This window comes from Pseudomonas sp. GW821-FHT03A09, from assembly GCF_059421065.1.
The window spans coordinates 1-51,446 of the sequence record NZ_JBWKUX010000022.1 but is presented as its reverse complement, the minus strand read 5'-3'; the positions used below and the strand labels follow the sequence as shown (position 1 = coordinate 51,446).

Annotated in this window: 50 protein-coding genes; 36 read left to right on the top strand and 14 right to left on the bottom strand. The window is 60.5% G+C overall.

The window, feature by feature from the left end:
* The first annotated feature begins 363 nt into the window (after window positions 1-363).
* The 4 genes from rhtA (at window position 364) to AC07V4_RS26340 (ending at window position 3,167) form a co-directional block, all read left to right on the top strand.
* Entirely contained in the window at window positions 364-1,251 is an 888-nt protein-coding gene (gene rhtA / locus AC07V4_RS26355; RefSeq protein WP_492638699.1) for a threonine/homoserine exporter RhtA, read from the top strand.
* Window positions 1,252-1,416: 165 nt separating this feature from the next.
* On the top strand, window positions 1,417-1,698 hold the full coding sequence (locus tag AC07V4_RS26350; protein ID WP_431750217.1) for a hypothetical protein: 282 nt from the start codon (window positions 1,417-1,419) through the stop codon (window positions 1,696-1,698).
* A 111-nt stretch (window positions 1,699-1,809) separates the two neighbouring features.
* Window positions 1,810-2,541: an SDR family oxidoreductase gene (locus AC07V4_RS26345; protein ID WP_492638698.1), complete on the top strand. Its 732-nt coding sequence runs from the start codon at window positions 1,810-1,812 to the stop codon at window positions 2,539-2,541.
* A 35-nt stretch (window positions 2,542-2,576) separates the two neighbouring features.
* Window positions 2,577-3,167 (top strand): 2-hydroxychromene-2-carboxylate isomerase, encoded by a 591-nt coding sequence (locus tag AC07V4_RS26340; protein WP_492638697.1) that lies wholly within the window; start codon window positions 2,577-2,579, stop codon window positions 3,165-3,167.
* Here AC07V4_RS26340 and AC07V4_RS26335 read toward each other — a convergent pair.
* The 3 genes from AC07V4_RS26335 to AC07V4_RS26325 form a co-directional block, all read right to left on the bottom strand.
* Window positions 3,164-4,972: an aminopeptidase P family protein gene (locus AC07V4_RS26335; protein WP_492638696.1), complete on the bottom strand. Its 1,809-nt coding sequence runs from the start codon at window positions 4,970-4,972 to the stop codon at window positions 3,164-3,166. The two genes, AC07V4_RS26340 and AC07V4_RS26335, sit on opposite strands and share 4 nt — an antisense overlap.
* Before the next feature lie 37 nt (window positions 4,973-5,009).
* On the bottom strand, window positions 5,010-6,170 hold the full coding sequence (locus AC07V4_RS26330; RefSeq protein ID WP_492638695.1) for a cysteine desulfurase family protein: 1,161 nt from the start codon (window positions 6,168-6,170) through the stop codon (window positions 5,010-5,012).
* 233 nt (window positions 6,171-6,403) lie between these two features.
* A complete protein-coding gene (locus AC07V4_RS26325; protein WP_492638694.1) occupies window positions 6,404-6,673 on the bottom strand; it encodes a hypothetical protein in 270 nt (89 codons plus the stop codon).
* A 393-nt stretch (window positions 6,674-7,066) separates the two neighbouring features.
* Here AC07V4_RS26325 and msuE point away from each other — a divergent pair, with 393 nt between their 5' ends.
* The 4 genes from msuE (at window position 7,067) to AC07V4_RS26305 (ending at window position 11,171) form a co-directional block, all read left to right on the top strand.
* On the top strand, window positions 7,067-7,630 hold the full coding sequence (gene msuE / locus AC07V4_RS26320; protein WP_492638693.1) for an FMN reductase: 564 nt from the start codon (window positions 7,067-7,069) through the stop codon (window positions 7,628-7,630).
* A 9-nt stretch (window positions 7,631-7,639) separates the two neighbouring features.
* On the top strand, window positions 7,640-8,791 hold the full coding sequence (gene ssuD / locus AC07V4_RS26315; RefSeq protein ID WP_492638692.1) for an FMNH2-dependent alkanesulfonate monooxygenase: 1,152 nt from the start codon (window positions 7,640-7,642) through the stop codon (window positions 8,789-8,791).
* A 77-nt stretch (window positions 8,792-8,868) separates the two neighbouring features.
* Complete coding sequence (locus AC07V4_RS26310) at window positions 8,869-10,056, top strand: acyl-CoA dehydrogenase family protein (RefSeq protein WP_492638691.1); 1,188 nt, start codon at window positions 8,869-8,871, stop codon at window positions 10,054-10,056.
* A gap of 11 nt (window positions 10,057-10,067) precedes the next feature.
* Complete coding sequence (locus tag AC07V4_RS26305; RefSeq protein WP_492638690.1) at window positions 10,068-11,171, top strand: sigma-54 interaction domain-containing protein; 1,104 nt, start codon at window positions 10,068-10,070, stop codon at window positions 11,169-11,171.
* Here the strand turns inward: AC07V4_RS26305 and AC07V4_RS26300 are convergent.
* Entirely contained in the window at window positions 11,160-11,525 is a 366-nt protein-coding gene (locus AC07V4_RS26300; RefSeq protein ID WP_492638689.1) for an antibiotic biosynthesis monooxygenase, read from the bottom strand. The genes AC07V4_RS26305 and AC07V4_RS26300 overlap by 12 nt on opposite strands.
* Window positions 11,526-11,625: 100 nt before the next feature.
* Between AC07V4_RS26300 and soxR the strand changes: the two genes are divergently transcribed.
* Window positions 11,626-12,075, top strand: coding sequence for a redox-sensitive transcriptional activator SoxR (gene soxR / locus AC07V4_RS26295; RefSeq protein ID WP_492638688.1), 450 nt, complete (start codon window positions 11,626-11,628; stop codon window positions 12,073-12,075).
* Window positions 12,076-12,198: 123 nt separating this feature from the next.
* On the opposite strand, the gene AC07V4_RS26290 is transcribed toward soxR, so the two are convergent.
* The 3 genes from AC07V4_RS26290 to AC07V4_RS26280 are packed head-to-tail and all read right to left on the bottom strand — an operon-like array spanning window position 12,199 to window position 14,891.
* A complete protein-coding gene (locus AC07V4_RS26290; RefSeq protein WP_492638687.1) occupies window positions 12,199-12,969 on the bottom strand; it encodes a MetQ/NlpA family ABC transporter substrate-binding protein in 771 nt (256 codons plus the stop codon).
* Window positions 12,970-12,998: 29 nt separating this feature from the next.
* Window positions 12,999-13,664, bottom strand: a complete 666-nt coding sequence (locus AC07V4_RS26285) for a methionine ABC transporter permease (RefSeq protein ID WP_016980232.1) — start codon at window positions 13,662-13,664, stop codon at window positions 12,999-13,001.
* A 3-nt stretch (window positions 13,665-13,667) separates the two neighbouring features.
* On the bottom strand, window positions 13,668-14,891 hold the full coding sequence (locus tag AC07V4_RS26280; protein ID WP_492638686.1) for an SfnB family sulfur acquisition oxidoreductase: 1,224 nt from the start codon (window positions 14,889-14,891) through the stop codon (window positions 13,668-13,670).
* Between the two features lie 226 nt (window positions 14,892-15,117).
* Here AC07V4_RS26280 and AC07V4_RS26275 point away from each other — a divergent pair, with 226 nt between their 5' ends.
* From AC07V4_RS26275 to AC07V4_RS26265, 3 genes are all read left to right on the top strand, one after another.
* Window positions 15,118-15,579, top strand: a complete 462-nt coding sequence (locus AC07V4_RS26275; protein ID WP_492638685.1) for a VOC family protein — start codon at window positions 15,118-15,120, stop codon at window positions 15,577-15,579.
* Between the two features lie 120 nt (window positions 15,580-15,699).
* On the top strand, window positions 15,700-16,575 hold the full coding sequence (locus tag AC07V4_RS26270; protein WP_492638684.1) for an alpha/beta fold hydrolase: 876 nt from the start codon (window positions 15,700-15,702) through the stop codon (window positions 16,573-16,575).
* A gap of 39 nt (window positions 16,576-16,614) precedes the next feature.
* Window positions 16,615-17,529 (top strand): LysR substrate-binding domain-containing protein, encoded by a 915-nt coding sequence (locus tag AC07V4_RS26265; RefSeq protein ID WP_492638700.1) that lies wholly within the window; start codon window positions 16,615-16,617, stop codon window positions 17,527-17,529.
* A 136-nt stretch (window positions 17,530-17,665) separates the two neighbouring features.
* Here the strand turns inward: AC07V4_RS26265 and leuD are convergent, their stop codons facing one another.
* Complete coding sequence (gene leuD / locus AC07V4_RS26260) at window positions 17,666-18,280, bottom strand: 3-isopropylmalate dehydratase small subunit (protein WP_492638683.1); 615 nt, start codon at window positions 18,278-18,280, stop codon at window positions 17,666-17,668.
* Window positions 18,277-19,695: a 3-isopropylmalate dehydratase large subunit gene (gene leuC / locus AC07V4_RS26255; RefSeq protein WP_492638682.1), complete on the bottom strand. Its 1,419-nt coding sequence runs from the start codon at window positions 19,693-19,695 to the stop codon at window positions 18,277-18,279. Before leuC ends, leuD begins: the two co-directional genes overlap by 4 nt.
* A 253-nt stretch (window positions 19,696-19,948) precedes the next feature.
* Here leuC and AC07V4_RS26250 point away from each other — a divergent pair, with 253 nt between their 5' ends.
* Genes AC07V4_RS26250 through AC07V4_RS26215 form a run of 8 tightly spaced genes read left to right on the top strand, consistent with a single transcriptional unit; the run spans window position 19,949 to window position 26,060 of the window.
* Complete coding sequence (locus AC07V4_RS26250; RefSeq protein WP_492638681.1) at window positions 19,949-21,148, top strand: PepSY-associated TM helix domain-containing protein; 1,200 nt, start codon at window positions 19,949-19,951, stop codon at window positions 21,146-21,148.
* Window positions 21,148-21,687, top strand: coding sequence for a PA2404 family protein (locus AC07V4_RS26245; protein WP_492638680.1), 540 nt, complete (start codon window positions 21,148-21,150; stop codon window positions 21,685-21,687). Before AC07V4_RS26250 ends, AC07V4_RS26245 begins: the two co-directional genes overlap by 1 nt.
* The gene (locus AC07V4_RS26240) at window positions 21,684-22,007 is read left to right on the top strand and encodes a hypothetical protein (RefSeq protein ID WP_492638679.1); all 324 of its coding nucleotides are present in this window, start codon (window positions 21,684-21,686) and stop codon (window positions 22,005-22,007) included. The genes AC07V4_RS26245 and AC07V4_RS26240 overlap by 4 nt, the downstream gene beginning before the upstream one ends.
* A complete protein-coding gene (locus AC07V4_RS26235) occupies window positions 22,004-22,564 on the top strand; it encodes a DUF6162 family protein (RefSeq protein WP_492638678.1) in 561 nt (186 codons plus the stop codon). Before AC07V4_RS26240 ends, AC07V4_RS26235 begins: the two co-directional genes overlap by 4 nt.
* 19 nt (window positions 22,565-22,583) lie before the next feature.
* Window positions 22,584-23,516: a metal ABC transporter substrate-binding protein gene (locus AC07V4_RS26230; protein ID WP_492638677.1), complete on the top strand. Its 933-nt coding sequence runs from the start codon at window positions 22,584-22,586 to the stop codon at window positions 23,514-23,516.
* Window positions 23,513-24,259: a metal ABC transporter ATP-binding protein gene (locus tag AC07V4_RS26225; protein WP_492638676.1), complete on the top strand. Its 747-nt coding sequence runs from the start codon at window positions 23,513-23,515 to the stop codon at window positions 24,257-24,259. The genes AC07V4_RS26230 and AC07V4_RS26225 overlap by 4 nt, the downstream gene beginning before the upstream one ends.
* The gene (locus AC07V4_RS26220) at window positions 24,256-25,155 is read left to right on the top strand and encodes a metal ABC transporter permease (protein ID WP_492638675.1); all 900 of its coding nucleotides are present in this window, start codon (window positions 24,256-24,258) and stop codon (window positions 25,153-25,155) included. Before AC07V4_RS26225 ends, AC07V4_RS26220 begins: the two co-directional genes overlap by 4 nt.
* On the top strand, window positions 25,155-26,060 hold the full coding sequence (locus AC07V4_RS26215; protein ID WP_492638674.1) for a metal ABC transporter substrate-binding protein: 906 nt from the start codon (window positions 25,155-25,157) through the stop codon (window positions 26,058-26,060). The genes AC07V4_RS26220 and AC07V4_RS26215 overlap by 1 nt, the downstream gene beginning before the upstream one ends.
* On the opposite strand, the gene AC07V4_RS26210 is transcribed toward AC07V4_RS26215, so the two are convergent.
* On the bottom strand, window positions 26,041-26,766 hold the full coding sequence (locus AC07V4_RS26210; RefSeq protein WP_492638673.1) for a UTRA domain-containing protein: 726 nt from the start codon (window positions 26,764-26,766) through the stop codon (window positions 26,041-26,043). The genes AC07V4_RS26215 and AC07V4_RS26210 overlap by 20 nt on opposite strands.
* Window positions 26,767-27,117: 351 nt before the next feature.
* Here AC07V4_RS26210 and AC07V4_RS26205 point away from each other — a divergent pair, with 351 nt between their 5' ends.
* From AC07V4_RS26205 to AC07V4_RS26170, 8 genes are all read left to right on the top strand, one after another.
* Entirely contained in the window at window positions 27,118-28,185 is a 1,068-nt protein-coding gene (locus AC07V4_RS26205) for an ABC transporter substrate-binding protein (protein WP_431750487.1), read from the top strand.
* A 189-nt stretch (window positions 28,186-28,374) separates the two neighbouring features.
* Entirely contained in the window at window positions 28,375-29,181 is an 807-nt protein-coding gene (locus tag AC07V4_RS26200; RefSeq protein WP_492638672.1) for an alkaline phosphatase family protein, read from the top strand.
* Window positions 29,178-30,023, top strand: a complete 846-nt coding sequence (locus AC07V4_RS26195; protein WP_492638671.1) for an ABC transporter permease — start codon at window positions 29,178-29,180, stop codon at window positions 30,021-30,023. Before AC07V4_RS26200 ends, AC07V4_RS26195 begins: the two co-directional genes overlap by 4 nt.
* Complete coding sequence (locus AC07V4_RS26190) at window positions 30,010-30,810, top strand: ABC transporter permease (RefSeq protein ID WP_123714358.1); 801 nt, start codon at window positions 30,010-30,012, stop codon at window positions 30,808-30,810. Before AC07V4_RS26195 ends, AC07V4_RS26190 begins: the two co-directional genes overlap by 14 nt.
* Window positions 30,807-31,796 (top strand): ABC transporter ATP-binding protein, encoded by a 990-nt coding sequence (locus tag AC07V4_RS26185; RefSeq protein WP_492638670.1) that lies wholly within the window; start codon window positions 30,807-30,809, stop codon window positions 31,794-31,796. The genes AC07V4_RS26190 and AC07V4_RS26185 overlap by 4 nt, the downstream gene beginning before the upstream one ends.
* A 30-nt stretch (window positions 31,797-31,826) precedes the next feature.
* Window positions 31,827-32,480, top strand: a complete 654-nt coding sequence (locus tag AC07V4_RS26180) for an HAD family hydrolase (RefSeq protein ID WP_492638669.1) — start codon at window positions 31,827-31,829, stop codon at window positions 32,478-32,480.
* Between the two features lie 424 nt (window positions 32,481-32,904).
* Entirely contained in the window at window positions 32,905-34,986 is a 2,082-nt protein-coding gene (locus AC07V4_RS26175; RefSeq protein WP_492638668.1) for a carboxy terminal-processing peptidase, read from the top strand.
* A 118-nt stretch (window positions 34,987-35,104) separates the two neighbouring features.
* Complete coding sequence (locus AC07V4_RS26170; protein ID WP_492638667.1) at window positions 35,105-36,874, top strand: bifunctional diguanylate cyclase/phosphodiesterase; 1,770 nt, start codon at window positions 35,105-35,107, stop codon at window positions 36,872-36,874.
* Here the strand turns inward: AC07V4_RS26170 and AC07V4_RS26165 are convergent.
* The 4 genes from AC07V4_RS26165 to bamJ form a co-directional block, all read right to left on the bottom strand.
* On the bottom strand, window positions 36,871-37,242 hold the full coding sequence (locus tag AC07V4_RS26165; protein ID WP_005786715.1) for a hypothetical protein: 372 nt from the start codon (window positions 37,240-37,242) through the stop codon (window positions 36,871-36,873). The two genes, AC07V4_RS26170 and AC07V4_RS26165, sit on opposite strands and share 4 nt — an antisense overlap.
* Window positions 37,239-37,577 (bottom strand): helix-turn-helix domain-containing protein, encoded by a 339-nt coding sequence (locus AC07V4_RS26160; protein ID WP_492638666.1) that lies wholly within the window; start codon window positions 37,575-37,577, stop codon window positions 37,239-37,241. The genes AC07V4_RS26165 and AC07V4_RS26160 overlap by 4 nt, the downstream gene beginning before the upstream one ends.
* Window positions 37,578-37,673: 96 nt before the next feature.
* Entirely contained in the window at window positions 37,674-38,129 is a 456-nt protein-coding gene (locus AC07V4_RS26155; protein ID WP_492638665.1) for a YkvA family protein, read from the bottom strand.
* A gap of 419 nt (window positions 38,130-38,548) precedes the next feature.
* Window positions 38,549-39,289: a BamJ family beta-barrel-assembly machinery protein gene (gene bamJ, locus AC07V4_RS26150; RefSeq protein WP_492638664.1), complete on the bottom strand. Its 741-nt coding sequence runs from the start codon at window positions 39,287-39,289 to the stop codon at window positions 38,549-38,551.
* Between the two features lie 247 nt (window positions 39,290-39,536).
* Between bamJ and AC07V4_RS26145 the strand changes: the two genes are divergently transcribed.
* From AC07V4_RS26145 to AC07V4_RS26110, 8 genes are all read left to right on the top strand, one after another.
* Window positions 39,537-41,348, top strand: a complete 1,812-nt coding sequence (locus AC07V4_RS26145; protein ID WP_492638663.1) for a di-heme-cytochrome C peroxidase — start codon at window positions 39,537-39,539, stop codon at window positions 41,346-41,348.
* A complete protein-coding gene (locus AC07V4_RS26140; protein ID WP_492638662.1) occupies window positions 41,345-42,508 on the top strand; it encodes a catalase family protein in 1,164 nt (387 codons plus the stop codon). Before AC07V4_RS26145 ends, AC07V4_RS26140 begins: the two co-directional genes overlap by 4 nt.
* 600 nt (window positions 42,509-43,108) lie before the next feature.
* Window positions 43,109-43,270 (top strand): K(+)-transporting ATPase subunit F, encoded by a 162-nt coding sequence (kdpF, locus tag AC07V4_RS26135; protein WP_492638661.1) that lies wholly within the window; start codon window positions 43,109-43,111, stop codon window positions 43,268-43,270.
* A gap of 107 nt (window positions 43,271-43,377) precedes the next feature.
* The gene (kdpA, locus tag AC07V4_RS26130; RefSeq protein WP_431749580.1) at window positions 43,378-45,084 is read left to right on the top strand and encodes a potassium-transporting ATPase subunit KdpA; all 1,707 of its coding nucleotides are present in this window, start codon (window positions 43,378-43,380) and stop codon (window positions 45,082-45,084) included.
* Window positions 45,085-45,094: 10 nt separating this feature from the next.
* Window positions 45,095-45,742 carry a K(+)-transporting ATPase subunit C gene (gene kdpC, locus AC07V4_RS26125; protein WP_492638660.1) on the top strand — a complete coding sequence of 216 codons (648 nt, stop codon included), beginning with the start codon at window positions 45,095-45,097 and terminating at the stop codon, window positions 45,740-45,742.
* 12 nt (window positions 45,743-45,754) lie between these two features.
* Entirely contained in the window at window positions 45,755-47,824 is a 2,070-nt protein-coding gene (kdpB, locus tag AC07V4_RS26120) for a potassium-transporting ATPase subunit KdpB (RefSeq protein WP_492638659.1), read from the top strand.
* Window positions 47,825-47,950: 126 nt separating this feature from the next.
* On the top strand, window positions 47,951-50,602 hold the full coding sequence (locus AC07V4_RS26115; RefSeq protein WP_492638658.1) for a DUF4118 domain-containing protein: 2,652 nt from the start codon (window positions 47,951-47,953) through the stop codon (window positions 50,600-50,602).
* Window positions 50,599-51,291: a response regulator gene (locus tag AC07V4_RS26110; protein ID WP_492638657.1), complete on the top strand. Its 693-nt coding sequence runs from the start codon at window positions 50,599-50,601 to the stop codon at window positions 51,289-51,291. The genes AC07V4_RS26115 and AC07V4_RS26110 overlap by 4 nt, the downstream gene beginning before the upstream one ends.
* Window positions 51,292-51,446 lie beyond the last annotated feature (155 nt).

Sequence of the window (51,446 nt, the reverse complement as noted above, 5' to 3'; positions counted from 1 at the left end):
GATCTCTCGTCAGCGGGAGGCGAATTCTACAGCGTTACACGCTGCTGTCAACACCTCTTTTTCAACTTCCTGGCCGCCTCGATGAACTGAAGCAACTCACTGCCGAAAACATCATAACTCATTGTTTACCAAGGAGTTTTACGTTTCTACTGTGCCGGAAGTGGGGCGAATTATAGACAGATATAATTCGCCGTCAACACCTAATTTGGATTTTCTATCAATTTGCCTAAAACACCCTACTTTTTTCTATATATAGAGCTAACCGTGGAAAATTGAGCAATATATTGCCCAACTGCAAACAGTTAAGCATGATAGTGCCTTCCGCTTCTCTACTAAGAACTAAGACCTCGGACAAACAACTCAATGACCACTTCCCCCCGCAGCCTGGCCTCGGCATTGTTTCCTGTCGGCTTGCTGCTGATCGCCATGGCATCTATTCAGTCCGGTGCCTCGTTGGCAAAAAGCATGTTCCCCATCGTCGGCGCGCAAGGCACCACCACCCTGCGCCTGATTTTCGCCAGCGTGATCATGTTGCTTCTATTACGCCCATGGCGCGCCAAACTGACGGCCAAGTCTCTGCGCACCGTCATCATCTACGGGATGGCGCTGGGTGGAATGAACTTCCTCTTCTATATGTCCTTGCGCACCGTTCCCCTGGGCGTTGCGGTAGCCCTCGAGTTCACCGGACCGCTCGCTGTAGCTATCTATGCCTCTCGCCGAGCGGTGGACTTTTTATGGATTGGCCTCGCGGTCACCGGCCTTCTCTTATTGATCCCGACCGGCGAGGCCGGCAACGGCATCGACCTGACCGGTGCCGCCTATGCGCTGGGTGCCGGTGTCTGCTGGGCACTGTACATCCTGTTTGGTCAGAAGGCCGGTAACGACAATGGCGTCCAAACCGCCGCCCTCGGTGTAATGATTGCCGCCCTGTTTGTTGCGCCGATCGGCATCGTCCATGCCGGCACTGCGCTGCTGACGCCGGCGCTGATTCCCGTCGCCATTGGTGTCGCCATTTTATCCACCGCCCTGCCCTATACCCTGGAAATGGTTGCCCTCACCCGCCTTCCGGCGCGCACCTTCGGCACGTTGATGAGCATCGAACCCGCGTTTGGCGCACTTTCCGGCCTGCTCTTCCTGCATGAGCACTTGTCACTGGCGCAATGGCTGGCCATCACCTGCATCATCCTGGCTTCCGTAGGCGCCACCCTGACGATGCGCAACGAATCCAAACCCCTGGTGCCGGCCGATTGATCCTCGTCAAAAGGTAGCTCTGGTATTTGGCCTTCATTTAGGCCATGTTTAGCCGGCACACAAATGTCACTTATGGAGAACTTCGACAAGGACAGCCTTAACGCTACATTCGAGAGCGAGTAAAGCCTGCACCTCGCCTTTTGCGACGCGGCTATAAGGATAGGAATGAAACGAATTTTGATACTGTTAATGGTCATTGGCATAGCTGGCTGTGCTGCGACCACCAAGACAGAAGTGAAACGGGGCAAAAAAGGGCTGCATATCAACTGTTCCGGCCTGTCCTCTTCCTGGGACCAGTGCTACACCAGTGCGTCCAATTCATGCGGCGCCAAGGGCTATCGGGTTATCGCAAAATCCGGTGACAACTCCGAGGAGCCAGGGGACTACCCCTTTGGACTCAATCCGGCCGGCTATACCAGCCGCAGCATGATCGTGATCTGCAAGTAACGCCCCGAGCAGTCCCACGCCGACTGCTCTTATTAAATTCCTGGCACGACCCTGCCCCTTCGCAACACTGCGTCTAAACTCCTGTTCGCCCCTTGAGCCAACGGAGTTCTCATGACGCCCAACAAGAAAATCGTATTGGTAGTCGGTGCCGGCGACGCTACCGGCGGCGCCATTGCCAAGCGTTTCGCCCGCGAAGGCTATGTGGCCTGCGTCACCCGCCGCAGCGCCGACAAACTGCAGCCCCTGGTAGACAACATCCGCTCCACAGGCGGGGAGGCCCATGGTTTTGCCTGCGATGCGCGCAAAGAAGAAGAGGTCATTGCCCTGATCGAACAGATCGAAACAGAGCAGGGCCCCATCGAAGCGTTCGTCTTCAACATCGGCGCCAACGTGCCGTGCAGCATTCTGGAAGAAACCGCCCGTAAGTACTTCAAGATCTGGGAGATGGCCTGCTTCTCCGGTTTCCTGAATGCTCGTGAAGTGGCCAAACGCATGGTGACTCGCAACCGCGGCACGATCCTGTTCACCGGTGCCACCGCAGGTTTGCGCGGAGGCGCCGGGTTTGCCGCATTCGCCGGCGCCAAGCACGGCATCCGGGCGCTCGCGCAAAGCATGGCGCGAGAGTTGGGCCCCCGAAACATCCATGTCGCCCATGTGGTGGTGGACGGAGCCATCGACACTGACTTCATCCGTGACAATTTCCCACAGAAGTACGCGCTTAAAGATCAGGACGGCATCCTCAATCCTGACCACATCGCCGACAACTATTGGTACTTGCACAGCCAACCCCGTGACGCCTGGACCTTCGAGCTGGACCTGCGCCCCTGGAACGAACCCTGGTAAGCACGCCTCACAACAATAAACAGCGAGCATCGACCATGAGTAAAACCCTGGAGTTTTTCTTCGACCTCGGCAGCCCGGCCACTTACCTGGCCTACACCCAGCTACCTGCGTTGTGCGCCGAAACCGCGACGCAACTGGTGTATCAACCCATGCTGCTGGGCGGCGTGTTCAAAGCCACCGGCAACGCATCGCCGATCACCGTCCCAGCCAAAGGTCGTTACATGTTTGAAGACCTGGCGCGATACGCCAAGCGCTACAACGTGCCACTCAGGTTCAACCCACACTTCCCCATCAACACCTTGGTATTGATGCGCGCAATTACCGGCATGCAAATGCACCAGCCTGAACGTTTCCAAGCCTTAATCGACTGCCTGTTCCGTGCCCTCTGGGTAGAAGGCCGGCATCTGGGTGATCCCGACGTCGTGGCCAGCGTACTCACCGAGCATGACTTTGATGCGCAGAAGGTGCTGGCCCTAGCCAACGAGGACGCCGTAAAAACCGCCCTCAAGGATAAAACCGAACAAGCCATTCAGCGCGGCGTGTTCGGTGCACCCAGCATGTTTGTAGGCAACCAGCTTTTGTTCGGTCAGGACCGTCTGGAATTCGTGCGTGAAGCGCTCAGCTAAATAGCCGCTGTACGCACCTGCAACCACTCCAGGGCGGCACCACTGAGCAACGGGCTCAAACGCTTACGCACCTCAACGTGGTAAGCGTTGAACCACTCGCGCTCGTCTGCCGTCAGCAACGACGGTTCCAGGCAACGGGTGTCGATCGGGCACAAGGTCAGGGTTTCAAACTTGAGGAACTCACCAAACTCGGTCTTGCCCGCTTCACGGTTCAATACCAGGTTCTCGATGCGTACCCCCCAACGACCTGGACGATAGGTACCCGGCTCGATCGAAGTAATCATGCCCGGCTGCATGGCGGTCTGCGGCGCGGTGGCAGCTTGATAGGCAATCACCTGCGGACCTTCGTGCACATTCAGGAAATAGCCTACGCCGTGACCGGTACCATGGCCGTAATCCACACCCTCGGCCCAGATCGGCGCACGCGCGATCGAGTCCAGCAGTGGCGACAGAATGCCCTTGGGGAAGTGCGCCCTGGACAGGGCGATCACGCCCTTGAGCACGCGCGTGCAATCACGCTTCTGCTCGGCGCTCGGCGTACCGATCGGTACCATCCGCGTGATATCCGTAGTACCGCCCAGGTACTGGCCGCCCGAATCGATCAGCAACAGGCCATCACCTTCAATGACCGCATGCTCTTCTTCAGTCGCGTGGTAATGGGGCATGGCACCGTTGGCATTGAACGCGGCAATGGTATTGAAACTCAGCGACACATAATCAGGGCGACGAGTGCGCGCAGCCGTCAGGTGTTCATCAATGGTCAGTTCGGTAATCCGCTCGCGACCTAGCGCACTGTCCAACCAGGTAAAGAATTCGCACAACGCGGCGCCGTCCTGCTCCATGGCTCGGCGGATGTGTTCCGCATCGGCCAGGCTCTTACGGGACTTGGCCAGGGTGGTCGGGTTCAGCCCTTCCACCAGCTTGACGCCAGCATCGAGGTTTTCCAGCAAACCGGCAGTCACGCGCGCCGGATCAACTTGCAGGCTTGTCCCCGACGGCACGGCACGCAGCGCTTGCGCCACTTCGTTGTAGTCACGCAACGTGACACCGTCCTGCGCCAGTGCAGCCCGCAGTTCGCCATCCACTTTGTCCAGCGCCACGAACAAGGTGGCCTGCTCCTGGTTGATCAAGGCAAAGGATACGAATACCGGGTTGAACGACACATCGCCACCGCGCAGGTTGAACAACCAGGCGATGTCATCCAGGGTGGCGATGAAATGCCAATCGGCGCCCTTCTCTTTCAAACTGGCACGCAGGGTGGCGAGTTTTTCGCCACGGCTGACAGTGGCTTGCGGTGGCAGATGTGGGTAGATCGGCTGGTTCGGCAGCGTTGGACGGTCTATCCAAATCTCATCCAGAAGGTCAATATCCGTGCGCAAGCGCGCAGCGCGTTCTGCCAGCTTTGCACTCAAGGTGCGTGCCGAGGCCACGGCCATGACCGCGCCATCCACCGCCACTACGCCACCTTCCGGAGTTTGCTCGGCTAGCCATTCCAACGGGCCGGGTTGGCCTGGCTGCAACTTCACCAGTTCGATGCCGCTGCCCTTGAGTTCCTTGGTCGCCTGTTCCCAGTAACGGCTGTCGGCCCACACACCGGCAAAGTCAGCCGTGACAATCAAGGTCCCCACCGAACCATGGAAGCCCGACAACCATTGGCGCCCTTGCCAGTAACCCGGCAAGTATTCGGACAAGTGTGGGTCCGCCGATGGCACCAGCAAGGCGTGAATGCCCTCGCGCTTCATCAATTCACGGGTATGCGCCAGGCGCTGGGGAACCGTTCCATGGGTCAAAGGCTGCGTACTCATTGTGTCTCCTGCTAACCACTCATAATTGTTATGTGAATCAAACGGCCCAGAACGCGGGTGCACTGGCCTGGGCTGCCTTGATCAATTGCACGGCTGTGTCGATATCCTGCTCGGTGGTGAACCGGCCCAGGCTCAAGCGAATGGTACGGCCGGCGCTGCGGGCGTCATGCCCCAGGGCCAGAAGCACATGGGATGGCGCATTGCTCGCCGAATTGCATGCCGAAGTCGCCGAAAAGGCAATACCGGCACTGAGTGCACCAGCGTTGAATTCACCCTCAGTGAACGTCAGGCTGAGTGTGTGGGGAATGCGCTGCGTCGGGCTGCCATTGAGGCGCACGCCAGCCAGGGATTCCAGTTGGTCGAGCAGACGCTGACGCAACGCAACGATCGTAGCCTTCTCTGCGGTGAAGGACTGCGCCGCCAGTGCGAAAGCCGCCCCCATTCCCGCGATCTGGTGAGTCGCCAGCGTGCCGGAGCGCAAGCCGCCCTCGTGGCCACCGCCGTGAATCTGCGCCAGCACCTTCTGCTGCGCACGCGGGCCAACGTACAGCGCACCGATGCCCTTGGGGCCGTACAGTTTGTGCGCGGAAAACGACATCAGGTCCACCGGCCACTCAGCCAGGTCGATGGCGACCTTGCCGGCCCCCTGCGCCGCATCCACATGCAGCAACGCGCCATGTTCACGCACCCGCGCACCGATGGCGGGGATGTCGTTCAAGGTGCCCAGTTCGTTGTTGACCAGCATCAGCGACACCAGAAAGGTGTCCTCGCGCAACGCCTCACTCACGGCGTCGGTGCTGATCAAGCCTTCGGCATCCGGCACCAGGTAGGTCACGGCCACCCCGGCTTCCTGCAACTGCCGCGTGGTGTCCAGCGTGGCCTTGTGTTCGATCTGGCTGGTGATGATATGCCCACCCGCCACCCCGCGCGCCTGGGTCACGCCCTTGATCGCAAGGTTGTTGGATTCAGTGGCGCCGGAGGTCCAGACGATCTGTTCTGGGCTGGCACCGACCAATTCGGCCACCTGGCGACGCGCCTGTTCAACCGTTTGCCGGGCCGCCTGGCCAAACGCATGGGAGCTGGACGCCGGGTTGCCGAAGTTGGCATTGAAGCCCAGACACTCGACCATCACTTGGATAACCCGCTCATCCACCGGCGTGGTGGCGGCGTAGTCGAAATACAACGGACGTTTATTCATGACGTTAAAGACTCGCAGAGCGTGTTCCTGAGAGCAACGTCTCAGGGGCATCGATGGGAACAGAGATCGTCAGGTTTAACCGATCGAATGCCATTGAAGAAGGATCACTGTAGGCAAATGTGCGTAGGAACGCTCCTGAAATCCAGCTTAACAGGCTGAAGTGACGTCTTGGCAAACAAAAAGCCCGAAGTTCCTTGTGGGAAACCTCGGGCTTTTTGCCGCTGGTAACAGGCTCAACTGGGACGACCCTGCAGCGTCACGCTGCGCTCGGCGTTCATTTCGCCCTGATGATCAAAGCCCAAGGGCTTCTGTGGCTGGACCGTCAGTGCGGCGCGCTGCTGTTGATATTCGTCAAAGGACAGGCCGCGACGGCTAAGCGCTTCCAGGGCTAATTCCTTGGTCTCTTCGGCCGTATAAGGGCGCAATTCAGGCGATGGATGGGTCGCACAACCGGCGAGGACAGAGCTGACAACTAATAAGCAAACAGCGAGAAAACGGTTCATGGCGAAGGACCTGCGAAGGAGGTTTAAAGTCAATGAACACAGGCTACTCCCCCCCATTCGTGGTTAAAAATCACCGCCCGTGATAGTCGCTATCAACCATTCAGGCACCTTAGATAACAAATAGATCATATTCATTTACGATCTATAAATATGGAAATACGTTCATTTACGGAATAACCGTAACCTTCTATAAAGGGTTCCACAGCACACCCCACTGTTCGTCACGCAACTGTTGCCCAGGCAACAGCCATTCAACAAAACATCAGGCACACAACAGCTTCATTTTTCAGCAGCGTGGCCGCAGCCCTTACCCATCAAGGCTTCCAGCCGTTGGTACAGCTCTTGCTCAAGCCGTTGCACTGCTACGAACCCCTGTTGAAGAAGGAACTGTTCATGACCCGTCCCCTGAATGTCGTTGCCCTGTCCGGCGGAACCTGGCGCCCGTCCCGCACCCTGGTGCTGACCCAAGCCGTGCTGGCCGAACTGGCGACCCTGTTGCCAATCCAAACCACCCTGATCGAATTGGGTGACATTGCCCGGCCGCTGGGTGGTGCGCTGTCCCGTGATGAATTGCCGGCCGAGGTGGAATCCCAACTGTTGACCATCGAACAGGCCGACCTGCTGATTGTCGCCGCGCCGGTTTATCGCGGTTCCTACCCAGGCCTGCTCAAGCACCTGTTCGACCTGGTCGGCCTCAACGCCCTGATCAACACGCCGGTACTGCTCGCGGCCACGGGTGGCAGCGAACGCCATGCGCTGGTCCTCGATCACCAACTGCGCCCACTGTTCAGCTTCTTCCAGGCGCTGACCCTGCCGATCGGTGTGTACGCCACCGAGTCCGACTTCACCGACTACCAGATAACCAGCGAGCCTCTGAAAGGCCGCATACGCCTTGCCGCAGAACGCGCAGCGCCTTTGTTCGCCGCGCACGCCCCTTCTCTGCTGAAAATTGCCTAAGGATTGGTCATGGACGTTTTCTGGTTTTTACCGACACACGGCGACGGCCACTACTTGGGCACCACTCAAGGCGCTCGACCCGTCACGCTCAATTATTTGAAGCAAGTCGCCCAGGCAGCTGACAGCCTGGGTTACCACGGCGTGCTGATTCCTACCGGGCGTTCGTGCGAAGACTCTTGGGTCATCGCCTCGGCACTGGTGCCGCTGACCGAACGTCTGCGCTACCTGGTGGCGATCCGTCCGGGCATCATCTCGCCCACCGTATCCGCACGCATGGCGGCCACCCTGGATCGCTTGTCCAATGGTCGCCTGCTGATCAACGTGGTCACTGGTGGGGACCCCGACGAAAACCGTGGCGACGGCAGCTTCCTCAATCACAGCGAACGCTATGAAGTCACTGACGAGTTCCTACGTATCTGGCGCCGCGTACTGCAGGGCGAATCAGTAGATTTCGAAGGCAAGCACCTACGCGTACAGAACGCCAAGGCCCTTTACCCACCGGTACAGAAGCCTTACCCGCCGCTGTACTTCGGTGGTTCCTCCGACGCCGCCCATGACCTCGCTGCCGAACAAGTGGACGTCTACCTGACCTGGGGCGAGCCGCCCAGCGCCGTCGCGGAAAAACTCGCGGATGTACGTGAGCGTGCCGCCCGCCATGGTCGCACCGTAAAGTTCGGTATTCGCCTGCACGTAATCGTGCGTGAAACCGAAGAGGACGCCTGGAAAGCCGCCGACAAGCTGATCGAACACATCAGCGACGACACCATCGCCGCCGCGCAAAAATCCTTCTCGCGCTTTGACTCCGAAGGGCAGCGCCGCATGGCCGCCTTGCATGACGGGCGTCGCGACAACCTGGAAATCGCCCCCAACCTGTGGGCCGGCGTCGGTCTGGTACGTGGCGGTGCCGGTACGGCCTTGGTAGGCAACCCTCAGCAAGTGGCCGAACGCATCAAGGAATACGCCGACCTGGGCATCGACAGCTTCATCTTCTCCGGCTATCCGCATCTAGAAGAGGCTTATCGCTTTGCCGAGTTGGTGTTCCCGTTGCTGCCGGAGCCTTATGCCAGCCTCGCTGGACGCGGCGTCACCAACCTCACAGGGCCGTTTGGCGAAATGATTGCCAACGATGTATTGCCAACGACAAAGGCCCGAGCGCAGTGAGATCAGCGTTATGTGGGAGCGGGCTTGCCAGCTCCCACATTTGGCCCCCATTGCCAAATAGACATTGAGGAAACCCCGTGACAGCCAAACCCCACAGCGTCCTGCCCTCTCCCTTTCAGACCGCCAAGCGGCTAGCCGCCGAATTCGCCCTCACTGCCGTCGAGCGTGACGAACGCGGCGGTACACCCAAGACCGAGCGTGACGCCCTGCGCCAGAGCGGCTTGCTCGCCTTAAGCATTCCTACGCAATACGGTGGCCTCGGCGCACGCTGGAGTGAGACCCTGGGCATCGTGCGCGAGTTCGCCAAGGTCGACAGCTCCATCGCCCATGTCTTCGGCTTCCATCACTTGATGCTTGCTACCCTGCGCCTGTTTGCGCGCCCGGACCAATGGCAACCCTGGTTCGAACAGACCGCACGCAAAAACTGGTTCTGGGGCAACGCTCTCAACCCCTTGGACACGCGTACGGTGGTCAAGGACTTCGGCGGTTGGCGCGAGTTTTCCGGCAAAAAAAGCTTCTGCTCCGGCGCCAGCGACTCGGAAATGCTCATCGCCTCAGCCGTGGATGAAAGCGCCGGAGGCAAGCTGTTGATCGCCGCCATTCCCAGCGGGCGCAGCGGCATCACGCTGCATAATGACTGGAACAATATCGGCCAGCGCCAGACCGACAGCGGCAGCGCCAGCTTCGAGCGGGTGCGCGTCGAGGAGTCGGAACTGCTGCTCGATCCCGGCCCGCTGAGCACGCCTTTCGCCTGCCTGCGCCCGCTGATCGCCCAACTAACCTTCACCCACATGTTCCTCGGCATTGCCGAAGGCGCCTTTGAAGAAGCGCGCAATTACACCCTCACAGAAACCCGCCCATGGCACAAATCCACGACCGACGATGTACGCCAGGACCCTTACGTGCTGCATCACTACGGCGAGTTCTGGGTGGCGCTGGAGGGCGTGCGCCTGCTGGTGGAGCGCGCTGCCGAATTGCTCGATCACGCCTGGGCCAAGGGCTCCAGCCTCAGCGAACACGACCGCGGCCAACTGGCTATTGCGATCGCCACCGCCAAGGTCGCCGCCACACATCAGGGCCTGGACTTATGCAACCGCCTGTTTGAAGTCACCGGCGCCCGCTCTACCCACGCGTCACTGCGCCTGGACCGCCATTGGCGCAACCTGCGCACCCAAACCCTGCACGACCCGGTGGACTACAAACTCCACGAACTGGGGGATTGGGCATTGAACCAATCCCTGCCGATTCCGACGTTCTACTCCTGAGAGAGGTGCCCATGCAGCTTTTGACCCTACCGCCCTCGCCCGCCCTCGCGACCTCGATCCGCGCCACGGCCCAGGTCTTCGAAGACCCCAAATCCCAGGCACTGCTCGACCACATCCAACAAGTGGCGCCCAGCGAAGCCAGCGTGCTGATCATCGGCGAGACCGGCACCGGTAAAGAACTGGTGGCGCGGCATATCCATAACCTCAGCGCACGGCGCAACCGACCCTTCGTGGCGGTGAACTGCGGGGCGTTTTCCGAATCCCTGGTGGAGGCCGAACTGTTCGGCCATGAAAAAGGTGCGTTTACCGGCGCCCTTAGCGCCAAGGCCGGCTGGTTCGAAGAAGCCGATGGCGGCACGTTGTTCCTGGATGAAATCGGCGATTTGCCGATGGCGATCCAGGTCAAGCTGCTGCGTGTCCTACAGGAGCGCGAAGTGGTGCGCCTGGGCTCACGCAAGAGCATTCCGATTGACGTGCGGGTACTTGCTGCCACCAATGTACAACTGGAAAAGGCCATCAATGCCGGACATTTCCGCGAAGACCTCTACTACCGTCTGGATGTGGTCAGCCTGGAACTCAGCCCGCTACGCGAGCGCCCCGGCGATATCCTGCCGCTGACCCGGCATTTCATCGAAGCCTATAGCCAGCGCCTGGGCTACGGCCCGATCACCATCAGCCGCGAAGCCGAGCACAAGCTCAGGAACTACAGCTGGCCGGGCAATATTCGCGAGCTGGAAAACGTGATTCACCACACCCTGCTGATCTGCCGCAACGGTGTGATCGAGCGCGACGATTTGCGTTTGTCGAACATGCGCATCGAGCGCCAGGACGACAGCCAGCATGCCGTCGACAACAGTGCCGAAGCCTTGCTCGAACGCGCCTTCCAAAAACTCTTCGAGGAACAGGCCGGTGCCCTGCATGAAAAGGTCGAAGACACCCTGCTGCGCGCCGCCTACCGTTTCAGCCACTACAACCAAGTACATACCGCCAACCTGCTGGGCCTGAGCCGCAACGTCACACGCACCCGCCTGATCAAGATCGGCGAACTGGCGGTAAACAAACGCCGTCCTGGGGAGAATGTGCAGGGCGAGCGGATGCTGCATCTATCCATTTAGGCGGCAGTGCAAGGCGTTGTCATGGCTGCGCTCAAAGCTGCGCAGCACTTGGAACGAACCGAAGGTCACCGCCGTGGCCTGATGGGCGCGAATCAGCGTCCAGAAATCCTCCTCGCCGTGCTCAAAGCATTTGAACGCCGCCTCGCCCTCCTCACGCGAGCGCCATTGCAGGTAATTGAGCACCCGTCGCCCGTCGTCACTGACTTGCACACTCGCATTGATAAACCCGCCATGGCCCTGGGCCAAGCGTTCACTCTGGGTGGACAAGGCTGCCACCAAGGCGAGTTGTTGCTGGGGTTCGACCTGGAATTCGATCAATTGAGTGAAGCCGCGATTTTTCTCTGATACCTGCATGAATACACCCCTTCATCTGTAGGCAGAATCTTGCGATTCGATGCCCCGCAGGGTAAAACCTCTAGTTAAGTCAAGGTCAAGCGTTGTTTCGGAGATTTTCATGCTGAACAAAGAACTTACCGTAGGCCAGTTGGCGACCCGCAGTGGCGTCGCCGTCACAGCCCTGCACTTCTACGAAACCAAGGGGCTGATCAAAAGCAACCGCAATGCCGGCAACCAACGGCGTTACCCACGGGATGTGTTGCGGCGGGTGGTGGTGATCAAGATCGCCCAGCGCCTGGGTATTCCATTGGCAACGATTGGGGAAGCGCTGCAAACCTTGCCCGATGGGCGTACGCCCACGGCGCAGGATTGGGAGCGTTTGTCGGCGCTATGGCGCGAAGACCTGGATGAGCGCATCAACAAGCTGACGCTGCTGCGGGACAAGCTCAATGGTTGTATTGGCTGCGGGTGTTTATCGTTGGAGGCCTGCCCCTTGCGTAATCAGGATGACCAGTTGGGTGAGCGCGGGCCGGGGGCTCAATTGCTTGAACCCACCCCACAGTCCTGAGCTGGGCAACCGGTAAATGTGGGAGGGGGCTTGCCCCCGATAGCAGTCTTTCAGCCACTGCAGAGGTGACTGACATCCCGCCATCGGGAGCAAGCCCCCTCCCACATTTGATTGGTGCAGGGCTTAGAAACCGGGGGCAATCTGGCCTTTGTAGCGGGTCAGGATGAACTGGCGCACCTCATCGGAATTCAACGCCTTGGCCAGTTTCTGGATGCGTGGGTCGTTGAGGTTGTCGGGCCGCGCCACCAGATACTCGACATACAAGGGCTTGCCCTTCTCCACGATCAACGCACTGTTGGTGTCGATCCCCGCTTCCAAGGCGTAGTTGGCAAACACAAACGCCAGGTCCACCTGGCTCACTGAGCGGGCGAGCAAGGCACCTTCCAGCTCGCGGATTTTCAGGTGTTTTGGGTTCTCGGCAATATCACGCGGGGTGCTGAGGGTGTTGCTCGGGTCCTTGAGCTTGATCAGCCCGGCTTCATCCAGCAACACCAGCGCACGGCCGGTGTTGACCGGGTCGTTGGGGATCGACACAGTGGCGCCGTCTTTCAATTCAGCGATGTTCTTGATCCGCGTCGAATAAGCCCCGAACGGCTCTATATGCACGCCCACCACCGGCACCAGGTCGGTGTGGCGGGTCTTGTTGTAATCATCGAGGAACGGACGGTACTGGTAATAGTTGGCGTCGATATTTTTCAGCGCCAGCTGCTGGTTGGGTTGGATGAAGTCGGTGAAAACTTTGATCTGCAGGTCCACGCCCTCCTTGGCCAGCACCGGTTTGACGAATTCAAGGATCTCCGCGTGGGGCACGGGCGTGGCACCCACCACCAGTTTCTCGTTGGCAAACGCGTTCAACGACAGGACAGCAGCCAAAATGGCCAGGGATTTTTTCATACATGCTCCGAAGACAGTAGCTATAGGAATTAACGACGGCTGTAACGCGCCACCAAACGATCACCGGTCATTTGCAGGGCCTGTACCAGCACCAGCAAGAGCACCACGGTGACCACCATCACGTCGGTCTGGAACCGTTGGTAGCCATAGCGAATCGCCAGGTCACCCAGGCCACCCCCGCCAATCACCCCAGCCATCGCGGTGTAGTCCACCAACACGATCGCGGTGACGGTCACCGCCGCCAGCAAGCCACCCCGGGCTTCCGGCAGCAGCGTGTGGCGAATCACCTGCCAGGTACTGGCGCCCATGGACTGGGTCGCCTCCACCACGCCGCGATCGACTTCGCGCAACGCGGTTTCCACCAGCCGCGCAAAGAACGGCGTGCACCCCACCACCAGCGGCGGGATGGTGCCCGGTACGCCAAGGGACGTGCCCACCAGCAAGGTGGTCAGCGGTATCAACACAATCAGCAGAATGATGAACGGCAGCGAACGCAGCACGTTGACCACCACCGACAGCAGTCGATAAACCACCAGCGCTTCGTGCAACTGACGCTTGCCAGTGAGAAACAGCAGCACGCCCAGCGGCAACCCCAACAGCACGGTGAAACCGAGGGCAGCAGCCAGCATGCTCAGGGTTTCGAGGCAGGCCTGGCCGATGTCGGCCCAGTAGATGTTCTTGAACAGTTCGGCCATGGATCACGACCAGTCGTGGCGCGGCGGCTTGGCGCCATTGAGCAGCCAGTTGCCCACCACGTGGTATTTCCAGCGCACCGGGTCGTGCAAGGTGTGTACCCGCGCGTTACGCCAGTGCCGGTCAAAGTTGTGCTTCTTCAACGTCGAACGGGTGCCGCCCAGTTCAAACAGCTTGTTGCTGGCCTCGATGGCAATTTCAGTAGTGAGCACCTTGGCCCGGGCCACGGCCAGGGAGGCATGGGCGACGTTGTCTTCATTCGGCGCCGGGCGTGCAGCATCGAGGGCGAAACCTGCACGTTCCAGCAGGGCTTCGGCGGCTTCCAGGCGGATATCCAGGGCGCCGACCTGAATGATGGTCAACGGGTCCTCACTGGCTCTTTCCACGCCGGCGTCGATCCACGGCCGAGCGAACTGCTGCACGAACTGCACGGTGTCACGCAGCGCAGCGCGGGCAATGCCGGCGTCGATCGCGGCGGTGGTCAGTTGTGCGAAAGGACCGGCCAGAGTCGGTGAATCGTAGGATTTATGCGTAGGAAACAGATTGAACGCTGGCACCCGCAAACCCTGCGCCAGCACAGTACCGCTGGAGGTGGTGCGCTGGCCCATGCTGTCCCAATCGTCGACGACCACCAGACCTTCGGTGCCTCGTTTCACGAAGGCCAACTGCGCATTCTGCTGTTCATCCAGCGCCAGCACCGCCAGCCAGTGGGCGTACAACGAACCGGTGCAATACCCCTTGCGGCCGTTGATCACATAGCCATCGCCTTCACGGCGGATCGTAGCCTGGATGTCCTGCACGTGCTTGCCGCCGGTTTCCGACAGCGCATTGGCAAAACGATGGCCTTGCAAGGCCAGGCCAAAGAAATGCGCTTGTTGTTCCGGCGTGCCTTGCAGGCGAATGTCCTCCAGCAGGCAGTAGTGGTTCTGTGGGATTTGCCCCAGTGAAGGATCGGCCGCCGAGATAATCGCGATCACCTGGGCGAGCACCGCGTAGGACACCTGCGCCCCACCGAACTCACGCGGCACGCTGATACCCCACAAGCCGCTGTTGGAATACAGGTCAACCACCTCGGCGGGCACCTGACGGATGCGGTCACGTTCGGCGTCCTGCTCCAGCAATACAGCGGCGACACGGTGCGCCACGGCAATCGCCTCGGCTTCATCACGGATCAGGTCAGCGTGGGGCGTGTGGATCGGGTAATCGGCAGACACAGGCAGTACAGGCATACAACGCTCTCGGGCGAATGGTTTGCCTGGGGCATTGCAGCTTCTGTGCCGAGCCCTGAATCAGGCGATTTGGCGATAAAAACCTGAGCCAACCTCGCTCTTGGCGCAGCAAATTGCCCGTTCACTGTTGCCTGGGCAACACCTCGTCGGTTGCCCGCAGGCCGCGACTGACGTGGCCTATAGTGAAAAGGCCGTACCTCCATAACCACAACCAAAGGAGAACGAAATGAGCGTTAAACCTATTCCTGAGGGTTATCACAGCATCACGCCTTATCTGGGTATTGAAAAAGCATCGGAAGCCATCGACTTTTACAAGAAGGCATTCGACGCCATCGAAGTCATGCGCATGCCAATGCCCGACGGTAGAATCGGCCATGCCGAACTGCGCATCGGTGATTCGGCGTTGATGATGGCGTCACCCTGCGGCCAGATGGAATTCGGCAGCCCCGGGAAAGAGCCCACCAGTGTCTGCCTGCATCTGTATGTCCCGGATGTCGACAAACAATTCAAGCAGGCCGTCGCAGCCGGCGCCACAGTGATCTCGGAGCCCAAGGATCAGTTCTACGGCGACCGTTCCTGCACCTTGAAAGACCCGTATGGCCATATGTGGTTTCTGGCCACGCGCAAAGAGGACCTGACCCCAGAACAGATCCGCCAGCGCGCTGACGAGATGTTCAAGCAAGGCTAATCAACAGGAGCCGGCTCGCCGGCTCCTACACACTTCATGAACACCCCTTCCACGCTTTCCCTCTTGCCCCGAACACGGGGTGATTCCAGGATGCAGGCAATCATCACAAGGAGTCATTCCATGTTCGCCGGCTTCCAAAAAGACCAGTGCCACGTCAACGGCGTCAGCATCAGTTACCGCAAAGGCGGTAGCGGTCCCGGCCTGCTCCTGCTGCACGGGCACCCGCAAACCCACGTCATCTGGCACAAAGTCGCCGAACAATTGGCCGAGCACTTCACCGTCGTGGCGGCAGACCTGCGTGGTTACGGCGACAGCAGCAAGCCACCAGCCAATGACCGGCACACACACTATTCGAAACGCGAGATGGCCCGCGACGGCGTCGAGCTGATGCAGGCGTTGGGCTTCGACACCTTCTCGGTGCTGGCCCATGACCGTGGCGCCCGTGTCGCTCATCGCCTGGCGCTGGACCATCCCCAGGCGGTGCAGCGCATGGTGCTGCTGGATATCGCACCGACCTTGTCGATGTACGCACAAACCAATGAAGTTTTCGCCCGCGCCTACTGGCACTGGTTCTTCCTGATCCGTCCGGCGCCGCTGCCCGAAACCCTGATCGAGAGTAATCCCGAGCTGTACCTGCGCAGCGTGATGGGCAGCCGCAGCGCCGGGCTCAAGCCATTCACCGATGCAGCCTTCGCTGAATACCTGCGCTGCCTGCAACTGCCCGGCAGCGCCACGGGTATTTGCGAAGACTACCGTGCCGCCGCGGGTATCGACCTTGAGCATGACCAGGCCGACATCGATGCCGGCAACCCTCTGACCCTGCCGCTGCTGGTGTTGTGGGGGGCAGAAGGCACTGTTGGACGCTGTTTCGAGCCGCTCAAGGAATGGCAGAAAGTCGCCACCGATGTGCGTGGCAAGGCCTTGCCGGCCGGCCATTACATCGCCGAAGAGGCCCCCGAACTGTTGCTGGTCGAAGTCCTGCCCTTTTTGTGCTGAGTGCTATTCTGGCGGCTCATGCCGCCACGTCTGTTTCTGATGACCCATAAGAAAGATACCGTGCCCCTACCCGAAGACCTGCGGGTGTTCCTGACCGTGATCCGCAAGGCCGGCTTCGCGGCCGCCGCCGATGAGCTGGGGCTATCGCCGGCGTATGTCAGCAAGCGCATCCAGATCCTCGAAACCACCCTCGCCACCCGGCTGCTGCATCGCACCAGCCGCCGCATCGCCTTGACCGAAGATGGCGAACGGGTGCAACGCTGGGCTGTGCGCATCCTCGAAGACTTCCAGCAACTGTCCGATGAGCTTTCCGAGGCCCACGACAGCCCCCGTGGCCACCTGCATTTGTGCAGCAGCTTCGGTTTTGGCCGCAACCATGTGGCCCCCGCCCTGTCGTTGCTGGCCGAGCAGTACCCGGGCCTGGAGATCCGCCTGGACCTGTTCGACCGCGTGGTGGACATCGTCAGCGAAGGCTTTGACCTGGAGATTCGTGTAGGCGATGACATTCCCGGCCAGCACATCGGCCGGCAGTTGGTGAGCAACCGCCGCATACTCTGCGCTGCACCGGCGTACTTGCAACGCCAAGGCACGCCGCAGCAGTTGAGCGAGCTGGAACAACATGACTGCCTGGTGATCAAGGAGCGTGACAACGCATTCGGCATCTGGAACCTGGAGCACAACGGTGCCCCGGAAAGCGTGCGCGTACGCGGGCCGTTGTCCTCCAACAATGGCGAAATCGCGTTGCAATGGGCGTTGGATGGGCGCGGGGTGCTACTGCGCTCGATGTGGGACGTGAAACCGTTGCTGGAGCAAGGCCGACTGGTGCAAGTGCTGCACGGCTACACCCAGAGTGCCAATGTGTGGGCGGTGTATCCGACACGGTTGGCGTACTCCGGGAAGTTGAGGGCATGCGTGGAGTTTTTGCAGGAGCACTTCAAAGGACTTTCTATTTGACCCCAATCCGGGCCTGTAAACCCTATCGACTGTGGGAGGGGGCTTGCTCCCGATTACGGTGGATCAGCTACTGATGGATTGACTGAAAGTCCACTATCGGGAGCAAGCCCCCTCCCACAGTTTGAACCGCGACCTGTCAGTTGAACCAAGGGTTGGCCGCAAGATGCCGCTGCTCAAACGCCATGATCTGCTCACTACGCTGCAACGTAGTACCAATCGCATCCAACCCCAGCAGCAACGCAGTCTTACGCAAAGTATCGATCTGAAACCCGATCACCTCGCCATCCGCCAAACGAATCTGCTGCTGCTCCAGGTCCACACTGATCTGTGCCTGGTCGGCCTGGCTGACGGTCTGCCCGAGTGTCTGCAACACCCCTTCGTCCAAGGTGATCAACAGCACCCCGTTACGCTGGCAGTTGTCATAGAAAATCCCGGCAAAGCTGCTACCGATGAGCGCGCGAATGCCCATCTGTTTCAGGCCCCACACCGCGTGCTCACGGCTGGAACCGCAGCCGAAGTTCGGCCCCACTACCATGAAACTTGCACACTGCCATGCCGGCTGGTTCAGCACGAATTCAGGGTTGGGTTCGCCGGAAGGCAGGAAGCGCAAATCGAAGAACAACCCACGGTCCAGGCCGCTGCGGTCGATGCCCTTGAGGAACTGCTTGGGCATGATCACATCGGTATCGATATTCGCCGCCAACATGGGCGCGGCCTTGCCGGTGACCAGCGTGAACGGTTGCAGGCTCATAGGCGGTCTCCAAAGTGGCGAATGTCAGTCAGGCGGCCAGTGATCGCGGCGGCGGCGACCATCGCCGGGCTCATCAGGTGAGTGCGTGCACCGGCACCCTGGCGGCCTTCGAAGTTGCGGTTGGTGCTGGAGGCGCAACGGTCGCCGGGGGCCAGCACGTCGTCGTTCATGGCCAGGCACATTGAGCAGCCCGACTGGCGCCACTCAAAACCTGCCTCTATAAAGATCGCGGCCAGCCCTTCGGCTTCGGCCTGGTCGCGCACTTCGGTGGAGCCCGGCACGATCATCGCCCGCACATGTTCGGCCACGTGCTTGCCACGCACCACACGGGCAGCATCGCGCAGGTCTTCGATGCGCGCATTGGTACACGAGCCGATAAACGCATGGCTGATCACGATATCGCTCAGCGGCATGCCGGCTTGCAGGCCCATGTAGTTGAGGGCGCGGCGCATGTCGGCGCGCAGGATCAGGTCGCTGACCGCCTGCGGGTCGGGCACGCGGGTGCCGATGGGCGCGGCCTGGTCGGGGCTGGTGCCCCAGGTGACCATGGGCTCCAGCGCGGTGGCATCCAGTTGTACTTCCCGATCGAACACAGCATCGGCATCCGAATGCAGTCGGCGCCAGCTCACCAGGGCTTGTTCCCACAATTCGCCCTTCGGCGCGCGGGGCTTGCCCTTGAGGTAGGCGAAGACTTTTTCGTCCGGCGCCATGAACGCGCCACGCGCACCCGCCTCCACCGCCATGTTGCAGATGGTCATGCGTGCCTCGACGCTCAAGGCATCGAGGGTGGAACCACGAAACTCGATGGCGTAACCCGTGGCGCCGGACGCACCGATCTTGCCAATCAACGCCATGATCACGTCCTTGGACGTCAGGCCCTTGGCCAACGCACCATCGACGGTCACACGCAGGGTTTTCAGGCGCTTATAGACCAGTGTCTGCGAAGCCAGCAGGTGCTCGATTTCCGAGGTGCCAATACCGAAGCCGAACGCACCGAGGGCGCCGTAAGTGGTGGTGTGGCTGTCACCGGCGGCGATCACCATGCCCGGCAGGATAAAGCCCTGCTCCGGCGCGATGACATGTTCAATACCTTGGCGCTTGTCGAGGATATCCAGTAACTCGATGCCGAAGTCCCGGCAGTTCTCCGCCAGGTACGACACTTGCCGCGCACCGCCCGCATCCGGCATCGCCGCGATGCGCTTGGGCGTGGTCGGGTTGACATGATCGACCACCGCCAATGCCGTTCCGGGCCGCCACACGTGGCGTCCGGTCTCGCGCAGGCCGCTGAATGCCTGGGGGCTGGTGTATTCGTTGATCACCTGACGATCGATATACAGCAAGACATGGCCCTGATCATCCAGGGCACACACCGTATGGGAGTCGATGTGTTTGTCGTAGAGGGTTCTGGCAGTCATTTTTCTTAGGGCTCACTCAACGGTGTACACCCATCCTACGCAGCGCCTGGCCCCCATCAATGGCGCCTGGGTGATGCCTGGGAACATGGTTCGTGTTCGATCCAGCAACCCCGAAACATTTTCTTTCATTTCCCGCTTAGGGATTTCCCATTCTCATCCGTCTTAACTTAGATACAGCCCGTCGCGTCAGCAAAAGCTACGACCGGCCTTTTCCGGGCCTCCTTCGCCCCCTCCGATCAAGACCCGCATTCACATGTCGAAGAAGTCACGCTCAAAACTCTGGTTTCTCGTCCACAGCTGGCTGGCATTGCCCATCTGGTTCTTTGTACTGATCGTCTGCGTCACCGGCACCCTGGCGGTGGTCAGCCAGGAGATCGTGTGGCTGGCCAACCCGGACATCCGTGCCAGCAAACCGTCAGATGACGCGCAGGTACTGAGCTTTGACCAGGTGATCGCCGCCATCAAACAGGCCGAGCCCCAGGTCATCGTGCAGTCGATCATCCGCCCGGATGAATCGCACTTCGCCCTGAGTGTCGACCTCACCTATCCCGACGGACGTTCGGTGGAGGTCTACGTCAACCCGTATTCCGGGGCGATCCAGGGCATCAGCCCGTCGTTCAACTTCAAGCAATTCACCCGCGCCCTGCATGGCTGGTGGTTGGTGCCGTTCACCAACGGTTACAGCTGGGGCTGGTACCTGGTCTCGCTGCTCGGCCTGCCGCTGCTGGCTTCATTGATCACGGGACTGGTGGTGTACAAGCGTTTCTGGAAGGGTTTTCTCAAACCGACCCTGCGCATCCGCCACGGCGCACGGATTTTCTGGGGCGACTTCCACCGCCTCAGCGGCATCTGGTCGATCTGGTTCATTGCAGTCATTTCCATCACCGGCACCTGGTTCCTGATCCAGGCGATCCTGGGTGACAACCAGATCTCCATCTCCAGCGAACCCATCGTGCCGGTGATCGCCCGGGAGAAAGTGCCGATGTCGGCGCCCGGTGTGCCGGCGCCGATGATCTCTCTGGACAACGCGATCAAGATTGCCGGCGAACGCATCCCAGGGCTGGACGCCACCTTCGTGTTCCTGCCCAGCAATGCCTATAGCCACCTGCAAATCGGCGGGCGCGGCTGGTATCCGTTGATGTTCCAGACCGCGCAACTGAACCCTTATGACGGTGAAATCGGTGTTTCGCACCTGCTGTCCGACCGTACCCCGCTGGAGTTCGTCACCGAATCCATGCGCCCCTTGCACACCGGCGACTTCGGCGGCCTGTGGATCAAACTGATCTGGGCGTTCTTCGGCCTGGTGCTGAGCATGATGGTGCTGAGCGGCCTGCTGATCTGGACCAAACGCACCGCCCTGGCCACCCTCAATGCCCTCAAGCGCGAGGCCAAGGCCCCGCGCCAACCGGCACCGATCCAGGCGTTGCACGCTGAAACCACGGAGGGCAACTGATGAGCAAGGTCGTCACGGCTGCACCGGTTTCGCCACTGCGGGCCTTTTGGCTGAAATGGCGCTTCCACATCAACATCCTGTTGATCCTGGTGCCGCTGGGGTTCATGCCCCGCTATTTTTCCGAGGCCGCGCTGTTTCGCGGCGACACCGGCATCGGCGAACGCGTGGCCGGTGAAGTGCAGGTCGGCCCCTGGAGCCTGACCCTCGCCGAGTTTCGCAACGAAGGCCCACGCCCGGACCCGGCCGGCCCGATGAAGTTTTTCAACGCTGCCCTGTGTGCCACCTGCACCCAACAGGTCAAGGCCACCTACCTACGCATCGGCAAGCCGCGCAGCCTGCGGGCCGCCGGGGTGATCTTCTTCGGCACGCCGTACCGCATGGGTGCGCTGCTGCCAGTGCCGGAACGCACGCCTGTCGACGCCGAACTGTGGGTCACCATGGAAGGCTGGGACGGCAGCATGCACCAGGGTTCCATCCCGCTGAGCCAGGCATCGCCTGCCACCATTGCCTGGCTGAACAAGCAAGGAGTTAAACCATGACTTTGATGCGTCTACCCCGCGCCGCGCTATTGCTCTGCGTCGGTTTCAGCAGCGTGGCCCTGGCCCACAACCCGATGTGCGAATGCAAGGAAATCGCCGGCGAGCAGATCCAGTGCACCGGTGGTTTCTCCGACGGCAGCGGCGCCCCGGGCGTGACCCTGGATGTGATCGGCTACGACGAGACCATCCTGCTGCCCGGCAAGCTCGGCCAGGATTCGACCCTGACATTCAAGAAGCCCTCCGCCGAGTTCTACGTGCTGTTTGACGCCGGCCCCGGCCACGTCGTGGAAATCGATCAAGCGGATATCCAGCCCCAATGAGTACCACACAGGTTGTACGCCCCGCCGGGGCCGGCCATGAAACCCTCTACGTGTTGCTGCTATGCCTGATCATCCTCGCCGTGGCCGCCACCGTAGTGACCCTGCATGGCGAAACCCAGGAGATCGCCGCCGTGCCCAGCCATCAGCTGGATGCCCGCCGCGACCTGAGCCCCGCCGAGCAAGGCATCTACGCCGACTTGAGGGTGACCCTCGACGAAATCCAACTGCTGCTGCAGGAGCAAGACGCCCTGCCGACGCCTGAACAACTGGCCAAGGAAGGGTTTGAGCCGTTTGCCCAGGACGCCAGCTCGGTCAGCCGCGGCGATCATCACTGGCAATTGCTCGAGCCTTCGGCCTACCTGGGCGTGACCCAGGCGCCCAGCATCAGCGGCTCACTGCTGATGCGTGTGCACGGTGCCGAACCGGATATCTGGCTCAATCGCCAGGCCAACCTCGCCGTCCCCTCCGACCTTACTGACCAGGCGCTGATCGCGGCCGGCTGGCAGCAAGTGGTCGCGCAATTCGATGCCGGCGTCACCCGCCAGCACCGTCACTGAACGAGAAGACCGATTGCCCATGCCTATTTCATCTCCCCTGTTGCGCCTGTTGCTGGTCAGCCTGCTGAGCCTGATGCTCGCGCCATTGGCCAATGCTCTCTCTAACCCGGAGCACGCTAAACGCCTTCGTATTGGCATCACCCTGCACCCTTACTACAGCTACGTGGCCAATATCGTCGGCGACAAGGCCGAGGTGGTGCCATTGATCCCGGCCGGCTTCAACCCCCACGCCTACGAGCCACGCGCCGACGATATCAAGCGCATCGGTACCCTGGATGTGATCGTGCTCAACGGTGTCGGCCATGACGATTTCGCCGACCGCATGATCGCCACCAGCGAACGCCCGGACATCCCGGTGATCGAGGCCAACGCCAACGTGCCGCTGCTGGCCGCCACCGGTAACGCCGCGCGCGGTGCGGGCAAGGTGGTCAACCCGCACACCTTTTTGTCGATCAGCGCCTCGATTGCCCAGGTCAACAACATCGCCCGCGCACTGGGCAAACTCGACCCGGACAACGCCAAGATCTACACCCAGAACGCTCGCGCCTACGGTAAACGCCTGCGCCAGATGCGTGCCGACGCCTTGGCCAAGTTGACCAGCGCCCCCAACCCGGACCTGCGCGTGGCCACGGTGCACGCCGCCTACGACTACCTGCTGCGTGAATTCGGCCTGGAAGTGACCGCCGTGGTCGAACCAGCCCATGGCATCGAGCCCAGCCCCAGCCAGTTGAAGAAGACCATCGACGAACTGCGCGCCCTGGATGTGAAAGTGATCTTCTCGGAGATGGACTTCCCGTCTACCTACGTCGAAACCATCCAACGTGAGTCGGGGGTCAAGCTGTACCCGCTGTCGCACATCTCTTACGGCGAATACACACCTGAAAAATACGAAGTGGAAATGACCGGCAACCTCAACACTGTGGTGCGGGCAATTCAGGAGTCCGGGGCATGACGGCGGCGGAACCACTGAAGGTGGCCAGCATCGGACCGACCCTCGACTTCGACAAGGTGTCGTTGACCCTGGGCCGCACGGCGATTCTCGACGGCGTGAGTTTCCAGGTGCAGCCAGGCAGCATTCATGCGCTGGTCGGTCCGAACGGTGGCGGTAAAAGTTCGCTGATCAAGACCCTGCTGGGGCAAACCCCGCACCAGGGCCAATTGCGCCTGCACTGGCCGGCCACGCCCGGCACCATCGGCTATGTGCCCCAGGCTCTGGAGTTCGACCGGGGCCTGCCGATGACCGTCGATGATTTCATGGCCGCCATGTGCCAGCGGCGTCCAGCGTTTCTCGGGTTGTCCAAACATTACGCCGGGGCGATTGGCGAAGCCCTGGAGCGGGTGGGCATGCAGGACAAACGCAAACGGCGTATGGGTGCGCTGTCCGGTGGTGAACGCCAACGTGTACTGCTGGCCCAGGGGTTGATCCCGGCACCGCAATTGCTGGTGCTGGATGAGCCGATGTCGGCCCTGGATGAAGCCGGTATCCAGGTGTTCGAACGTTTGCTGAATGATTGGCGCCTGGTCGGTATCACCGTGTTGTGGATCGAACACGACCTGGAAGCCGTGGGTCGTCTGGCCGACCGCGTCACCGGCCTGAACCGCCGCGTATTGTTCGACGCCACACCCAAAGAAGCGCTGACGCCGGATCGCCTGCTGACCCTGTTCTCCACTCACCCTCGGAGCGCGGCGCAATGAGCTATGAAGCCTTTCGTTTGATGGTCCAGGGCTGGGCCTCTTCCGGGTATCTGCCGGAGGCGCTGGCCTATGGCTTCGTGGTCAATGCCCTGCTCGCCGGTTTGCTGATCGGTCCGGTTCTGGGTGGCCTGGGTACATTGGTGGTGGTCAAGCGCTTCGCGTTTTTCTCCGAAGCCGTCGGCCACGCCGCGCTGACCGGCGTGGCCGTGGGCATTCTGCTCGGCGAACCCTACACCGGGCCGTATGGCGCGCTGTTCGGTTACTGCCTGCTGTTCGGCATCCTGCTCAACTACTTGCGCAATCGCACCGGCCTCGCGCCGGACACCTTGATCGGCGTGTTCCTCTCGGTGTCGTTGGCCTTGGGGGCGAGCCTGCTGCTGATCCTCGCAGGCAAGATTAACGTGCACATTCTGGAGAATGTGTTGTTCGGTTCAGTCCTGACGGTGAACGGTAATGACCTGTTGGTACTGGCGGTTGTCGGCTCGCTGGTGATGGCCCTGGCGCTGCCGTTGTACAACCGCATCATGCTGGCCAGCTTCAATCCGCAACTGGCCGCCGTGCGCGGTGTGGCGGTGAAGACCCTGGACTACCTGTTCGTGATCCTGGTGACGCTGATCACCGTGGCGGCGGTCAAGGTCATCGGCGCGATCCTGGTCGGTGCGCTGTTGGTGATCCCCGCCGCGGCGGCGCGTCTGCTTAGCCAGTCGCTCAAAGGGTTCTTCTGGGTGTCGGTGGCGATCGCCACGGTGAGTACGCTGTGCGGCATCTTGCTGCCGATCATCTTCGACCTGCCCATCCCGTCCGGTGCCGCGATCATTCTGATGGCCGGCATCGCCTTCGCCTGTGCCGCCATCGCGCGCGGCATTGTGCCCAGCCTCAAAGGGAATCTTGGATAATGCGCTCCGTTCTACCTCCGCTGGCCTTGGTCATTGCCTGCTTGATTTCTGTGCCGTCGATGGCGGCCGAAGCCGCTATTGATCCGCCAAAACCGGTCAAGGTACTCGCCTCGCTACCGATCACCTACGGCCTGGCCGACGTGTTGCTAAAGGGCACCGACGTCAAGCTTGAGCGCGCCGCGCCGGCCAACCTGCCAGGTACTCGGCAGGTGTCTTACTTCACTGGCCGGGGTGCGCCGGCATTGAACACGTTGGCTCAGGATGCCGACGCCGCCATCGGCCTGCGCTCGCTATGGGCGGATGACCCGCTCTACCCAGTGGCACGGCGCAGCAACATCCGCATCGTCGAAGTCGACGCCGCACGCCCGGTGGACGGTGGTTTGCCTGGCATCGCCGTGCAACCAGGCGCTACCGACGGCTTGAACAGCCAGCCATGGCAATCGTGCAACAACATGGGACGCATGGCCGACGTGATGGCCACCGACCTCAGTCGCCTGGCGCCCAGCGCCAAGTCGAAGATCGACGCCAACCTCGCCGCCCTCAAGCAACGTCTGCTCAAGCTCACGGCCGACAGCGAGGCGCGATTGGCCAAGGCGGACAACTTGAGCGTGGTCAGCCTGAGCGATCACTTCGCGTATCTGATCAGCAGCCTCAACCTGGAAGTGCTCAACACCGATGCGCGACCGGACGCAGATTGGACGCCGCAGGCGCTGCAGAAGCTCAGTGCCGACTTGAAGGACAACGACGTGGCTGTGGTACTGCATCACCGTCAGCCGAGCGAAGCGGTGAAAACAGCCGTGACGGCAGGTGGGGCGCAGTTGCTGGTATTGAATGTCGACGGGGCGGACCCGGTGGCTGAACTGGAAGGCAATGTGGATCAGGTGATCAAGGCGCTGAGCCCATAACATCCACCCCGACATGAATCGCATCATGTCGCCAGAATTCCAGGTCGCAGTCGATCAAGCGCTGGTGCTGGTCATAGTTGACCCGGGCAATCCTCAAGCCCGGGCTGCCCACCGACACGCGCAGCGCCGCGGCGGCCTCCGCCGGCAAGGACGTGGGCACAATCTCGAAGCGCACGCGACCGTAATGCAGGTCGTACTTGCGCGCGTACAACTCGGTCATCGACTGGTTCAGGTCGCACGCCAGAATCCCCGGAAAGTACTGCGGGTTCAGGTAGTGCTCCACATACAACACCAGGCGCCCGTCAATGCGCCGGCCCCGGCAGATCTGGATCACACTGGACAACGCCGGCAACTGCAACCACGCACACACCGCCGCCGAGGCCGGTTGCAAACGTGCAGAAATCACTTCGGTCGACGCCACCCGCCCCTGATCGCTGACCATCGCGTGAAAGTGGCTGCGCTGCATCAGGTTGTAGGCCAGCCGTGGCGGCGAGACAAACCAGCCACGGCGTTCCTCACGATAAATCTGGCCCTGGGCTTCCAGTTGTAACAAGGCTTCCCGCACGGTAATGCGGGTGGTACCAAACAACTCGCTGAGCTTGCGCTCGGCGGGCAATTTACTCGCAGGCGCCAACAAGCCGTGGTCGATCTGCTCTTGCAGCGCCAGGCCGATGGAAGTTACCGCCTTGATTGCCTCATCACGCATCAACGTTACCTATCTGGACTAGACCAGCACCATTCGAGTGCACAAAAAGCGGCATAACAGCTCCGCATCAATGCCGTGCCAGCCTAGGCATTGCAGATGACCGACAGATGACAGTCCTCGTGCCCGCCCTCTTCCACGCCTTGCAATACACCGGCCAAGTCCAAGCCCTGCGGGCACTTGGGCATGGTCTACGCTGAATCTGCGCTGAGCGACAAAAGCGCTTTAAAAACGACATCGACATGAAACTGTCATCCAGCACGCCTAGATTGGCTCAGGTATTGCTGACCTAGACCAACACCACCGCAATCGTTCATAACAACGTCGCGTTGAAAACGCCCAAAGGAGCTTCGGATGAAACAGCTTTTCCTGGCATCACTGTTAGGCTCGACCATTGCCATGTGCACCGCCGCCATGGCCGCTGATACCGATTTGAAAACCTTGGAAGCCGCCGCGAAAGCGGAAGGCGCCGTCAACAGCGTCGGCATGCCCGATGACTGGGCCAACTGGAAAGGCACCTGGGAAGACCTGGCCAAGACCTATGGCCTCAAGCACATCGACACGGACATGAGCTCAGCCCAGGAAATCGCCAAGTTCGCCGCCGAGAAAGACAACGCCAGCGCCGATATTGGCGACGTTGGCGCGGCCTTCGGCCCGATTGCGGTAAAACAAGGCGTAGTCCAGCCCTACAAGCCGAGCACCTGGGCCCAGGTGCCGGATTGGGCGAAAGATAAAGACGGCAATTGGGCCCTGGCCTACACCGGCACCATCGCTTTTATCGTCAACAAGAAGCTGCTGCACGGCTCCGAAGCCCCAAAAAGCTGGGCAGACCTGAAGACCGGTAAATACAAGGTGTCCATCGGTGACGTCAGCACCGCCGCCCAGGCTGCCAATGGTGTACTGGCTGCCGCCCTCGCCAACGGTGGCGACGAAAAGAACATCCAGCCTGCCCTGCTGATGTTTGCCGACATCGCCAAGCAAGGTCGTCTGTCGCTGGCCAACCCGACCATCGCCACCATGGAAAAAGGCGAAGTGGAAGTGGGCGTGGTCTGGGACTTCAACGGTTTGAGCTACAAAGCCAAGATGGCCAACCCGGATGACTACGTGGTGCTGATCCCATCGGACGGTTCGGTGATTTCCGGCTACACCACCATCATCAACAAATATGCCAAGCACCCGAACGCTGCCAAGCTGACCCGTGAATACATCTTCAGCGACGCCGGCCAGATCAACCTGGCCAAGGGCAATGCGCGCCCGATCCGCGCCGAGCACCTGACCCTGCCAGCTGAGGTTCAGGCCAAGCTGCTGCCGAACGAGCAGTACAAAAAGGTCACGCCGATCAAAGATGCCGATGCTTGGGAGAAGACCTCCAAGGCACTGCCGCAGAAGTGGCAGGAAGAAGTCATCATCAATATGCAGTAAGGCTTCCCCCCACATTGGATGTCCACTGGAGATCCAATGTGGGAGGGGGCTTGCTCCCGATAGCGGAGTGTCATTCAACACATACATTGGCTGATCCTCCGCTATCGGGAGCAAGCCCCTCCCACACTTTTGACCCCGTTCCTCCAGAGAAATCGAGTCAAGCCTAACTGTTGCGGAGCCTCTCCCCCTATGAAGCACAACGTCATCCTTGTGGTGCTCGACGGCCTGAACTACGAGGTTGCCCGACATGCCATGGGGCATCTCCAGGCCTATATCGGCGCAGGACGCGCAGCGCTCTACAAACTGGAATGTGAATTACCGTCGCTCTCGCGGCCGCTGTACGAGTGCATCCTCACCGGCGTGCCACCCATCGACAGCGGTATCGTGCATAACCACGTTTCTCGCCTGTCCAACCAGCGCAGCATTTTCCATTACGCCACCGACGCAGGGCTTACCACAGCGGCAGCGGCCTACCATTGGGTCAGCGAGTTGTATAACCGCACACCCTTTATTGCCGCCCGTGATCGTCATACCAACGACAAGGCGCTGGCGATCCAGCACGGGCATTTCTACTGGAATGACCACTACCCCGATTCCCACCTGTTTGCCGACGCTGAAAGCCTGCGCCTCAAGCACGCGCCGAACTTCCTGGTGGTGCATCCGATGAGTATTGACGACGCCGGCCACAAGCATGGCCTCGACACCGCGCAGTACCGCAACAGCGCACGCTCGGCCGACATCATCCTCGCCGACTACCTGCAAGGCTGGCTCGACGCCGGTTACCAGGTACTGGTGACCGCCGACCACGGCATGAACAACGATCGCTCCCATAACGGTGTGCTGCCAGAAGAACGGGAGGTGCCGCTGTTCGTGCTGGGCTCGGCCTTCAACTTCAGCCCCACTGCAAGCCCCAAGCAAACCGAACTGTGCGGCACCGTCTGCGAACTGCTCGGCGTCCCCCACGACAAACCTGTATGCCGGGAGCTTCTGAAGTGAATTCCATAACCCGCGGCAAATGGCTGGCGATTCTATGCCTGGTGCCGTTTGCGCTGTTCTTTATCGTGTTTGAAATCGCCCCGCTGGTATGGGTGTTGATCAACAGCCTGCAATCGGAAGAGTTCGGCTGGGGCCTGGCTAACTTCACCAAGATTTTCAGTTCGAAGTTCTACCTGCAAGCCATCCAGTACAGCCTGGAGATCAGCTTCTACTCGAGCGTGTTCGGCATCATCATTTCGGTGCTCGGCAGCTACTCGTTGCGCCGCGTGGATTCGCCGCTGCGCAATTTCGTCACCGCCTTCGCCAACATGACGAGCAACTTTGCCGGCGTGCCCCTGGCCTTCGCGTTCATCATCCTGCTGGGCTTCAACGGCAGCATCACGATCATGCTCAAGCAAGCCGGAATCATTCAGGACTTCAACCTGTATTCCAAGACCGGCCTGATCATCCTCTACACCTACTTCCAGATCCCACTCGGCGTGCTGCTGCTCTACCCGGCGTTCGATGCCTTGCGTGAAGACTGGCGCGAATCGGCCTCGCTGCTCGGTGCCAGCGGCTGGCAATTCTGGCGGCACATCGGCCTGCCGGTGCTTACCCCGGCGCTGCTCGGCACCTTCGTGATATTGCTGGCCAACGCACTGGGCGCTTATGCCACGGTGTACGCGCTGACCACCGGCAACTTCAACGTACTGCCGATTCGAATCGCGGCGATGGTCTCCGGCGACATCTCCCTCGACCCGAACATGGCCAGCGCCCTGGCCGTTGTACTGGTGGCGCTGATGACCGTGGTCACCGTGGTCCATCAACTGCTGCTCAAGAGGAGCTACCATGTCTCGCGCTGAAGCCGGTCCGGCCTCCCTCTACCACCGGGTGGTGGTGTACCTGTTATTTGCGATCCTGGTATTGCCGCTGGTGGGGACCTTTGTCTACTCCATCGCAAGCAGTTGGTCGGCAACGATCCTGCCCGCCGGGTTTACTGTGAAATGGTATGTGCAGCTGTGGAGCGACCCGCGCTTCCTGGCGGCCTTCGGCCAGTCATTGCTGGTGTGCGTGGGTGCGCTGATCCTGTCGGTGGTGCTGATCCTGCCCCTGCTGTTCGTGGTGCATTACCATTTCCCCAAGCTCGACGCATTGATGAACATCCTGATCCTGCTGCCCTTCGCGGTGCCGCCGGTGGTGTCGTCGGTCGGCTTGTTGCAACTCTACGGTTCGGGGCCGATGGCGATGGTGGGCACGCCGTGGATTCTGATCGGCTGCTACTTCACCGTGGCGCTGCCGTTCATGTACCGGGCGATCACCAACAACCTGCAAGCCATCAACCTGCGCGACCTGATGGACGCCTCCCAACTGCTCGGCGCCAGCACCTGGCAAGCAGCAATCCTGGTAGTGCTGCCGAACCTGCGCAAAGGCCTGATGGTGGCCTTGCTGCTGTCGTTCTCGTTCCTGTTCGGTGAGTTCGTGTTCGCCAATATCCTGGTGGGCACCCGCTACGAGACCCTGCAGGTGTACCTGAACAACATGCGTAACAGCAGCGGCCACTTCACCAGCGCCGTCGTGATTTCCTATTTCTTCTTTGTGCTGGTGCTGACCTGGGCCGCCAATATCTTGAACAAGGACAAAAGCCAATGAGCTTCGTCAGCGTCCAACATCTGCAAAAAGGCTACGCCGGCACCCCGGTGTTCAGCGATATCAACTGCGAGATCGCCAAGGGTGAGTTCGTCACCCTGCTCGGCCCGTCCGGTTGCGGCAAGTCGACCCTGCTGCGCTGCATCGCCGGGTTGACCTCGGTGAACAGTGGGAAAATCCTGCTGGACGGCCAGGACATCGTCCCGTTGAGCCCGCAGAAACGAAACATCGGCATGGTGTTCCAGAGCTATGCGCTGTTCCCCAACATGACCGTGGAACAGAACGTCGCCTTCGGCCTGCGCATGCAGAAAGTCAACGCCGACGACAGTCACAAGCGCGTACAGGAAGTGCTGCAACTGGTGGAACTCAAGGACCTCGCCGGCCGCTACCCGCACCAGATGTCCGGCGGCCAGTGCCAGCGCGTGGCCCTAGCCCGCTCCCTGGTGACCCGCCCGCGCTTGTTACTACTGGATGAGCCGCTGTCGGCACTGGATGCGCGGATTCGCAAACACCTGCGCGAACAGATCCGCCAGATCCAGCGTGAACTGGGCCTGACCACGATCTTCGTGACCCATGACCAGGAAGAAGCCCTGACCATGTCCGACCGCATCTTCCTGATGAACCAGGGCAAGATCGTGCAAAGCGGCGACGCTGAAACGCTCTATACCGCGCCGGTAGACGTATTTGCCGCCGGTTTTATCGGCAACTACAACCTGCTCGACGCCGACAAGGCCAGCCAATTGCTGCAACGCCCGATCAGCGGGCGCATCGCAATTCGCCCGGAAGCCATAGAACTGAGTCGCAGTGGCGAGCTGGACGCATTGGTGCGCAGCCACAGCCTGCTGGGTAACGTGATTCGCTACCGCATCGAAGCGCGCGGCGTGGAATTGGTGGTGGACGTGCTCAACCGCTCGGCCGACGATCTGCACCCCGACGGTCAGCGCCTGGCACTTTCCATCGACCCCAGTGCGTTGTGTGAAGTAGCCTGATGCAACGATTGACTTGAGAGAGCGTGACGGATGGCATTGGTAATTTTTGATCTGGACGACACCCTGATCCATGGCGACTGCGCCACCTTGTGGAGCGAGCAGATGGGCCGCCTCGGCTGGGTCGACCCTGAGTCGTTCATGCGCAAGAACGACGAACTGATGGACGCCTACAGCCAGGGCAAGCTGTTGATGGAAGATTTCATGGATTTCAGCCTGGAGCCGATGATTGGCCGCACGCCGGAAGAAATCGAGCATTTGGTGGAGCCGTGGGTCGAGGACGTGATCGAGCCGCTGATCTACAGCGATGCCACCAAGACCATCGCCCGCCACCGTGCGAATGGCGACCGGATTCTGGTGATTTCCGCCTCGGGCACCCACCTGGTCGGGCCGATTGCGGCACGCATCGGTATTGATGAAGTGCTGGGCATCAACCTTGAAGTCAGCCATGGCGTGTACAGTGGCCGTACCGTGGGCGTACTGACGTACCGCGAAGGCAAGATCACGCGGTTACTGCAATGGTTGGAGCAGGAAGGCGAGACTCTGGACGGCGCTTACTTCTATTCGGATTCACGAAATGACCTGCCGTTGCTGAGCAAGGTCGAATACCCGCAGGTGGTGAATCCGGACCCGGTGTTGCGTGCCCACGCCGAACAGGCTGGCTGGCCGATTCATCATTGGGTCTGACACGGGATGGCTTGAATTGGAATCCAATCAACTGTGGGAGGAGGCTTGCTCCCGATGGCGGTGCATCAGATGAAACATTCTTCACTGCTACTCCGCCATCGGGAGCAAGCCCCCTCCCACATGGCTGATCGCATTCCAATTCCGACGCGATTTTAGTCAATATCGAGACAAACGCTCAAAATCGTCACGATTCAGACTCACAGATGCGAACTTGGCCTACATCACAGGTAGGACTGGGCACTTCTAAGCACCTCACATGGCCTTCAACGCCTTGCAATGCTTTCACAGTGCCTCCATAGTGAGTCTGGACTGAGCCCGTAGCTGTAGCGCCGGGCTTTTTGCATTATGCGACCGGACCATATGGAACCGGCTCCCTCAAAGACGGCCTAATATGCGTTATCAATTGCCCCCGCGTCGAATCAGCATGAAGCATTTGTTCCCCAGCACCGCCCTCGCTTTTTTCATTGGTCTCGGCTTCGCGTCGATGTCGACCAATACGTTCGCAGCCAACAGCTGGGACAACCTTCAGCCTGATCGCGATGAGGTGATTGCCAGCCTTAACGTCGTCGAGTTGCTCAAGCGCCATCACTACAGCAAGCCGCCGTTGGACGATGCTCGCTCGGTGATCATCTATGACAGCTACCTCAAGCTGCTGGACCCGTCGCGCAGCTACTTCCTGGCCAGCGATATCGCTGAGTTCGACAAGTGGAAGACGCAGTTCGACGACTTCCTCAAGAGTGGCGACCTGCAGCCCGGCTTCACCATCTACAAGCGCTACCTGGACCGCGTCAAAGCGCGTCTGGACTTTGCCTTGGCAGAGTTGAACAAAGGCGTCGACAAGCTCGACTTCACGCAGAAGGAAACCCTTCTGGTGGACCGCAAGGACGCACCTTGGCTGACCAGCACCGCCGCCCTCGACGACCTGTGGCGCAAACGCGTCAAGGACGAAGTGCTGCGCTTGAAGATCGCCGGCAAAGAGCCCAAGTCCATCCAAGAGCTGTTGACCAAGCGCTACAAGAATCAGCTGGCACGCCTGGACCAGACCCGTGCCGAAGATATCTTCCAGGCCTACATCAACACCTTTGCGATGTCCTACGACCCGCACACCAATTATCTGTCGCCAGATAACGCGGAAAACTTTGACATCAACATGAGTCTGTCGCTAGAAGGCATCGGTGCCGTCCTGCAAAGCGACAATGACCAGGTCAAGATCGTACGTCTGGTACCAGCAGGCCCGGCCGACAAGACCAAGCAAGTCGCCCCGGCCGACAAGATCATCGGTGTGGCCCAGGCCGACAAAGAAATGGTCGACGTGGTCGGCTGGCGCCTGGACGAAGTGGTCAAGCTGATCCGAGGGCCGAAAGGCAGCGTCGTGCGCCTGGAAGTGATTCCGCACACCAATGCGCCGAACGACCAGACCAGCAAGATCGTGTCGATCACCCGCGAAGCGGTGAAGCTCGAAGACCAGGCCGTGCAGAAGAAAATCCTCAACCTCAAGCAGGATGGCAAGGATTACAAGCTGGGCGTGATTGAAATCCCGGCCTTCTACCTGGACTTCAAGGCCTTCCGTGCCGGTGATCCGGACTACAAGAGCACCACCCGCGACGTTAAGAAAATCCTGACAGAACTGCAGAAAGACAAAGTCGACGGCGTGGTCATCGACCTTCGCAACAACGGCGGCGGTTCCCTGCAGGAAGCCACCGAGCTGACCAGCCTGTTCATCGACAAAGGCCCGACGGTGTTGGTACGCAACGCCGATGGCCGTGTCGACGTGCTGGAAGACGAGAACCCGGGCGCCTTCTACAAAGGGCCGATGGCGTTGCTGGTCAACCGTCTCTCGGCGTCGGCCTCGGAGATTTTCGCCGGCGCCATGCAGGATTATCACCGTGCGATGATCATCGGCGGCCAGACCTTCGGTAAAGGCACGGTGCAGACCATTCAGCCACTGAACCACGGCGAACTGAAACTGACCCTGGCCAAGTTCTACCGGGTTTCCGGTCAAAGTACCCAGCATCAGGGCGTACTGCCGGATGTCGACTTCCCGTCGATCATCGACACCAAGGAAATCGGCGAAAGCGCCCTGCCTGAAGCCATGCCGTGGGACACCATCCGTCCTGCGATCAAGCCGGCGTCGGACCCATTCAAACCGTTCCTGGCACAGCTGAAGGCTGATCATGATGCTCGCTCCGCCAAGGATGCCGAGTTCGTGTTCATCCGCGACAAACTGGCCCTCGCCAAGAAGCTGATGGAAGAGAAAACCGTCAGCCTCAACGAGGCGGATCGCCGCGCGCAGCACACCGACATCGAGAATCAGCAACTTGTGCTGGAAAACGCTCGCCGCAAGGCCAAAGGCGAAGACCCGCTCAAGGAACTGAAGAAAGAAGATGAAGATGCGCTGCCAGCCGAGGCGGAAAAAACCAAACCGGAAGACGACGCCTACCTGGCCGAAACCGGCCGAATCCTGCTGGACTACCTCAAGCTCAGCAAGCAGGTGGCCAAGCAGTAAATGATGACAACTTAATGTGAACGCTCCTCGGAGTGTCATCATATAGACATCATTCTGTCGTGAAATGAAGGACCGCTGGCGTCACGCCAGCGGTCCTTTTTTTTCGATCGAGATCGCCATGACCATGACCGAACAGCTGAATGCATTGGGCTCTATCCTGGCTCAAGGCAGTTTGCACAGCCTGTTCCAACCCATCATTTGTCTGTCCGAACGGCGCATCCTCGGCTACGAAGCCCTCAGCCGCGGCCCGTCCAACAGCCCGCTGCATTCCCCCGTCGCGCTGTTCTGCGTGGCGAACCAGGCCGGACGCTTGAGCGAGCTGGAAATAGCCTGCCGCGAAAGCGCCTGTCGGTGCTTCAGTGAACAGAAGCTGCCGGGTAAGCTGTTTCTCAATGTCTCTCCGGAATCCCTGATGGAGACCGCGCACCAGCCAGGGCGCACCCTGCAACTGCTGCGCGACTACGGCATTCCGCCGAGCCAGGTAGTGATCGAACTGACCGAGCAGACCCCCACCGACGATTTCGAACTGCTGCAAACCGCCCTGCATCACTACCGCAACATGGGTTTTTCGATCGCCTTGGATGACTTGGGGGCCGGGTATTCCAGCCTGCGCCTATGGTCAGAACTGCGCCCGGATTACGTGAAGATCGACCGACACTTCATCGACGGCATCCACCAGGACGCGCTCAAGCGCGAGTTCGTCGGCTCCATCCTGCAAATCGCCAAGGCGTCCCGCGCCCAGGTCATTGCCGAAGGCATCGAATTGCCTGAGGAGTTGGCGGTGTTGACGGAGATGGGCGTCGATCTGGTCCAGGGCTACCTGCTCTGTCGCCCGCAGGAACATCCGCCGCAGGAAGCGCGCTTGATGCTGCCCAAGCAAGACAACGCCAACATCGCCCTCAATGAAGAAAGCAGCGACCTCAGCGCCCTGCTCAACGAACAGCCGGCGGTGGACCAGGACACCGCCACCGCCCAGGTGTTGGAGTCATTCCGCCGGCAAGCCAACCTCAACTCGCTGGCCGTGCTGGACCGGCGTGGCCACCCGGTGGGCATTGTGCATCGGCACTCGTTGTCCGACGCGTTGCTCAAGCCTTTTGCCACCGACCTGTTTGCGCGCAAGCCCATCAGCCGCTTGATGAGCGATGACTTCCTGGCCGTGGAACTGAGCCAATCGCTTCAGCAAGTCAGCCGCTTGCTGACCAGCCGCGCACGACAACGCATCGAAGAAGATTTCATCATCACGCTCAACGGGGATTACTTGGGCCTGGGCCGGGTGATCGATGTGCTCAAGCTGATCACCGAACTGAAAATCCAACAGGCGCGCTATGCAAACCCGCTGACCCTGCTACCGGGCAACGTGCCAATCCAGCAGTGCCTGACACGATTGCTGCAGCAACAGCGCGAATCGGTGATCTGCTATGTGGATATCGACAGTTTCAAGCCGTTCAATGATATCTACGGCTACGGGCGCGGAGATGAGGTGTTGTTGTGCCTGGCGCAATGCCTGAACGATCGGATCGATCCCAGTCGCGACTTTGTCGGGCATATTGGCGGTGATGACTTTTTGCTGGTGCTCGGCCCGCATGACTGGCGCAAGCGGCTCAACCAGTTGCTGGATGATTTCCATACCCAATGCCGGCGTTTCTACCGCGCCGAGCACCTCGACGCCGGTTGCTTCGTGGCATTGAACCGCCAGGGTGTACGCCAGGAGTTTGCGCTGCTGTCGCTGTCCATCGGCGTGGTGCATCTGTATCCACAGGCGTGTGGACAACTGGATGCCAGCCAGTTGGCAGAGCTGGCTTCCCAGGCCAAACACCATGCCAAGGATGTGGCCGGCTACAGCATCCATGTGATCGACAGCCTGGACACGCTGCCCCAGGCGCTTTAAGCCTCGGCGGATTCCGGGTACTCGTATTCGAACACCCGCACCACTTCCGAGGCATGCCACGAGGCGGCGGCCACCCCATCGGATGGCCCGCTGAAGCGCCCCAGGCGCTCCACACACTCAAAAAAACCGGTACGTGGCAGGCGGCTGGCGCCCTGGCTGATCACCAGGGAGCTGCGCAACGGCTGCTCAGCCTTGGCATCCAACGCCGCCAGGTGTTCGAGGGCAGCAGCCAGAGTTTGCATCGCCGGGGTAGGAAATTGCAGGCGCTCCAGCAGCGCGCGGTAAGTCAGCAGATGGCGCTGGCGACGCGCCTGATCCAGTTCGTTGAGTAACCCATCCCAGTGTTGACGGCTGATACGTAGGCTCAAGATTCATCCCTCCAACCTGCAACGCCCAATTCCCAGGCCAGGCTGCGGCGGATGGCGGCATCCGGCTGGCGTTCACCACTTTCAATCAATCCAAGATACGAGGGGCTGATACCCACGGTGCGGGCCAAGGTCTCAATGGCCAAGCCCTTGCCCTCACGCAGGACGCGCAGGTCGGCGAGCGGGCGCAAAGCCTGATCGGGAGCGACCTGGGTGGCAGAAGATGGAGTCGGTGCTGGTTGTTGCTGGCCGGCAGCTTTTAGCAGCGCCTGGTACTGGTCCCATGGCAACACCGCATACTCGGGTTCGCCATTACGTGAAATGATCTGAATATCCATGACTGCCCCGTAGGATAACAACACTTACTAAGTAAGTTCTTTCCTTAGAAGTGTAATCCTAACAGCCACAAAGGTCGCAGGGGGATATAAGCGTCATCAGTTTTTTTGCGGGTTTTCCTGGGCCAGCAGCTCAGGCGTCGCAGGCAGCCGCTCAACGACCGCCAGCTTTTCTGGGCGCTGGGCATCGCGCCAGGCACGAAAGGCGCTCAGCTCGCCATCCAGGGTCTTCATGACCCATGCCAGCACGGCGATGTCATCCAGCATGCCGAATACCGGGATAAAGTCCGGGATCGCGTCAATCGGGCTCAGGAAGTACATCAGCCCCGCCACCACCGAAATGAGTGCCTTCGGGCTGATCGCCCGGTATTCGCCCCGCCAGTAGGCCAGGCAAAGGGCCTGAAGCAGCTTGAGATCGCCCTTGAGCTTGCCCTGGCGATTACCCTGGCTTGAGCCCTTGGCCGCCACGGCAAACAGCAAGGTCGGCAAACGGCCACGCCCGAGCAGGCGTGCAGCCATGGGCAGGAAGCGGGTGAAATTGAAGGGTGGTTTCATTCGTCACTCCAGTTCCAGCTGACAGAAAAGGTTATCCACACAAATTGTGGATAACCTTGTGAACAGAGGCTTTTTTTACGGCTGAAAGCCCCGACTTACAAGGCTTTCAGTCAGATCGGGCGTTTTTTGCGCACATAAATAAACCCAGAATCTCATTGACTTGGCGCTGATGTATGACTACCCGTGCTTGGGCCTGACATCAGACTGCTACCCGCTACAGACGTTCGTTTGGATCTGTTGTAGTGAGCGGGCTTGCCCCGCGCTAGGGGGCGAAGCCGCCCCGACATGGACGCCGTGGTGTTTCAGTGAGACCGGGGTGTCTGGGTTTGGGGCGGCTGCGCCACCCAGCGCGGGGCAAGCCCGCTCACTACAAACAACAACGCCCCGTCGAGACGGGGCGTTGTGTGTTCAGGCGCCGATTACTTCTTGGCGGCTGGTGCAGCAGGTGCGTCAGGGGCGTCAGCCTTGGCTGGGTCCTTGATGGCCAGCAGCTCCAGGTCGAATACCAGCACGGAGTTGGCTGGAATCGCCGGGCTCGGGCTCTGTGCGCCGTAGGCCAGGTCCGACGGGATGTACAACTCGACCTTTTCACCCACGTGCATCAGTTGCAGGCCTTCGACCCAACCCGGGATCACGCCGCTGACCGGCAGGTCAATCGGGCTGCCGCGATCTACGGAGCTGTCAAAGGTGGTGCCATTGGTGAGCTTGCCGGTGTAGTGAACAGTCACTACGTCGGTCGGCTTAGGCTGAGCGCCGTCGGCCTTCTTCACGATCTTGTACTGCAGACCGGAAGCGGTGGTGACTACGCCATCTTTCTTGGCGTTTTCTTCGAGGAATTTCTTGCCGGCGGCTGCCGACTCTTCGCTCATCTTGGTCATGCGTTCTTCAGCACGCTTTTGCAGTGCGGCAAACGCCTCGACCAGTTCGTCGTCCTTCAGCTTCTGTTCTTTCTTGCCGACGGCATCTTCGATGCCTTGGGCTACCGCTTTGGAGTCCAGGTCATCCATGCCTTCTTGGGCAAGGCTTTTGCCCATGTTCAGGCCGATACCGTAGGAAGCTTTTTGCGCCGGGGTTTTCAGCTCTACGCTGGTCTGCGAATCACAACCCGCAAGTACCAGGCTAACCAGGGCCACCGCCGCCGCCAACCGATGCTGTTTCATGCTATTTCCTTGTTCATGCGCCAAAAGGGCAATCGAATAAAGTCGCGAGCTTATCAGGCGGCCACGACCAATGGCTACCGGCATCTGAGCAGGAAACTTCTGATAAGTTCACGTGTTTAAAAGCATTTTCATACATCATAGGGGTCCGCGAAGGATCGCGGGACCACCTGTAACCGTGCTCATGGCCACTTGCCGCACCCGTGGTGTGATGGCATAAGAGCGCTACAACTCGACAAGGATAGTTATCTTGCGCATTTTTTCCCGTGTTTTACTCCTGATACTAGCCCTGCTGGCCCTGATGCTGGCTGTGGTGATCTATTACACCGTCAACCCCAAGCTCCCGGACTATGTGCCCGTGGAGCAGGTGCACTACCAGGATCAATGGAGTGCCGCCGACCGCCAGACCTACTATTTCACGCCCCAGGGCACCCAAGTAAAGGGCCTGCATTACAACTGGTTCACGGCCCTGGAGCTGCCCTTCTCCGAGCAACGCTTTGCCACGCCTGAATACCTGGCACGCTTCGGCTTCCTGGTTGACCCCAAGCAAGTCCGCACCGCGAAAAATCCCGGCAACCTGCCCGTCGGTTTCGCCCGGCATCAGAACGCTGACAGCAAAGTTGAATACCTGGACATCACCTGCGCCGCCTGCCACACAGGCGAACTGCACGTCAAAGGCCAGGCCCTGCGTATCGACGGTGGTTCGGCACAGCATGTGTTGCCCTCCAGCGTACCGACCTTGCGCGGCGGCAGCTTCGGCCAGGCACTGGTGGCCAGCCTCGCCGCCACCTATTACAACCCGTGGAAGTTCGAGCGGTTTGCCCGTGAAGTGCTCGGTTTCGATTACGACGACAACAACAGGGAGCAACTGCGTGTGGAGTTCAAGCAGTCCCTGGACCAGTTCCTCAAAGTTGCCTGGAACGATACCCACCGCGGTCTCTACCCCACCGAAGAAGGCCCAGGCCGCACCGACGCGTTTGGCCGCATTGCCAACGCCAGCTTTGGTGACGCGATTTCGCCAGACAATTACCGCATCGCCAACGCCCCCGTGGACTACCCGCACCTGTGGGATATCTGGACCTTCGACTGGGTGCAATGGAACGGCTCGGCCCAGCAACCCATGGCGCGCAATATCGGCGAGGCCCTCGGCGTCGGCGCCACCCTGAACTTCTTCGACAACGCCGGCCAACCGCTTCAGGGTGATGCCCGCTACCCTTCCAGCGTTCGTGTGCGTGACCTGAACCTGATCGAAGAAACCCTGCAGCGCCTCAAACCGCCGACCTGGCCAGAGGACCTGTTCGGTGCCATCGACAAACCTCTCGCCACCCAGGGCCGCACCTTGTTCGCCGAGAACTGCGCCGCTTGCCATGTGCCCTCTGTCAGCCAGGAAAATGGCCGTCCGGTGCAACAACTGAAAATGCTTCCGGTGGACTACATCGGCACCGACCCGACCGCCGCCGGCAACATCGCCGATCACCGTTTTGACCTGAGCGCCTTGCAGTGGGACCCGTCGGAGTTGGCCAAGCTCAATGTCCAGCTACACCCGGCGCCGACCGAGCCACTGGACCTGAAAAAAATGTCCGTGGCCCAGGGCCTGGCCTACGTCACCGCCTTTGTTGAGGAACACGCCTACCGCGCTGCCGGCGTAACACCGGCCGAACGCCCAAGCCTGGATGGCTTCGGCCTGCCGATTGGCGTACGCGAACTGCGTGCCTACAAGGCGCGTCCGCTGGCGGGTATCTGGGCCACCCCGCCGTTCCTGCACAACGGTTCGGTGCCGACGATCTACCAACTGCTCTCGCCCCAGGACGAACGCAGTTCCACGTTCTATAAAGGCACCTTCGACTACGACCCGCGTCACTTGGGTTTTGAGACCGCCGCGTTCAAGAACGCCTTCCTGTTCGATACCAAAATCACCGGCAACCACAACAGCGGTCATGAATTCCGCGCCGGCAAGCGCGGCAACGGCGTGATCGGCCGCAGCCTGCTGCCACAGGAGCGCTGGGCGCTGCTGGAATACCTCAAAGTGCTGGGCGGCCCGCTGGAGCAACAACTGCCATGATGATTCGATCCCAATACAACGAACGCTCCCTGCTCGCCCGCATCTGGTTGCGCCTGGGCAGGTTTCTCGGCAAGACCTTGCTGTGGCTGATCGGCCTGGGCCTGCTCGGCTGGCTGGCAGCCACTGCCTGGTTCGCCTGGCAACACAGCGGCCCGGTGTCGCCGGATGAACAGATCCCGCCCGGCGAAGCGGCCATGGCCCAAGGCATCATCCAGACAGCGGTGCGGATCGTCGACCAGCACCGCGAAGGCACACGCTACCTGCGTGATGCCCATGCCAAGGCCCACGGCTGCGTGAAAGCGGAAGTCAGCGTGCTGGCAGACCTCGACCCGGCCCTGCGCCAGGGCGTGTTCGCCGAGCCGGGCAAGACCTGGCAGGCACAGATGCGGCTGTCCAACGGCAACGCCTATCCGCAGTTCGACAGCATCCGCGATGCCCGGGGCATGGCGATTAAATTGCTCGACGTGCCAGGCAAACAACTGATGGCCGACCAGCAAGCCCGCACGGAACAGGACTTCGTGATGTTCAGCCATCCGAACTTCTTTGTCAGTGATGTGGCCGAGTATGCGCAGAACATTGGTGCCCAGGCCGACGGCAAGAAGGTCCTGGCGTTCTTCCCCAAAGCCGACCCGCGCAGTTGGCAAATACGCCATCTGTTTATCGCACTGGCAACCTTGGCGCCGGCACCCGCCAGTCCGACGCAAACCACTTACTTTTCGGTATCACCCTACAAGTTCGGCGCGGCCAATGCCAAATTCCGCGTGGCGCCTGACCCGCAAAGCTGCCCGGAATATGTGCTGCCCAAGCAGAACCAGGACTTGCCGAACTTCCTGCGGAGTGCCTTGAACCAGCAACTGTCCACCGACCGGGTGCCTGCGTGTTTTGTGTTGCAGATTCAGCGGCAGAATCCGCAGAAGTTCATGCCGATTGAAGACACCAGCATTGAGTGGAAGGAAAGCGATGCGCCTTATGAAACCGTGGCCAGGGTGCGGATCCCAGCGCAAGATTTTGATACGCCTGCGTTGAATCTTGCCTGTGACAACCAGTCGTTCAACCCATGGTTTGGGCTGGAGGCGCATCGGCCGGTTGGGGGGATCAATCGGTTGCGTAAGGCGGTGTATGAGGCGGTCAGTGACTATCGGCATAGTCGTAATTTGTGAGGTGCTTTGGGGTGACGGCTACTGGTGATTGCGCTCTTGCAGCGGGTCACTTTGGAAAAGTCGGCCTGCTTTTCTGTGGGAGCTGGCTTGCCTGCGATGCAGACACCGCGGTGAATCAGGTACACCCAGCCGATGCCATCGCAGGCAAGCCAGCTCCCACATTTGACCGAGGTCGACAGTCAGAAACCGGTAGGCTCTAAGGCCGCCGCGCTTTCGATTTTGATCTTATGGATATACCCCCGTAAAGATTCCGTATAAATCCCAAGTTCCCCATAACGATTACGTCGTGCCTATTGAGCAACTAACCCCCCACCCTCTACCGTCACCTCCTACCCCAAAAACCCGTAGGAAGTCATCGTGGAAAGTTCAACTTTAGGCATGGTCGTCCTGTCAATGATTGCACTCTTCGGCACCGCCGCGTTTTGCTTCGAACACCTCGCCACCCGCAACGAGAAGAAAAAGAAGGCCAAATAAGCGGGTCGTCGAAATCAGCAGAACCCCAGCGTTTAAAGGGATATCCCGGCATCGGGCTATCCCTCTTTTTCGTTCGCCCCGCCAAAGCCAATCTATATACCGTCTTAATACAACCTCCACCAATCAGTGCCCGAGCTTGATACGCAAGCCCTTAACCTCCCCGGCTTATTCAACCAGGGGAGTTACACCGTGCTCACACTTAATTTCATTTATATCGCCAGCGGCTTATGTGCCGTCGGGCTGTTCGCTTACTTGGGTTATGCCCTTATTCGCGCCGAAAAATTCTAGGGAGTTCGCCATGTACGACGTGATGTTTATAGGCCTCTCCCTGGTGTTTTTTGTTGCGACTGCCATGGCCATTGTCGCCATGGGCAAGCTTTGAACGGAGCCACGACATGTTAAGCACTTTGCTGGAATTCGCGCTGGTACTGGGATTGATGACCGCGCTCGCCGTGCTGATGGGCAAGTGGCTGACCCGGGTCTTTACCGGGACGCGCCATGCCTTGCCGGAACGTTGCACCTATCGTGTGCTGGGCATCGACCCACAGGAAACCATGGGCTGGGCCCGCTACGGCTCAGCACTATTGCTATCGAACGCAGCAATGATGCTGCTGGGCTACGCCATCCTGCGCCTGCAAGCCGTGATGCCGATCAACCCGCTGGGGTTGGCCGCGCAAACCCCGGACCTGGCGTTCAACACCGCCGCGTCCTTTATCACCAACACCAACTGGCAGGCGTACTCGGGCGAGTCCAGCCTGTCGAACTTCAGCCAGATGGCAGTCATCACCTTCCTGATGTTTGTCGGCGCCACTTCAGGCGTGGTGGCAGCCGCAGGTTTCATCCGCGGGTTGAGCCGTTCGAGCTCGGCCGATATTGGCAATTTCTGGGTCGATTTCACCCGTACGCTCTACCGAGTGATGCTCCCCCTGTGCGTGGGCATGGCGCTGGTGTATGTGTGGCAAGGCATGCCACAAACCTTCGCCTCCCAAGCCTTGGCGACCACACTTGAGGGCGCACAACAGCAGCTGATTGTCGGCGCAGTCGCCAGCTTTGAGTCGATCAAGCATATCGGCACCAACGGTGGCGGCTTCTTCAGCATGAACGCGGCCCACCCATTCGAAAACCCGACGCCGCTGACCAACATCCTGCACATCCTCAGCATGTTGCTGATCCCGTCAGCGCTGACCTACACCTTTGGCAGCATGCTGCTGCAACGCCGTCAGGGCTGGGTGTTTTTCGGCACCTTCCTCGTGATGTTCATCGGTTTCCTCGCGCTGGTGTACGGCGCCGAACAAACCGGCAACCCGTTGCTGACCCAGGCCGGTGCCAACCAGACGCTGTCGATCGAACAAAGCGGCGGCAACATGGAAGGCAAGGAACTGCGCTTTGGCATTGCCGACAGCAGCTTGTTCATTGCCACCACCACCGCCGCAACCACAGGTTCGGTCAACGCCATGCACGATTCGCTGACGCCCATGGGCGGCTTCGTGCCCCTGGCGCAGATGATGCTCAATTGTGTGTTTGGCGGCGACGGCGTGGGCTTTATCAATCTGATCCAGTACGCCCTGCTGACGGTATTCCTGGTGGGCATGATGATCGGCCGCAGCCCTGAATTCCTCGGCAAAAAAATCGAGGCTCGGGAGATGAAACTGGTAATGCTCTCGGTGCTTGCCCATCCCATCAGCATTCTCGGCTTCACCGCCCTCGCCGCCCTGTGGCCAGACACCCTGGCCAGCCTCAACAACCTCGGCCCCCACGGTTTCAGCGAGGTGCTCTACGCCTACACCTCCGGTACCGCCAACAACGGTTCGGCGTTTGCCGGGCTGAACGCCAACACACCGTTTTTCAATACCACCATCGGTCTTGCGATGTTGATCGGGCGCTTCTTCACCATGCTGCCGATGCTGGCCGTGGCCGGTTCCCTGGCGCGGAAAAAGACCGTGCCAGCCGGTGCCGGAACCATCCCCACCGCCACTGCGCTGTTCATGGTGCTGGTGGTGTTCGTGGTGCTGGTGGTCGGTGGCCTGACCTTCTTGCCGGCGCTCGCGCTCGGCCCGCTGGTGGAGCAACTGCAGTTGCTGTCCGGCCAGACCTACAACTGAGGACACGTTGATGACGACTCAATCGATATTCAAAGGGCTGCTGCGCCCGGTGCTGGTTTCGGCGGTGTTTTTCATGGTGCTGACCGGCCTGGCGTACCCGGCGCTCACCACTGTAGCCGCGCAACTGTTATTCCCGCTTCAGGCCCGGGGCTCGCTGATCGAACGCGACGGTCTGGTGATCGGTTCCGCGTTGATTGGCCAGGACTTCACAAAGCCCGCGTACTTCCATGGCCGTCCAAGCATGACCCTCGGTGCCGACCCGCAAGACTCAAGCAAGAGCATTGCGCAGCCGTACAACGCAGGGGCCAGCGGTGCGAGCAACCTGGGGCCAACCAGCCAGAAACTGGTGGACCAGGTCGCCGCACGCGCCAAAGCCTATCGCCTGGACAACGGCCTGACAGCCGAAGCTTCGGTGCCAGTGGATGCGGTCACCGCGTCCGCTTCGGGCCTCGACCCGCACATCTCGGTGGCCAACGCCCGCCTGCAACTGGCGCGGGTGGCGCGCTTGCGGCACCTCCCCGAAGCCGAACTGCTGCAACTGCTCAACGCCCACACTGCCGCGCGCACCCTTGGCCTGCTCGGCGAGCCACGGGTGAATGTGCTGCAACTCAACTTGGCGCTGGATGCGCGTCAGCCTTCTATTGCGGTCAGTGAGTAAGAGATGTTCCCCATGAAAAATGCTCGTTTACCTCTGTTTGATCGACGTATCGTGCTCACCGCCGGCGTCGATGCCCTGAAGAAACTGCTGCCCCAGGCGCAATGGAAAAACCCGGTGATGTTCGTGGTGTACCTGGGCAGCCTCCTCACCACGTTGCTGTGGTTCCAGTCCCTGGGCGGCCAGGGTGAAGCGCCCAGCGGATTTATCCTCAGCATCACCTTGTGGCTGTGGTTCACCGTGCTATTCGCCAACTTCGCCGAAGCCCTCGCCGAAGGCCGCAGCCGCGCCCAGGCCGCCAGCCTGCGCGGCATGAAGCGCCAGACCCTGGCCAAGTTGCTGCAGCAACCACGCCACGGCAGCGCGTGGCTACCCCTGGAAGCCAGCCAACTGCGCAAAGACAACGTGGTGTTGATCGAAGCCGGCGACCTGGTACCACTGGACGGCGTGGTGATTGAAGGCGTGGCGTCGGTGGATGAAAGTGCGATCACCGGTGAATCGGCACCTGTGATTCGCGAGGCCGGTGGCGACTTTTCCTCGGTCACCAGTGGCACGCGAGTGCTGTCGGATTGGCTGGTGGTACGTATCAGCGTCAACCCCGGCGAGTCGTTCCTCGACCGCATGATCTCGATGGTCGAATCGGCCAAACGCCAGAAAACCCCGAACGAGGTCGCCCTGACGATTTTGCTGGTAGGCCTGACGCTGTTGTTCCTGCTGGTGATCGCCACCCTCAGCCCTTATTCGATATTTGCCGTGGCCATGAGCGGCAGCGGCAGCGTGATCAGCGCCACCGTGCTGGTAGCGCTGCTGGTGTGCCTGATCCCTACCACTATCGGCGGCCTGCTCTCGGCCATCGGCGTGGCAGGCATGAGCCGGATGATGTCGGCTAATGTCATCGCCACCTCGGGCCGTGCGGTCGAGGCGGCGGGCGATGTCGACGTGTTGCTGCTGGACAAGACCGGCACCATCACCTTGGGCAATCGCCAGGCCAGTAGCTTCTTGCCGGCGCCGGGCGTGAAGGAAGCCGAGTTGGCTGACGCCGCACAGCTCGCGTCCCTGGCGGACGAAACCCCGGAAGGCCGCAGCATTGTGGTACTGGCCAAGCAGAAATTCGACATCCGCGCGCGGGACATCCACGCCTTGGGTGCCAGCTTCGTGCATTTCACCGCGCAAACCCGCATGAGCGGCGTCGACTTGCCCGAAGGCCGGGCGATCCGCAAGGGCGCGGCGGATGCGATCCGCAAGCATATCGAAGCCTTGGGCGGCAGTTTCCCAGCGGCGTTGCAGGCCAAGGTCGATGAAGTCTCGCGGCGCGGCAGTACACCGCTGGTGGTGAGCGATGGCATCCGGGCGTTGGGCGTGGTGGAGCTCAAGGACGTGGTCAAGGGCGGCATCAAGGAACGCTTTGCCGAGCTGCGGCGCATGGGTATCAAGACCGTGATGATCACCGGGGACAATCGCCTGACAGCGGCGGCCATTGCTGTGGAGGCCGGCGTCGATGACTTCCTCGCCGAGGCCCGGCCGGAAGACAAGCTGCAACTGATCCGCGACTACCAGGCACAAGGCAAGCTCGTGGCCATGACCGGCGACGGCACCAACGATGCACCAGCGCTGGCCCAGGCCGACGTGGCGGTGGCGATGAACAGCGGCACCCAGGCAGCCAAAGAGGCCGGCAACATGGTCGACCTCGACAGCAACCCGACCAAGCTGATTGAAGTGGTCGAGGTCGGCAAACAGATGCTGATGACCCGCGGCGCTCTCACCACCTTCAGCGTGGCGAATGACGTGGCGAAGTACTTCGCCATCATCCCGGCCGCCTTTGTCGCGACCTACCCGCAACTCGGCGCGTTGAACGTGATGCACCTGAGCAGCCCCAACTCGGCGATTCTCAGCGCGGTGATTTTCAACGCGTTGATCATTGTCGCGCTGATTCCCCTGGCCTTGCGTGGCGTGACTTACCGAGCGATTGGGGCGGCGGCGCTGCTCAATCGCAACCTGTTGATCTATGGCCTGGGCGGCGTGCTGGTGCCGTTTGCCGGGATCAAGGTGATTGACATGTTATTGAGCGGATTAGGTCTCGTGTAAGCAACACCGCATAACAAATGTGGGAGCTGGCTTGCCTGCGATAGCGGCGGGTCAGCTAGCCCTGTACTGACTGACACACCGTCATCGCAGGCAAGCCAGCTCCCACAGATATTCATCAGGACGAATATGCCCACATTAAGTGACGAACGCCCCGACCCCGACGCCCTGCTCGTCCGAATCCAGCAGGAAGAACAGGCCGCCTTGCGCGGCAAATTGCGTATCTACTTCGGCTCCAATGCCGGTGTAGGCAAGACCTGCGCCATGCTGGCCGCGGCGCAGCGTGAAGTTGCCCAGGGCCGCGATGTCCTCGCCGGTGTCGTGGAAACCCATGGCCGCGCCGAGACCGCAGAGTGGCTCGACGGCCTGGAACAACTGCCCCGCGCCGTGCTGTTGCACCGTGAATCCACCCTCGACGAATTTGACCTCGACGCCGCTCTGCGTAGGCGCCCAGCCCTGGTGCTGGTCGATGAACTGGCCCATAGCAACGTGCCCGGCTCACGCCACCCGAAACGCTGGCAAGACGTGGAGGAACTGCTTTGCGCCGGTATCGACGTGTGGACCACCCTCAACGTCCAGCATCTGGAAAGCCTGAATGACGTGGTCAGTGGGATCATCGGCATTCGTGTGCGCGAAACCGTGCCGGATCATGTGTTCGATAACGCCCACGACGTGGTGGTAGTCGACCTGCCGCCGGATGATCTGTTGCAACGCCTCAAGGACGGCAAGGTGTATCTCGGCCCGAACGCTGAGCGCGCCTCCAAGCATTTTTTCCGCAAGGGCAACCTGCTGGCTCTGCGTGAACTCGCCCTGCGGCGCACGGCGGATCGCGTCGACACGCAAATGCGTGTGTACCGTCGCGAACAATCGATCAAGACGTTATGGCCTGCTCGCGAACGCTTAGTGGTGGGCGTGGCGGGTGATGCCGGCGATGAACGCCTGGTGCGCGAAGCGGCGCGACTGGCACAGAAGCTGGAAGCCGACTGGATCGTGGTGCATGTCGCGTCGGCCCAGGGTCGCGGCGACAAGCGTTACCTGACCGCCATGAAAACCCTGAGCCTGGCCAGCGAGTTTGGTGCCGACACGGCCACGCTACCGGGCATGGACGTCGCAGAAGCGCTGGTTGCCTGCGCCCGCGAGCACAATGCCAATCGCCTGGTGCTGGGCCATCATCCGCGTCAGGCGTGGCGTTTCTGGCATCAGTCGGTCAGCGACCGGATCAGTCGTCATCACCCGCAGATCGATCAGATGGTGATGGCTCACGGCGTCTTGCCGGGGCCTGCGCCGGTTCTCGAAAAACCGACGCCGACACCGGGCAAAACCCTGGCTTATCTGTGGGCCACGCTCGCCTGTTTCACCGCCAGCGCCATCGCGGCATTGCTGCTGCAAGTGTTCGACCTGGCTAACGTGGTCATGCTGTTTCTGCTCACCGTGGTGTTGGTGGCACTGCGCTATGGACGCGGTCCCGGCGTGTGGGCCGCGATGCTCGCGGTGCTGTGTTTCGACTTCTTTTTCGTGCAGCCGACCTACTCGTTCACGGTCAATGACACCCAGTATTTCTTCACCTTTGCACTGATGCTCGGTATCGCCCTGATCACCGGACAACTCACCGCCCGCCTTCGCCACGAAGCACGCACTGCCGCCGCACGGGAGCGGCGTGCCACATCGCTGGCACGGTTGGCACGTGACCTGTCGGCGGCGCTGACGGTGGAGCAGATCAGCGAAGTCGCCCTGCGCACGTTCAGCGGCGTGTTCGACGCACGGGTCGGCCTGGCGTTGCCGGACGCCGCCGACGGTGTGCACAGCGTCAGCACGAGCGGGCTGCCGATTGACGAGAGCATCGCCCAATGGAGCTACGACCATAGCCAGCCCGCCGGTCACGGCACCGATACGTTGTCGGCGGCCAATGGCTGCTACTTGCCGCTCAAAGCCCCCATGCGCGTCCGCGGCGTGCTGGTGTTGGAACTGACCCAGCGTGAACGCTTCAACGATCCGCAGGAACGCCGCCTGCTGGAAGCTTGCATGAGCCAGCTAGCGATTGCCCTGGAGCGCGTGCATTTCGTCGAAGTGGCGCAAAGCACCCTGGTGCAGATGGAAGGCGAGAAGATGCGCAACACACTGCTCGCGGCGATTTCCCACGACCTGCGCACACCCTTGACCACGCTGATCGGCGCCGCCGACACCGCACTGCCTCACGCCCCACCCGGCCCACTGGCCGAGTTGCTGCACGGTATCCATGAGCAAGCCACGTCGATGCAGCGGCTGATCGAAAACCTGCTGGATATGGCGCGCCTGCAAGAGCGCGGCGTGCGCCTGAACCGACAGTGGCATTCCCTGGAAGAAATCCTCGGCAGCGCCCTGCGCCAGTTGCGCGAACCCTTGGCGCACCATCAGGTGCGCACCTCGCTCGCCGCGCAATTGCCGTTGGTGGAGATCGACGCGCTGTTAATCGAGCGGGTACTGGTCAACCTGCTGGACAACGCCGCCAAGTACACCCCGCCAGGCAGCATTATCAGTATCACCGCCCACACCGCCTCGGACAGCCTGGTTCTGCAGGTCAGCGACAACGGCCCGGGCCAGGCCCCGGCCAATCTGTTTGAAGCCTTTGCGCGAGGCCGACAGGAGTCGTCGGTCGCCGGGATCGGCCTGGGCCTGGCGCTGGCCAAACGCATCGTCGAAGCCCACGGCGGGCGCATCGAAACCCAATCGGACCGCGCCTGCGGCATGCACTTCATCATCACCTTACCGGCGGGCACGCCGCCGTCCATGGAAGCCCTATGAGCACTGCACGCATTTTGATTGTTGAGGACGAAGCCAATATCCGCCGCTTCGTCGGGATTGCCCTGCAAGACGAAGGGTTTCAGGTATTCGAGGCCGACAGCGTCAAACGCGCGCTGATCCACGCCGCCAGTCGTCAACCGGACCTGGTGATCGTCGACCTCGGCCTGCCGGATGGCGACGGCAAACAGTTGATCAGCGAATTGCGTGGCTGGTTGTCGGTGCCGATTCTGGTGTTGTCGGCCCGGGACCGCGAGGAGGAAAAAGTCGCGGCCCTCGACGCCGGTGCCGATGATTACCTGACCAAGCCCTTCGGCGTGCCCGAGTTGCTCGCACGCATCCGCGCGCAACTGCGCAGGCATGGACAAACCGGCAGCGTGGTGGCCACCAGCAAGGTGGCGTTCGGTGAGATTGAAGTCGACCTGGCGACCCATGAAGTGTGGCGCCAAGGCCAGCCGGTACACCTGACGCCCATTGAATACCGCCTGCTCTGCGCCATGATTCGCGGCCAGAGTCGGGTGCTCACCCATCGCCAACTACTGCTGGAAGTGTGGGGGCTCGACTATGTGGACCGCGCCCACTACTTACGGGTGCACATGGCCCATCTGCGGCAAAAACTGGAGGCAGACCCCACGCAGCCACAGCATTTCATCACTGAGTTGCAGGTGGGTTATCGCTTGATGGGGCTGTAGACAGAAAATCCAGGCAAAAAAAAGCCCGCTCGATGAGCGGGCTTCTTGTGGCGACCTGGCGTTCAGTGTTCCAGGTTGCCGAATATGGCGCAGCGGACGGGACTCGAACCCGCGACCCCCGGCGTGACAGGCCGGTATTCTAACCGACTGAACTA

Excerpts from the sequence above, each read along its gene's own strand:
- rhtA (WP_492638699.1), top strand. The coding sequence starts at position 364 with ATGACCACTTCCCCCCGCAGCCTGGCCTCGGCATTGTTTCCTGTCGGC.
- AC07V4_RS26350 (WP_431750217.1), top strand. The coding sequence starts at position 1,417 with ATGAAACGAATTTTGATACTGTTAATGGTCATTGGCATAGCTGGCTGT.
- AC07V4_RS26345 (WP_492638698.1), top strand. The coding sequence starts at position 1,810 with ATGACGCCCAACAAGAAAATCGTATTGGTAGTCGGTGCCGGCGACGCT.
- AC07V4_RS26340 (WP_492638697.1), top strand. The coding sequence starts at position 2,577 with ATGAGTAAAACCCTGGAGTTTTTCTTCGACCTCGGCAGCCCGGCCACT.
- AC07V4_RS26335 (WP_492638696.1), bottom strand. The coding sequence starts at position 4,972 with ATGAGTACGCAGCCTTTGACCCATGGAACGGTTCCCCAGCGCCTGGCG.
- AC07V4_RS26330 (WP_492638695.1), bottom strand. The coding sequence starts at position 6,170 with ATGAATAAACGTCCGTTGTATTTCGACTACGCCGCCACCACGCCGGTG.
- AC07V4_RS26325 (WP_492638694.1), bottom strand. The coding sequence starts at position 6,673 with ATGAACCGTTTTCTCGCTGTTTGCTTATTAGTTGTCAGCTCTGTCCTC.
- msuE (WP_492638693.1), top strand. The coding sequence starts at position 7,067 with ATGACCCGTCCCCTGAATGTCGTTGCCCTGTCCGGCGGAACCTGGCGC.
- ssuD (WP_492638692.1), top strand. The coding sequence starts at position 7,640 with ATGGACGTTTTCTGGTTTTTACCGACACACGGCGACGGCCACTACTTG.
- AC07V4_RS26305 (WP_492638690.1), top strand. The coding sequence starts at position 10,068 with ATGCAGCTTTTGACCCTACCGCCCTCGCCCGCCCTCGCGACCTCGATC.
- AC07V4_RS26300 (WP_492638689.1), bottom strand. The coding sequence starts at position 11,525 with ATGCAGGTATCAGAGAAAAATCGCGGCTTCACTCAATTGATCGAATTC.
- soxR (WP_492638688.1), top strand. The coding sequence starts at position 11,626 with ATGCTGAACAAAGAACTTACCGTAGGCCAGTTGGCGACCCGCAGTGGC.
- AC07V4_RS26290 (WP_492638687.1), bottom strand. The coding sequence starts at position 12,969 with ATGAAAAAATCCCTGGCCATTTTGGCTGCTGTCCTGTCGTTGAACGCG.
- AC07V4_RS26285 (WP_016980232.1), bottom strand. The coding sequence starts at position 13,664 with ATGGCCGAACTGTTCAAGAACATCTACTGGGCCGACATCGGCCAGGCC.
- AC07V4_RS26280 (WP_492638686.1), bottom strand. The coding sequence starts at position 14,891 with ATGCCTGTACTGCCTGTGTCTGCCGATTACCCGATCCACACGCCCCAC.
- AC07V4_RS26275 (WP_492638685.1), top strand. The coding sequence starts at position 15,118 with ATGAGCGTTAAACCTATTCCTGAGGGTTATCACAGCATCACGCCTTAT.
- AC07V4_RS26270 (WP_492638684.1), top strand. The coding sequence starts at position 15,700 with ATGTTCGCCGGCTTCCAAAAAGACCAGTGCCACGTCAACGGCGTCAGC.
- AC07V4_RS26265 (WP_492638700.1), top strand. The coding sequence starts at position 16,615 with ATGACCCATAAGAAAGATACCGTGCCCCTACCCGAAGACCTGCGGGTG.
- leuD (WP_492638683.1), bottom strand. The coding sequence starts at position 18,280 with ATGAGCCTGCAACCGTTCACGCTGGTCACCGGCAAGGCCGCGCCCATG.
- leuC (WP_492638682.1), bottom strand. The coding sequence starts at position 19,695 with ATGACTGCCAGAACCCTCTACGACAAACACATCGACTCCCATACGGTG.
- AC07V4_RS26250 (WP_492638681.1), top strand. The coding sequence starts at position 19,949 with ATGTCGAAGAAGTCACGCTCAAAACTCTGGTTTCTCGTCCACAGCTGG.
- AC07V4_RS26245 (WP_492638680.1), top strand. The coding sequence starts at position 21,148 with ATGAGCAAGGTCGTCACGGCTGCACCGGTTTCGCCACTGCGGGCCTTT.
- AC07V4_RS26240 (WP_492638679.1), top strand. The coding sequence starts at position 21,684 with ATGACTTTGATGCGTCTACCCCGCGCCGCGCTATTGCTCTGCGTCGGT.
- AC07V4_RS26235 (WP_492638678.1), top strand. The coding sequence starts at position 22,004 with ATGAGTACCACACAGGTTGTACGCCCCGCCGGGGCCGGCCATGAAACC.
- AC07V4_RS26230 (WP_492638677.1), top strand. The coding sequence starts at position 22,584 with ATGCCTATTTCATCTCCCCTGTTGCGCCTGTTGCTGGTCAGCCTGCTG.
- AC07V4_RS26225 (WP_492638676.1), top strand. The coding sequence starts at position 23,513 with ATGACGGCGGCGGAACCACTGAAGGTGGCCAGCATCGGACCGACCCTC.
- AC07V4_RS26220 (WP_492638675.1), top strand. The coding sequence starts at position 24,256 with ATGAGCTATGAAGCCTTTCGTTTGATGGTCCAGGGCTGGGCCTCTTCC.
- AC07V4_RS26215 (WP_492638674.1), top strand. The coding sequence starts at position 25,155 with ATGCGCTCCGTTCTACCTCCGCTGGCCTTGGTCATTGCCTGCTTGATT.
- AC07V4_RS26210 (WP_492638673.1), bottom strand. The coding sequence starts at position 26,766 with ATGCGTGATGAGGCAATCAAGGCGGTAACTTCCATCGGCCTGGCGCTG.
- AC07V4_RS26205 (WP_431750487.1), top strand. The coding sequence starts at position 27,118 with ATGAAACAGCTTTTCCTGGCATCACTGTTAGGCTCGACCATTGCCATG.
- AC07V4_RS26200 (WP_492638672.1), top strand. The coding sequence starts at position 28,375 with ATGAAGCACAACGTCATCCTTGTGGTGCTCGACGGCCTGAACTACGAG.
- AC07V4_RS26190 (WP_123714358.1), top strand. The coding sequence starts at position 30,010 with ATGTCTCGCGCTGAAGCCGGTCCGGCCTCCCTCTACCACCGGGTGGTG.
- AC07V4_RS26185 (WP_492638670.1), top strand. The coding sequence starts at position 30,807 with ATGAGCTTCGTCAGCGTCCAACATCTGCAAAAAGGCTACGCCGGCACC.
- AC07V4_RS26180 (WP_492638669.1), top strand. The coding sequence starts at position 31,827 with ATGGCATTGGTAATTTTTGATCTGGACGACACCCTGATCCATGGCGAC.
- AC07V4_RS26175 (WP_492638668.1), top strand. The coding sequence starts at position 32,905 with ATGAAGCATTTGTTCCCCAGCACCGCCCTCGCTTTTTTCATTGGTCTC.
- AC07V4_RS26170 (WP_492638667.1), top strand. The coding sequence starts at position 35,105 with ATGACCATGACCGAACAGCTGAATGCATTGGGCTCTATCCTGGCTCAA.
- AC07V4_RS26160 (WP_492638666.1), bottom strand. The coding sequence starts at position 37,577 with ATGGATATTCAGATCATTTCACGTAATGGCGAACCCGAGTATGCGGTG.
- AC07V4_RS26155 (WP_492638665.1), bottom strand. The coding sequence starts at position 38,129 with ATGAAACCACCCTTCAATTTCACCCGCTTCCTGCCCATGGCTGCACGC.
- bamJ (WP_492638664.1), bottom strand. The coding sequence starts at position 39,289 with ATGAAACAGCATCGGTTGGCGGCGGCGGTGGCCCTGGTTAGCCTGGTA.
- AC07V4_RS26140 (WP_492638662.1), top strand. The coding sequence starts at position 41,345 with ATGATGATTCGATCCCAATACAACGAACGCTCCCTGCTCGCCCGCATC.
- kdpA (WP_431749580.1), top strand. The coding sequence starts at position 43,378 with ATGTTAAGCACTTTGCTGGAATTCGCGCTGGTACTGGGATTGATGACC.
- kdpC (WP_492638660.1), top strand. The coding sequence starts at position 45,095 with ATGACGACTCAATCGATATTCAAAGGGCTGCTGCGCCCGGTGCTGGTT.
- kdpB (WP_492638659.1), top strand. The coding sequence starts at position 45,755 with ATGAAAAATGCTCGTTTACCTCTGTTTGATCGACGTATCGTGCTCACC.
- AC07V4_RS26115 (WP_492638658.1), top strand. The coding sequence starts at position 47,951 with ATGCCCACATTAAGTGACGAACGCCCCGACCCCGACGCCCTGCTCGTC.
- AC07V4_RS26110 (WP_492638657.1), top strand. The coding sequence starts at position 50,599 with ATGAGCACTGCACGCATTTTGATTGTTGAGGACGAAGCCAATATCCGC.